Source organism: Nonomuraea sp. NPDC046570 (genome assembly GCF_040645915.1).
In the GTDB taxonomy this organism is placed as follows: Bacteria; Actinomycetota; Actinomycetes; order Streptosporangiales; family Streptosporangiaceae; genus Nonomuraea.
The window spans coordinates 1-56,448 of sequence record NZ_JBEYZF010000035.1; the positions used below are offsets into that span (position 1 = coordinate 1).

Sequence of the window (56,448 nt, forward strand, 5' to 3'; positions counted from 1 at the left end):
GGACGAGCTCGGAAAGACCGGCCGTCCGGCCATCGTCTGTCTGCAGGCGGGCAACATCAACACCGGTGCGGTGGACCCGATCGCCGAGGTGTGTGCGCTGGCCCGCGAGCACGCTCCAGGAGCGTGGGTGCACGTGGACGGCGCGATCGGGCTGTGGGCCGCGGCCAGCCGGCGGCTGCGCCCCGCCGGGCTGGAGCCGATGGCCGAGCTGGTCCGGGCGATCATCGAGGGTGCCACGCACGGCTTCATCAAGATCATCGCCGATCTCTGGCCGCTCCTGCGCGGCTTGGGCGGCGGACGCGTGCTCGGCACTACCATCGTCGCCCCACGTGCCGGCCTGCTAGTCGGCCGCGGACGGCGAGCAGTTCGGCATCGCGGCGTACGCCAGGGCCACGAACTGAGGGTGACCGGTGCTGGTCCGGGCCCTCGATGGATTGGGCCGGCACCGCGCTTGCACGGTTCCCATCTTTAATGGCACCATTTATTCCGGTCGTCGGAGTAATGAGGCAGGGAGACATAGGCGTGCAGTGGACCTTGAACTCGCCCGGCGGTGCGGTAGTGCTCGATGTGTCACTCGATGAGCGAGGCCGGCTCTGGTATGACGTGCGGCGGCGCGGTGTCATGCTGCTTGAGCGCTCCAGGCTCGGGGTCGAGCGGCAGGACGCGTCCTTCCACAACGGGCTCGTGCTGGTCGCCGAGCCGATGCCCGAGGCACGCGACGAGAGCTACACCGCCGTGCACGGCAAGCGCAGCGCGCTCCACGAGCGTTCCACCGCCGCGACACTCTCCGTGCGAGGGCGCAACGGGGCGCCGCTCGACATCGAGTTCCGCGTCTTCGACGGGGCCGTCGCGTTCCGCTACCGCTTTCCTTGCTCGTCTGGCGGACACGGTGGCGCGACGGTCACCAGGGAGCTGACGACCTTCGCCTTCGCCGCGGAAGGGCGCGCGTGGATGCAGCCGACCTCGCCTTCAGACGGGGGTGGACCCGCGCACGAGAACCTCTACACGAACGGCGTGCCCATCGGCACCCCGACGGCGGCACGCTCCTACGACCTGCCCGCGACCTTCGAGGTGAACGGGCAGTGGCTGCTCGTCTCGGAGGCCGGTCTCGACGCGACCTACCACGGCACGCGGCTCGACCCCTCGCCGGTCGGGCGCGAGTACGGCATGCTCGGGCCCGACCCCGACGAGGGACTGGGCCATGGCGACGTCCTGGCCACCTCGGTGTTGCCGTGGACGCTGCCGTGGCGGTTCGTCGCCATCGCGGACCTCGCGGCCGAGCTGGTCGAGTCGACGGTGGTGCGGCACCTGGCCGAACCCGCACGGATCGCCGACACCTCGTGGATCAGGCCGGGGCGCGTCTCCTGGAGCTGGTGGTCGGAGAACGCCAGCCCCCGCGATCTGGGCGCGCTGCGGCGTTTCGTCGACTTCGCCGCCGAGATGGGGTGGGAGTACTCGTTGGTCGACGCGAACTGGACGGTGCACGCGGAGGAGGAGATCCGCGAGCTGGTCGGCTACGCGGCCGAGCGCGACGTGCGGCTGTTCCTCTGGTACAACTCGGCCGGGCTGAACAACCCCTCGACGGAGGGGCCGCGCGACCTCATGCACCTGCCGGAGGCGCGCAGGGCGGAGCTGGCGAAGATCGCGGGCTGGGGGATCGCCGGGATCAAGGTCGACTTCTTCCACTCGGACAAGCAGGACGGGATCGCGCACTACCTCGGCATTCTCGAAGACGCGGCGGAGGCGGGGGTGATGGTCAACTTCCACGGAAGCACGATCCCCCGGGGGTGGGAGCGGACGTGGCCGCACCTGATGACGCTGGAGGCGGTGCGGGGGGCCGAGTGGTACCTGTTCGGGCCGTCGTTCGCGGAGGAGGCGGTGTGGCACAACACCGTTCTGCCGTTCACGCGCAACGTGATCGGGCCGATGGACTACACGCCGGTGACTTTCGGCGACGCGCTGCGGCCGCGGTTGACCACGGCGGCGCACGAGCTGGCGCTGGCGGTGGTGTACGAGTCGGGGCTGGTGCACTTCGCGGACTCGCCGGAGTCCTATCGGCGGCAGCCGAAGGGAGTGCGTGAGGTGTTGCGTGCCGTACCGGCGGCGTGGGACGAGACGGTCGGGCTGGCCGGTGAGCCGGGTGACCACATCGTGCTGGCCCGTCGTGCGGGTGGGACGTGGTGGCTCGCGGGGATCAACGGTCTTGCGCCGCGGACCGAGGCCGAGCTCGGTCTCGGTCGCCTGGGGCCGCTCCGCGGCACGTGGCGCGTGGTCGCGGACGGCGCGGATCGCGACGAGGTCGTGGTGTCGGACACCGCCGCCGGCGAGGTGTTCCGCGTTCCGGCGATGTCGACGGGCGGCGGTTTCGTCGCCCACCTGCTGCCCGGGTAGCAGGCTGCTACGGCCTGGCCGCGAACCGTTCGTCGAGTATCAGGCAGGCCGCGCCGATCGCCGCCACGTCGGCGCCGAGCGCGGTGCCGACCACGTTGAGGTCGTGGATCTCACGCATCACGAACTGCTCCGCGACCATCGGCTTGAGCAGCGGAAGATAGTGGTGCGCCGCGGGAGCCCAGGCGGGCCCCCCGCACACGACGAGCTCGGTGTCGAGGATATGGCCGATGGTCGCTATCGCCCGCGCGAGCCGCCGCGCGGACCGCTGCAAGATCGCCACCGCCCGCTCGTCACCGTCGTCGGCCGCCCGGCACAACGCCCCCACCCGCCTGAGCGCCTGCACGACCTGCCCGTCGTCGGGTGAGGCGGGCAGCACGCCCGACGCCACCGCCTCATGGATGAGAAAGAGCGGCGAGCACGCCGCCCCCAGGCACCCCCGTTGCCCGCAGACGCACGGCGGCCCGTCCGCGTCGACGATCAGGTGCCCGATGTCGCCGGCGTTGCCGGACCGGCCGCGCACCACGATGTCGCCACTGACAAGCCCCACCCCGACACCGGTGCCCAGATACAGGAACGCGAAGTCGCTGTTGCCGATCGCGGCCCCCGCCCACCGCTCGGCCACGACCGCGGCGGTGACGTCCTTGTCGAGCACGACCGGCAGCCCGGTCGCCTGGTGCAGCCGGTCGACCAGCTCGACCTGATGCCAGCCCGGCAGGTGCGGCGGATCGACCATGACCCCGCCCGCGATGTCGATGGGACCCGGCGCCGCGATGCCGAGCCCGAGTATCCGGTCCCGCTCGATCCCCGATCCCGCGAGCAGCACGTCGAGCGCCGACGCTATCCCGGCCATGATGACGTCGGCGTCCTGGGGACTCGAGGTCTGCCTGCTGAAGTGCGCCACCAGATTGCCGCCGAGATCGAGCAGCACATAGGTGATCGTGGCCGGGTCGATGTGGATGCCGAGCGCATAACGGCTCGCCGGCACGAGCTCCAACGTACGGCGGGGCCGTCCGAAGCCGGTCGACGTCGTCCCGGTCTCCGCGATGAGCCCCTGGTCGAGCAGACGCTGGCACACGTCGGAGACGGTCTGCGCGGCGAGCCCCGTCTCGACCGTCAGCTCCGCGCGCGAGCTCCCCGTGCGCGAGCGCCGGATCGCGTCGAGGACGACGGAGCCGTTGAAGTCGGCGACGTGTTCGAGGTTGGAGCCGCGCCGAAGGCCGGTGGATCGGGCCGGAGGACCGGCTTCCCGCTTGCCGGTCTTCCCGATCACGGAGGACTCCCGCTCGGCTGCCACTGGTCTCCGTGCCCCCTCACCCGTCGTTCCGCCCTCCGCCTACCCTAGCCGACCGTGCATTGATTTATTCAGGACGTCGGAAATATCCTAAGGGCCCTTCGACCAGAAAGTCGGCCTTCATGATCGAACTTACCCACCCCGCCGAGGTCACCGTGGTCGGCGGCGGTCTGGCCGGGGTCACCGCAGCCGTGAGCGCCGCGCGCAACGGCGCGACAGTCGCCCTGATCAACAACAGGGGCGTGCTCGGCGGCAACTCCAGCAGCGAGATCCGGGTGTGGGTGGTGGGCGCCACGGCACACGGCGCGCAGAAGTTCGCCCGCGAGAGCGGCCTCATGGGCGAGCTGTTCGCCGAGAACCAGTGGCGCAACCCCGAGGGCAACCCCGTCCTCTGGGATCACGTCGTGCTCGACCTCGTACGGGCGGAGCCGAACATCACGCTCTTCCTCAACACCGAGGTGCGTGAGGTCGAGGCGGACGGCGACGAGGGCGACCGCGTCATCCGGTCGGTCACCGGCTGGCAGTCCGGCTCCGAGCGGCTGATCAGGTTCGAGTCGCCGATCTTCCTCGACTGCACGGGTGACGGGCTGGTCGGCCTGCTCGCCGGCGCCAGGTTCGCGACCGGCAGGGAGGACAGGAGCGTCTACGGCGAGGAGTGGGCGCCGGAGGTCGCCGACGACAACATGCTCGGCAGCACGATCCTCTTCTACACCAAGGACGCGGGCCGGCCGGTCCGGTTCGTCCCGCCCGGCATCACCAAGGACATCGAGGCGTTCGACCTGCCGCTCCGCCGCCACATCGACCCCGGCATGAACGGCTGCGACTACTGGTGGATCGAATGGGGCGGCGAGCTCGACGCGGTCGCCGACAACGAGCGCATCCGCGACGAGCTCTGGGGCGTCGCCTTCGGCATCTGGGACTACATCAAGAACTCCGGCCGCTTCGACGCCGACAACCTCACGCTGGAGTGGGTGGGCACGGTCCCCGGCAAGCGCGAGTACCGCCGCTTCATCGGCGACCACGTGCTCACGCAGCAGGACATCACCGGCCAGACCCGCTTCCCCGACGCGATCGGCTTCGGCGGCTGGTCCATCGACCTGCACCCGCCCGGCGGCATCTACGCCGCCGACAGCCCCTCGAAGCACCTGTTCGGCCCCGGTCTCTACGACATCCCGTTCCGCTCGTTGTACTCGGTGAACGTGCGCAACATGCTCATGGCGGGCCGCGACATCTCGGCCAGCCACGTCGCCTTCGGCAGCACCCGGGTCATGGCGACCTGCGCGGTGGTGGGCGAGGCGGCGGGGACGGCCGCCGCGCTCGCCGTCCGCAGGGGCGTCACGCCGCGCCAGATCTCGACCACGCACCTCGACGAGTTGCAGTCCATGCTCGTACGGCAGGACGCCTCGCTCCTGGGCGTGTCCTGGCAGGACCCGAGCGACCTGGCGCTGAAGGCCTCCGTCACGGCGTCGTCCACGCTGACCCGGCTGGCCGGTGAAGCGGGTAGTGAGCCGGAGCCGTTCCCGATCGGCGAGGCCGACTTCGGCCTGCTGCTCCCGGCAGATCCCCGCATCGACGTCGTGCGCATCGGCGTCGAGGCCAGGCGCGCGACGACCGTGACGGTGGAGTTGTGGAGCACGGGCGGCGGGCTGAACCACATCCCCGTCCGGCTGCTGGCGAGCCGGGAGGCGCACGTCGCGCAGGCGGGGCGCGCCTGGCTGGAGGCACGCTTCGACGACGTGGCCATGGAACAGGGCAACGTGGTCGTGGTCGTCCGCCGCAACGACGATCTCGCCGTCGTGGTGGGCGGGGACCGCCCGCCGTACGGGGTGCTGGGGTTGATCAGCAGGGTCCCGGCGCTCGGGGTGGGCACGCCGCAGAGCAACGCGTGGTCGGCCTTCGAGCTGCGCAGGCGCACGCCGGAGTTCGAGGTCCGGCCGGCCACCAGCGCGTACCGGCCGGGCCAGGTCGCCGGCGGGTTCGCGCGGCCGTTCGACGGCCCCAACCTCTGGGCCTCCGAGCCGCTCGGCGAGGGCGGGGAGGAGCATGTCGAACTCCGCTGGCCGGAGGAGCGGACCATCGGCCGCGTCGAGCTGGTCTTCAACGACGACGTCGACGAGGACCTGGTCAACCTGCACCACCACCGCACGCCGTACCTGGTGATGCCCGAGCTCGTGAAGGACTACCGGATCGAGGTGGAGACGGCGGGCGGCTGGGAGACGGTCGTGACCGTCGAGGGCAACCGGGTACGGCGGCGCGTCCATGTGCTCGACGCCGGCGCGCGGGCGGGCGCGCTGCGGGTCGTGGTCACGGCGACCAACGGCGACGAGCGAGCCATGATCGTCGCGGTGCGGGTCTTCACCAACCACGCTTGATGGAGAAACACAGTGCATGACAACCGCCTGGTCGTCGAAGGACGGCTGGCCCGTTTCGTCCGGCACTTCCTGCCCGCCGCGCTCTACCGGGAGCGGCGGCCCCTCGCCGTCGAGGCCTGGAACGTGCCCGGCGAGCCCGTACCCGCACCCGAGGCGTTCGCGGCCGGCTACGCCCCCGTCGCGCTTCCGCACGACTGGGGCGCACCCTGGGCCACGACCTGGTTCCACGCGACCGGGCAGGTGCCGGGGGAGTGGACCGAGGGCGGCGGGCTTCCGGCAGGGACCCGCCTGGAGATCGTCGTCGACCTTGGCTTCTACGGCCCGCGCCCCGGTTTCCAGGCGGAGGGCCTGGGCTACCGCGCCGACGGCACCCTCATCAAGGCGGTCGCGCCGCGCAGCCCCTACCTACCGTGGAACCCGGCCGAGCCGGTCGTCGACCTCTACGTCGAGGCGGCGGCCAACCCGGACGTCGCGGGCGACTACACCTACGAGCCGACCCCGCTCGGCGACCGGGCGACCGCGGGTCCAGACCCGATCTACAGGTTGAAGGCGTTCGACCTGGCGCTGCTGGACGTCGGGGTGTGGGAGCTCGCCCAGGACGTCTGGGCGCTCGACGGGCTGATGCGCGAGCTGAGCCTCGACTCCTCGCGACGCTGGGAGATCCTGCGCGCGTTGGAGCGCATGCTCGACGCCGTCGACCCCGCCGACATCCCGGGCACCGCGCGGCTCGGGCGGGACGTCCTCGCGGGGGTGCTCGCCGCCCCCTCGTCGGCCGGCAGCCACCGCATCGTCGCCGTCGGGCACGCGCACATCGATTCGGCCTGGCTCTGGCCGGTGCGCGAGACGATCCGCAAGTGCGCGCGCACCTTCGCCAGCGCCGTCACGCTCATGGACGAACATCCCGAATACCGCTTCGCCTGCTCGTCCGCGCAACAGCTGGCCTGGATGAAACAGCACTATCCGCCGCTGTTCGAGCGCATCAGGAAGAAGGTGGCGACCGGGCAGTTCATCCCGGTGGGCGGGATGTGGGTCGAGCCCGACATCAACATGCCGGGCGGCGAGTCCATGGCCCGCCAATTCCTGTACGGCAAGCGCTTCTTCCTGGAGGAGTTCGGCGTCGACACCCTCGAAGCCTGGGTGCCCGACACCTTCGGCTACTCGGCGGCGCTGCCGCAGATCATCGCGGCGTCGGGCACCCGCTGGTTCATGACGCAGAAGATCTCGTGGAACCAGGTGAACGAGATTCCGCACAGCACCTTCCTCTGGGAGGGCATCGACGGCACGCGGATCTTCACGCACTTCCCGCCCGCCGACACCTACATCTCCGAGCTCTCCGGCGCCGAGTTGGCGCACGCGGCGCGCAGCTTCAAGGAGAAGGGCCTGGCCACGACCTCGCTCGTGCCTTTCGGTTGGGGCGACGGCGGCGGCGGGCCGACCCGGGAGATGCTCGCCGCGGCCAAGCGGCTGCGGTCGCTGGAGGGCTCGCCGACGGTCACGATCGACTCGCCGCAGGCCTTCTACGAGCGGGCGGAGCAGGAGTACGAGAACCCGCCGGTGTGGTCGGGCGAGCTCTACCTCGAACTGCACCGCGGCTCCTTCACCACCCAGCACCTGACCAAGCAGGGCAACCGCCGCAACGAGCACCTGCTGCGCGAGGCCGAGCTGTGGGCGGCGACCGCGGCGGTGCGCGAGGGGGCCGCCTACCCCTACGACGAACTGGAGGAGATCTGGCACACCGTACTCCTCCAGCAGTTCCACGACGTGCTCCCCGGCACCTCGATCGCCTGGGTGCACGACGAGGTCGAGCAGAACAACGCCGCGCTGCAACCGGCGCTGGCGCGCGTCACGGCGCTCGGCATCCAGGAGCGCACCCAGGAGGCGGGGCCCGTCTACCATCGTCGGCGCCGCCGAGGCGGCGGTCGTCGTCACCCGGCGCTTCGGCGGCTCGACGATCAGGCAGACGGTACGCCTTAGCCGCGGCGCCGCCGCGCTCGACCTCGTCAGCGAGATCGACTGGCACGAGCGCGACTCCCTGCTCAAGCTGGTCTTCCCGCTCGACGTGCACGCCGACAGGTTCGCCTCGGAGACGCAGTACGGCCACGTGTTCCGGCCGACGCACACCAACACCTCCTGGGACGCCGCCCGCTTCGAGGTGTGCGCGCACCGCTGGATCCACGTCGGGGAGCCCGGGTACGGCGTGGCCATCGCCAACGAGTCCACCTACGGGCACGACGTGGTGCGGCACACCCGCCCGGACGGCGGCACGACCACGACGATCGGCCTGTCCATGGTGCGCGGGCCGAAGTTCCCTGATCCCGACGCCGACCAGGGCGCGCACACGATCGCCCACTCGATCAGGCCGGCCGCGGGCATCCGCGAGGCCGTGGCCGAGGGGTATCGCGCGAACCTGCCTGCGCGTGCCGTACGCGGGGCTCGGGAGGTTGAGCCGCTCGTGCGGGTCTCGCACCCGGCCGTGGTCGTGGAGGCGGTCAAGCTCGCCGAGGACCGCGGCGGCGACGTGATCGTGCGCCTGTACGAGTCGGAGGGGGCCAAGGCGCCCACGCGCGTCCAGGCGGGGTTCGACAGCGGCGAACCGCGGTTCGCGGACCTGCTCGAACGCGACGTCGAGCCGCCCGCGGGCGCCGCGTTCCAGGACGGGGCGCTGTCGGTGACGCTGCGCCCGTTCCAGTTGGTCACCCTGCGCTTCCCGCGGGTCAGAGCAGCTGGTCGATGAACTCGAGGAGGGTGGTCAGGTCGACGCCGGCCGGATCGCCCACCGTCGTGCGGCCGACGAAGAGCTTCGGCGCGATCGCCCGCTCGTCGCCGGCCGTCCCCGGCGAGATCAGGTACTGCGCCGCCGCGTCGCCGAGCGCGGGCAGGTTGGGGTCGATGGTCGTCAGGAACCCCGTCCGGCGCTGCGGAGGGTCCATGGAGAAGTGGTCGTGACCGACGAGCGCCACTTCCTCCGGGACTCGGATCCCGTGGGCGCGGAGGCCGACGTAGGCGCCGTAGGCGATGAAGTCGTTCGCGCAGAAGATCGCGTCGAACTCCGTCCCCGCCTCGATCAGCTGGTTGACCGCCTGGAGGCCCCAAGCCTTGGACCAGTCGCCGTAGAGCGGCTCCACCGGCTGCCCCGCCGCGGCGAGGGTCTCCACGAAGCCACGCGTCCGCAGCTCCGCGCCCCGCTCGCTGCCCTCGGCGATGTGCGCGATCTTCGTCCGCCCGAGGGACAGCAGGTGCTCGGCGGCGAGCCGGCCGGCGCCGTAGTCGTCGGGGAGGAACGACGCGTCCGCAGGATTGTCGGACTCGCAGAAGGCGTAGGCGACCGGGCAGGACAACCTGTCCGAGATGGAGGGATAGGGCCCCGACGGCCCTGAGCCGATGACCAGCACGGCGTCGACATGGCGGGCGTCGAGGGCGCGCACGAACTGCGAGCGCCGCTGGTCGCTCTCCGCGGCGTCGCAGACGAGCGTGGCCAGGCCGCCTAAGGCCAGCCTGCGCTCCGCGCCGCGCAGCACCATGCTGCTGAAGATCTCGGAGGCGTCCTCGATGATGATGCCGACCAGCTCGCTCCGCCCCTGGGCGAAGGACTTGGCCAGCGCGTTGGGCCGGAAGTCAAGCCGCTCGGCGGCGTCGAGGATGCGCTGACGGGTCTCCTCCGAGGCGCGTCCGGTGTTGTTGAGCACTTTCGACACCAGCGACACCGAGACCCCGGCGGCCGCGGCGACATCCGCGAGAGTAACGGCCTTACGCGCCATGACGTCCTCTCCACCTCGCACACCTGGTGCCCGAAACCGTCGATAACGGGTTAACTCATCGTTTCTCCGGACGCTTGACAAAGTAGCAGGCCGAAGAACACGATGACGTTGGTCAAACGGTTGACCACCGTCATGAAACTCGCCGGCACGCCACTGCTGCCCGCGTAAGCACCGCGGTCATGACATCCGCCCGAGCGTGACCGCCGTTCGCGCCACCATGCAAGCAAAGAGGGGTTCGTCATGTTACATCACAAGAATCGGCGGCTCGCCCGCACCGCGATGGCGGGCATCGTGGCTCTCACCGTGGGCGCGTGTTCGCCGGGTCAGCCGGCCACCAAGGCCGACCAGAACGCCAAGGTGACGATCCACGTCGGCAACATGCCGACGAAGGACAACCCCGACAACCTCGCCCTGTTCAACAAGCAGATCGCGGCCTTCCAGAAGCTCCACCCGAACGTCACCGTCATCGGCGAGGAGACCAAGTTCGACCCGCAGACGTTCGCCGCCCTCGTCGCCGGCGGCTCGATGCCGACCACGATGCAAGTGCCGTACACCAACATCCAGCAGCTGGCCGTCAACGGTCAGGTGCGCGACATCACCGACCTGGTCAAGGGCGACGAGGTGCTCTCGCGGGTGAACCCCGACGTCGCCAAGCAGACGCGGAACGCGGAAGGCCGCACCTTCGGCGTCGTGACGGCCGCCTACACGATGGCCTTCATCTACAACAGGTCGCTGTACAAGAAGGCAGGCCTCGACCCCGACGCCCCGCCGAAGACCTGGCAGGAGGTGCGGGACAACGCGAAGGCGATCAGCAAGGCGTCCGACGCGGCCGGCTTCACGATAGCGACGACGACCAACTCCGGCGGCTGGATCCTCGCCACCATGGCGTACGGCCACGGCAGCACGATCCAGAAGCGCGAGGGCGACGCCGTCAAGGCGAGCGTGAACTCCAGCGGAGTGAAGGAGGCACTGACGTTCCTGCGCGACGTGCGCTGGGCAGACCAGGCCGCAGGCGAGAACTTCCTGATGAACCAGGACGACATGCGCAACGCGATCGCCGCCGGACGGATCGGGCAGACCGTGCTCGGCGCCGACCTCTACCGCGACCTCGTCGGCAACCGCGACATGCCCGGCGCCGACCTGGGGATCGCGCCGCTGCCGCAGTCCTCCACCGGCATCGGGACCCTGGGCGGCGGCGACATCGCCGTCGCGAGCCCGAAGGCCAGCGCGAGCGAAGCCGCAGCGGCACTGGAGTGGGTGAAGTTCCGCTACCTGGGGCGCTTCCTCAACCAGGAGGCCGTGGTGGAGTGGGCCGAGACCTCCAAGACCGGCGGCCTGCCCGTCGGCGCCCCCGAGGTGCCGCTGTTCTCGGCGGAGATCTACGACCGCTACCTGAAGTGGATCGCCGACTACGTCAACGTCGAGCGGGCCAACTACACGGCCTACTTCGCCAGCCTCGGCACCCTCCCGATCCTCGGCGAGCCTCCCGTGGCCGCGCAGGAGACCTACGCGCTCCTCGACGCCGTGACCCAGCAGGTGCTCACGAAGCAGGACGCCGACATCGACGCGGCGCTCACCCAACTCCAGACGGATGCGCAGGCGCTGATCGATGCCGCGCAGTGACACCTCCATGGGCGCGGTGACCCGATGGGTGCGCCACGGCGGCGCGGGGAAGTTGCTGTTCACCGCCCCGATGCTGATCGTGTTCGGCGTCTTCGCCTGGTGGCCGATCCTGCGGAGCCTGGTCCTCAGCTTCCAGCGCACGAACCTGGTCGCCGATCCCGTCTGGGTCGGCCTGCGCAACTTCGCGCGGGTGCTCGCCGACCCGCTGCTCGCCACGGCGGCCTGGAACACGGTGTGGTTCACGGTCCTGGCCCTGGTCATCGGTTTTCCCGTGCCGGTGCTGCTCGCCGTGTTCATCGGAGAGCTCCGCCGGACCAGGACCGTCGCGAGCGTGCTCGTCTACATCCCGATCATCATCCCCCCGGTCGTCGCCGTACTGCTGTGGAAGCAGTTGTTCGATCCGAGCGCGCACGGCCTGCTCAACACCGCGGCCGGCTGGCTCGGTCTGGGGCCCTTCCCCTGGTTGCAGAGCGCGGAGACGGCGATGCCGAGCATCGTCGTGCAGGCGACCTGGGCGGGGTTCGGCACGACGACGATCATCTACGTCGCCGCGCTCATGTCGGTTCCGTCCGAGCTCTACGAGGCGGCTGAGCTCGACGGTTCGGGTGTCCTGCGGCGGGTCTGGCACATCACCCTGCCGCAGTTGCGTTCGGTCATCCTGCTGATGCTGATCCTCCAGGTGATCGGCACCTTCCAGGTCTTCACCGAGCCCTACGTGATGACGGGCGGCGGGCCGGACAACAGCACGATCACCCTGCTCATGCTGATCTTCAAGTACGCGTTCGTCGTCGGCGACTTCGGCAAGGCGACGGCCCTGAGCCTGATGCTCGCCGTCTTCCTCACCGCCCTGTCCGCGGTGTACCTGCGAGCGACGAGGAAGTGGAAACGCTCATGAAAGAGCGCGGCATCCTCTCCACCAGCGAGCGCCGCCGGCCGGTGACCCGGGTGGTGTTCACGACCCTGATCGCCGCCGTGCTCGCCTGCCTCGCGATCGCCGCCGCGGGACCGATCGTCTGGCTGGCCAAGTCGGCGGTGTCGACCTCGCAGGACATCCTGCGCGACCCGTTCGGCTGGTGGCCGGGCGGGATCCAGTGGGAGAACCTCGCCGAGGCCTGGACCGGCATGGACATCGGGCGCGCCCTGGCCAACACGCTCTACATCGCGGCCGGTACCTGGTTCCTCGGCCTCTTCGTCGCCCTGACCGGCGGCTACTCCCTGGCCATCCTCCGGCCCAGGTACGCCAAGGCGGTCTCGGGCGCGGTGATGGCGACCCTGTTCATCCCCGGTGTCGTCTCGCTCGTCTCGTTGTACCTGACGGTGATCGACGTGCCGGTCCTCGGGGTCAACCTCATCAACAGCTACTGGGCGGTATGGCTGCCCGCGGCGGCGCACGCGTTCAACGTCCTGCTGGTGAAGAACTTCTTCGCCGAGTTGCCGAAGGAGGTCTTCGAGGCGGCGAAGGTCGACGGAGCCAACTCCTTCGACGTGTTCTGGCGCATCGTGCTGCCGATGTCGCGGCCGATCATCGCCGTCGTGTCACTGCTCACGCTGGTGTCGGCCTGGAAGGAGTTCCTCTGGCCGCTCCTCGTGTTGCCCTCACCGGATCTGCAGCCGCTGTCCGTCGTGCTCTACAAGATCTCGGCGACCGCGGAGACCAGCACGCTCACCGCCGCCATGTTCATCGCGGTGATCCTCCCGCTGGCCTTCTTCCTCCTGTTCCAGAAGCAGTTCCTGCGCAGCGCCGGTCAGGCCGGCGCCGTCAAGGGATGACCCCGACGAAAGTGAGAAGGGCGATGATCTCACCGTTAACCCGCCGCGTGCTCGCGGCTCTGATCTCCGTGGCGCTGATGTGGAGCTGCTCCGCCACCGCCGCCTCGGCGGACACCAGGCTCCCGTACTCGAACACCTTCGACGCGTGGAGCATCAGCAGGAACGGCTCGGCCGAGGTCGCCTTCACCGCCACCACCCAAGGGCACACCGGGTCGGCGGTGCGGATCGTGAACCAGACGCCGAGCAGCCCGAACACCTTCGGGCAGCTCGCCCAGACGGTGCCCGTCAAGCCGGCCACGCCCTACCGGTTCACCGCCTGGGTCGCGTCCGAGGGTCTGTCGCGTGCCGCCGCCCTGCAGGCCGTGCTCAGCCCTGACACGAGCCGGCGCTACAACTTCCCGACCGGCGTCTACGACTGGCGCCAGGTCTCGTGGAGCTACACGACCCTCGCCACGCAGACCAGCTTCTCGCTCCGCATCGTGTCGCAGGACGTGACGCCCGGCGTGCGCCTCGACGACCTGACCATGACCGAGGAGGGGAGCGAGCGGAACCTGCTGGTCAACTCCGGGTTCGAGCAGCACTCCACCTACTTCGGGGTCATGAACGACTCCCTGCTCTTCGATCCCGGCACGGCCGCCCTCGACCTGTTCACCGACGCCCGGAATCCCGCCCCCGCGGGCTGGGCCGTACGGGATGTGCGGGGGACGCAGGTGGCGAGCGGGACGGCCGCCTTCACCGACGGGCGCAGCGTGGTGAACCTCGCCTCGTTGCCCAACGGGTACTACACCTTCGTCTCGGACACGCTGAGCGCGAGCTTCGGCATCGTGCCGCCGATGCCCGCGGCCGCGGCCGACTCGCCGTTCGGGGTCGGTCTCCACGGGTACGAGCGTGAGCTGATCGACGGCATCGCCCGCATCGGCTACACCCGTTCGCGCAACGACGTGGCCTGGTCGGTCGTCGAGAAGCAGCCGGGCGTCTACACCTTCCCCGCCCGGTATACCGACGGGTTCGCCGCGCTGAACGCCGCCGGCATCGAGCCGCTGCCGATCTCGAGCTACCGTAACCCGCTCTACGACGACAACCGCACGCCGAGCTCGCCGGAGGGCCTGGCCGCCTACGGCCGCTTCACGGCCGCCGTCAACCAGCAGTTCAAGGGCTACACCCAGGCGACCGAGGTCTACAACGAGTTCAACATCAACTTCAACGACGGCCTGTGCGGCCGCACCCCCGCCTGCTACGCCCAGCTCCTCCAGGCGGCCGCTGACAAGGTCGACGCGCAGAGCCCGCAGGCCCAGCTGGTGGGCCCGGCGATCTCCGGCGCCTCGGCCGACTATGTACGCCAGGTGCTCGAACTGGGCGGCGCCGCCGTACTGGACGCCGTGTCCGTCCACCCGTACCGCCACCCCAGCCCGCCGGAGGGGATGGACACCCAGATGGCGGCGCTGAGCCAGACCATCGACGATGCGGCGGGCCGCTCGCTCCCGCTCTGGCTCACCGAGTACGGCTGGCCGACCCACATCGCCGGCGGCACGAGCGACGCCATGCAGGCCGACTACCTGGTGCGCTCGGCGGTGCTCTCCCTGGCGGGCGGCGCCGACCGCCTCTACTGGTACGACGCCCGCGACGACGGAACCGACCCCAACAACCAGGAGCACAACTTCGGCGTGTTCGAGGTACGGCGCGCCACGGCCCGCTACGCCGCCGAGCCCAAGCCCGCCGCGGTCGCGCAGGCGGTGATGGCGGCCGAACTCGCCGGACGCAAGCTCACCAAGCGCGACACACTGGACGCGACGACCTACTCCTTCGCCTTCAAATCCGCCGTGAACGACATCAACCGAGTCATGTGGGCCTCGAACGGCCCGAAGACCGTGACCCTCCGCACCGACCGGCCGCTCACCCTCACCGACCAGTACGGCGTGCGGACCACCCTGTCCCCGCACGCGGGCGCCGTCGAGGTGACGCTGACCGAGCACCCGATCTACGTCCGCGGCGACGTCGACACCCTCACCGTCAACCCCGCTCCCGCGATCGCCCTGCAGACCTCGGCGACCGTCGCCGACGGCGAGAGCATCGAGGTCCGCGCGGTCGTCGACCGCACCGGCAAGAACTGCCGCGCGCTCCCCGCCAAGGTGACGATCGCGCTGGAGGGCCAGCGCCGCGACGTCAGGGTCCGGGGCTGCGGCACCGGTGAGGCGATGTTCGACATCCCCACCACCGCGGGAGGCAAGGCCAGCTGGCTGACCGGCTGGGCCTCGGCAGGGAAGGAGAAGGTGGCGCGCCTGGCCACGCCGACGATCCGGATCACCACGCCGGTCGTCGCCACCACCCAGGCCAAGCTCGTGCGCGACGGCGGCTACCGGGCCGAGGCGGTCGTCTTCCTGTCGAACACCTCGCGCAAGACCGCGGTGACGCTCGACGGCATCGCCTGGACCCTCGGCCAGCAGTCGGGCACGATCGCCGACAGCACCACGCTGCAGCCGGGCAAGCAGGTCGAGCACACGATCCCGCTCCCGTCGTTGCGCGTGTGGGAGCAGGGCTACCTCGACGTGTCGGTCGGCCTGGCGGACCGTGCCGACCTGTCACTCCGGCAGTCCGTGGGCGCCGGCCCCATCGAGCCCGACACCGCCACCACGGTCGCGCCGATCGACCTGTCCACCGACGCGAAGTGGTTCCGCTACACCGCCGACTGGGGCGGAGCCGCCGACCTCGGCGGTCCTGTGAAGATCACCGAGACCGCGACGGGACTGAGGGTCCAGGCCACGGTCCAGGACGACGTGTTCACCCAGAAGAACCCGGCGGGCAACCTGTACAACGGCGACTCCGTCCAGCTCTCCCTCTCACCCGCGCTGCCCGGCGCCTCGACGGAGCGGACCGAGATCGGCCTGGCGCTGACGCCCGGCGGGCCTGCCGCCTACACATTCGCCGCCTTCGGCATCGCGATCACCGGCCCGACCCCCACGGAACGGCTCACGGTGACCAGGACGGGCACGACCACCGCCTACGACGTCGTCCTGCCCTGGCAGAGCCTGGGACTCAACGGGCCGCCCGCCGAGATGTTCGCCCTCTCTCTGCTGGTGAACGACGACGACGGCCCAGGCCGGAAGGGCTACCTGGAGTGGTCGTCCGGCATCGGCCACAGCAAGGACACCGGCCGGCACTTCCCCGTACGGCTCACCAGCGGGCTCTGAAGGGTGACGACCATGACGACGACACGTTTACTCGCCGCCCTGGCCGCCGCGGTGCTGGCCTGGGGCGGACCCACGGCCACGGCTTCCGCCGACACGGCCGATTCGCACACCTTCACGTCGTGGACGCAGTACGCGACCGGAGGCACCGACATCACGGTCACGGCCGACACGCAGACCCCGCACGGCGGCGCGGCCGCGGTGAAGGTGGTCAACGCCACGCCGAAGGCCTCGAACGTCTACGGCGGCATCGTGCAGGCCGTCACCGTCGCACCGTCGACCACCTACCAGTTCAGCGCCTGGGTGAAGGCGGGCGGCCTGCCCTCCGGCTCGGCCGCCCAGTTCGTGCTGAGCCCGGACTGGAGCGTGCGGCAGACGTTCCCGGCCGGCAGCTATGACTGGACACGGTTCACCTGGAGCTACACCACGACGGCCACGCAGAGCAGTATCGCCCTGCGCCTGCTGCTCCAGGACGCCGGCGCCCTCTGGCTGGACGACCTGACGATCACCGCGCCAGGCTCGTCGGTCAACCTGGCCGCCAACCCCGGCTTCGAGCAGTACACGACGGTCCCGCCGGTCGTCCCCGCCCAGCTCAGCATCACCAACCCGGACCTCGTCTTCACCACCGGCCCCGCTTCGATCACCATGACGAGCAACCGGCCCAGCGTCGACTGGAAGGTGACCGATGTGGCCGGGCAAGCCGTACGCAGCGGCATCACGGCGATCAGCGGGGGAGTAGGCGCCCTGGCCCTCCCCGACCTCGGCAACGGCTACTACGGGCTCGAACTGACGACCGCGGGTTCCGCCCCGATCACTCGAAGGACGTCGTTCGCCGTCCTCCCGCCGCAGAACGACAACGCGCAGAACGCCGGCAGCCCCTTCGGCATCGCCTGGCACGCCGCGGCGCTCAACCTGGACCAGCTGCCGACCATGGACGAGCTCGGCGTCTCCTACGTGCGCTTCGACGTCTCGTGGAGCTCCGTGGAGAAGGCCAAGGGGGTCTACGCGATCCCCACGCTCATCCGCGAGAGGTTCGACAAGATCGTGTCGATGGGCATGCGGCCGCTGGTCATCCTCAACTACCGGAACACGTTCTATGACGGGGGCAAGACTCCCAGCACTCCGGAGGGCATCGCGGCCTTCGCCGCGTACGCCCGCTTCGTCGCCCAGCAGTTCGGCGCGGCCGCCGACTACGAGGTCTACAACGAGTACAACGGCACCGGCTTCAACGACGGCGCCTGCGGCACGACGGCCGACTGCTACCTGCAGTTGCTCAAGCCCACCTCCGAGGCGATCCACGCCGCGGTGCCCGGCGCCGTGGTCGCCGGTCCTGTGCTCGCCGGTGTCGACCTCGCGTGGCTGAAGCGGCTGTTCGAGCTAGGCGGCCTCGACTACATCGACGCCGTCAGCGTCCACACCTACGCGCGCAACGCGGCGCCGGAAGGCGTCACCGCGCCCCAACTGGCCTCGCTGCGCGCGCTGATCCGGCAGTACAACAACGGGCAGGACAAGCCGCTGTGGCTCAGCGAGACCGGCTGGAACACCGCGAACGCCGGGGTGAGCGAAGAGCAGCAGGCCGACTACCTCGTCCGGGACCTGGCGCTCAACATCCAGACGGGCGTCACCCGTGAGTACTGGTACGACTTCCTCGACGACTGCGGAAACGCCGACGACAAGGAATGCCGGTACGGCCTGCTCCGCGACATCAACAGCGGCCAGTCCGTCGCGGCGCCCAAACCGGCCTACGTGACCTACGCCGTGCTCACCCGCCGGCTCGCCGGATACCGGCCGACCAGGCTGGAGACCCTCGCCTCCGGCGCGTACTCCGCGCTCTTCACGAACTCCTCCGGCGCGACGACCCGGGTTCTCTGGGCGACGAGCCCGCAGGCGGTGAACGTGACCGCCACCGGCGCCGTGACCGTGACCGATCGCTGGGGCGTGTCGATCACCACGGACGGCTCCATGCAGCTCGCGCTCACTGAGCACCCGGTCTACCTCTCCGGTGCCGTCTCGAAGGTCACCAGCCCCGGCGTACCCACCGGCGGGGAGGACCCTCCAGCGGCCCCGGGAAAGCCGTGCGGGCCTGCCGCCCTCGTCCATCGTGCCGACTACCCTCCGGTGGCCGCCGCAGGAGAGTCCATCGATGTCACGGTCAAGGTCGACTGCCGCCTGCAGCGCAACGCCGAGCCCGTGACCGTCACGTTCGCCACCCCCGACGGCGCCCACCGGGTGCTCGTGCCGTCAGTGTCGCGGAAGCTGAGCACGGCGACGCTGAGCATCCCGGCGCCAGACACGACGGGGAGCTCGCCGTACACCATCAACGTGCTGGTCAAGGGCGAGGTGGTCGCGCGTCTCACCGGCGACGTGCCGGTGGTGGACAATCGTGCGTCCGTCGAGGTGCGACCCACCTTCACGGCAGGTGCCCCAGGTGCTCAGGTCGTCATCGGTAACGCGAGCGCGTCGACGACGCTCACCGCGACACGCGTCGCCGCACGAACAGGAGAACGTGCGGTCACTCTCAGGAAACGCCTGGACATCGCGCCGGGCCGGTCCGCGACGCTGCCGCTTGATGTGACCGGCCTGCCCGGGTGGACGCGGCTGCCGATGAGCGCCGAGGTCAGATTCAGCGACGGCATCACCCGTACGGTGAACGGGAACACCGCCCTCGCTCTCGTGCTGCCTGACGGAACCGCGAACCCGCCCGTCGCGGATCTGGCCACGTCGGGAACGATCGTCAACGTGGCCGGTGACGGCATCTCCGGCGCGGCCGACCTCTCCGGCCGGATGTGGGCGAGCCACACGGGCGACACCATCACGATCCACGCGGTGGTCACCGACGACGCGCACACCTCGACCGCCGATGCGGCGAGCCTCTGGACCAAGGACTCGATCCAGTTCGCCTTCGCCACGAAAGAACGATTCGAGTTCGGCGCCGCCCGGCTGACCGATGGCACGGCCACGGTCTACGGCTACGCCGGTCGAAGCGGAAGGATCACGGACGCCACGGCGGTGATCACCCGAGATGAGGCGGCGAAGACGACGACCTACGCGGTCACCCTGCCCAAGGAGCTGATCGGCCTATCCGCCACGGACAAGCTCGTCGACTTCTCCTTCCTGGTCAACGACAACGACGGGCACGGCCGTACGGGCTACATCGAGTGGGCTTCCGGCATCGGAAAGACCAAGGACGTCGGCCAGTACCTGCCACTCGTCCTGGCTGAGTAGCGGAGCCAACCTGAATCCCATCATGTCCCGCCGCGCCGCCCTCCGGCTGTTCGCCACGGTCGCCGCTCCATTGCTCTCACCTGCCCTGGCATCGGCCGCTTCCGAGCGGCCATGCCCCGTGCGATGTCGGGGTTGCGTTCGGCGTACTCGTCGGCCCATCTGGCCAACTGCCAGGCCAACTCGGCATCGCCAGCGCGCAGGGCGATCCTGGCGGCGGGAACGGGCCAGTCGGGCAGTCCGGTGAGCCGTTCGACCCAGCGGAGGCGGGTGTCCAGCAGCGTCCGCAGGTCGGCCTCGCACGCGCCGGCGCCGGTGAGCACGTGCGCGTGCCGTACAAAGGCCGCGACAAGCCGGCCTCACAGAAGACCGCCAACTCCGCCCACGCCAAGCTCCGCAGCCCCGGCGAACGCGCCAATGCGCAGTTGAAGACCTGGCGCATCCTGCGCAAACTCCGCTGCTGCCCTCTCCTGACAGGGCAACTCGTCAAGGCCATCCTCGTCCTCCAGCTCGGCGAATCGAGATGAAAAACGTTCAGGGGAGCTTTAGCATTCGAGGTCTTCGCTAACAGGTCCTAACAATCCGGGAACCGGGAATTCCGCAGAGACCTTTTCCATCAAACCGGGCTACCTCCAAGCCATCCGCAAGTCCCCTCCAAGGAGGCTGGGGAAATCTTGGTGTGACCGATCGGACGAGAAAAGGGGAAAGCATGCTCGTGCGTTCTAAATCCGGTTCTCTTCTGGCTCTGGCAGGCCTTCTCGGGTCGCTGGTTCTTGCCACCGCGACCCCTGCGAATGCCTCAGCCGAAGCCGGACTCGGGGTTGCCCTATATGTCCATGATGTGGATGAGGAGGGAACCTGGAGCAACGGCGACGAAGTCTTCATCAGCGTCATGCGCGATGGATCAACTCAACGCTATGCCCCGACCAGCGGCACGATCGACGTCAACGAATCCGACGAGGGCGGGCAAGTCGAAATCCCGTCAGCACACTCCCTCAAGTTGCCGGTGGGTGCTAAAGTAACAATCCAGGTATGGGAGGACGACGTCTCCGGAGACGATCTTCTCGCCGAGGCCAGAGACATCGTCGTCGAGTGCAACCGCCCGTTCAGCGGAGTAACCGAAATCACAAAGCGGAAATACTACAATTACTCGTTCGACGGTAAGTTCACCTGCTAGTGAGCATGCCTGAGCTCTTTCCAACCTGGCGGCGCAAGGAGCCGGGTTGAGGTGAGGCGAGGCCCTCGGTCAGACAGCGGTCGCCACGATCCGATGCCCCAATCGGGAGCCTCGTGCTGTCTCATCGTGCCGCGATTCCGCTGTCTGCCCGCACCCTGAACCGCTTGGCCGCCCTGATCCGCGCCCACCGCGCCGAACGTCGCTCCCGATGGCGACGCCTCGACCCCGGACCGCTGACCGGCGTCCGTGTTCAGGTCTTCGCCGACCGGGGTTATCAGGGCGCCGGCGGCACTATCGGCGCCTTCGACCTGGCGACGCTGGCCGAGCTGCGCGCCTCGGCCGACACGCAGTGCTTCATGCGCGAACTGGCGCAGCGGTACGGCGTGGCCGTACACGCTCCCTATCTCGACAACGAGGTGGTGCGCGCCTGCCTGGCCGCCCCCGTGTTCGACCAGGTGGACGCAGGTGTGCCCAAGCCGCTGCTGTCGTCCGCGCTGCGCGGCCTGGTGTCGGGGCGGCCCAGGTCCCTACGAGGAACAGGAGCACGGCGGTCTGGTGGTGATGGATCGCCGGACCGGCCTGATCCACGGGTTCAGCGCGACCGCGCGGCTGATGTGTCGCGAGTGGGAGGCGGGCGGCGGCTTGGAATCCTGTCAGCCTGATACATCGCTCGACCGGGTACTTCGAATAGGTTCCGAAGGAGCAGCCGGGAATCAACTGTCCGCGAGATCCGCCAGCAGCGCCGCGGCCTCGCCGGGACGAACCAGGAAGCCGACGTGGCCGCTCGACAGCGACCGCACGTCGAATGGGTTCCCCGGTGTCAGGGCATCGGCTTCTTTGATGAAGCGGTCCTGCAACGCGAGCGGAATCGAGGTGTCCTCGGTGAGCCGGATGTAGGTGTGCGGAACCCGTCCCCACGATGCGGCATTGGCGCGGTCGTCGGGCGTACCCGCGTCGAGTGCCTCGTCCGGCTCGAGCAGGTTGAGGAAGGCGAGGAACTCCGCGTCGGTGCCTTCGGCAAGCATCGACCGTTTCAGGGCGGCGAGGGTGTCGGGATCCGCGGTTCGCCAGTTCATCCGCAGGGCACCGAGTGCGGCGGGGTCGGCAGCCAGGATGTTCGGCAGGTCGTTGAGCGCGCTGGCGGCGTACTCAGGACTTGCCATGTACTCGGCCGGGGTCGCGTCGACACAGCACCACGCCGAGATGTAGACGATGCGCGCGAGCAGGTCCGGTGTCGCGTTGGCGAGCGCGGTGAGCGTCATGCCGCCCCGGCTGTGCCCGACGACAATCACGGGTCCATGCTCACGAGCGCGCTGCACGATGCCGGCGACATGCTCGACGGAGTCGCGCAGGGTCACTCCGGCCGACGCGGACGGCGCCGTGGCGAGCCCGGCCGGGTCCTGGGGTGCCTGGTAAGCCGCAGGCAGCGCGGCGTCGAAGCCGTGGCCCGGCAGGTCGACCGCGAGCGAACGGTGACCGAGCAGTGCGAGTTCGCGCTGCAACGGCGCCCAGCCGAAGGAGTTGCTGTTGGAGCCAGGGATGAGAACGAAGGTCGGAGAATGCATGTGGCTCATTCTGCCTGGCTCGCGTAGTTTCCGTCCGGCCCCGCAGCTGTGGCTCGCCACACTGCTCCAACGGCGACGCCATGCCCGCCATCGCCCGCCGTCACCCCGCTTGCACTCCTCGGCAGACTCGCACCCGGACGTGAACCACCCTCAGGAGAGTCCACCCCGAAGGGGGAAGCCCACCTTCGTCGAAGGATTGGGGCTGGCGTCGTAGACGGACGTCCAGTAGTACTTGCACCAGCTGTAGCTATGCCACTGGCCCCCGGCTTGAACCAGCCTTGTTGACCATACTCCGCAGCAAACTTGGAGCGCTTCGAGTCGGTCGGTATGGCCAACCAATCGAGTGGACTGCTGACTATCCGCGCGTGTCGACCAGAGGAAATCCATAGGCACGACCGGGGGTGCGGAACCAGTCCTCGTCGAGGAAGCGGCCTGTTATCCGTCCCACGATGGTCAGAAAGGCGTGCGCCAGCCGTTCTTCGCCCATATTTGGATCCCCGTCCCGGGGAAGTTCCTGGGCATAGGGTTCGAACAGCTGCCCGGGCAGCAGTTCGCCCGACGGCAACGCCGGAAGTTCTGCGACCAGGTTTCCATCTCGGTAATAGGCGAGGTCGGAGAGGCCATCGATCTCTCGGTGCCAATCGACCATGAGCATATTTCCGGAGCTGAGCCACCACCCTCCCGTTTCCGGGCCGCTGGTGCTGATCACAACAGACCAGCCAGGACTGTGGGGTCCGATCCAGAGAGTGTCTTTCTCATCGAGCGGGACGGACCAGTCCGTCATCGTGACCGCTTCCTGGATCAAGCGCACGTCACGCCTGGATCGCGGATCCAGGCGCAGCAATCCCGCGAGTTCGTCGAGGTCGTCCCGTTCCACCCAGAGCCCGAAGAAGGCTTCATTGAACCCGTGCGCCGCCAGCAGTTCATACTGATCATGTTCTGGCGATGCGGTTCGGATATCGGTCATTTCGTCGTCTCCAGTTGCTCGGGTCACCCGTGTTCGGGGTGCGGCCCAGGCGGCACCCCCAACACGGCGTTCGCAGATCAGTGCGGTCCTGGGATCAGTTGACTATCAGCAGTGCGACCTGCCTATGAACTCGGAGTATGGGGGGTGTTGAGCTTGCTCCGCCGTACCGGCGTCAGCGAGATCACCCGGACCGTGCAGTCCATCAGCCGAGATCCCAGGCGAGCCCTCCACCTGATCGCTACATAGAGTCAAGATCACGGCCCGACTTTGAAATCGCCCTGATTAGACAACGCATGATCACATCTGCTTTGCTCCTGGACTCTGACAGACGACAAGCAAGGATCTTGACATGCGATACGTCCGCACCCGCCGGCTCGCGGCAGCGTTGCCCGCGACCGCCTTGGCGGTCTCCCTCCTGTCCGGTGGCGCCCTCGGCGCGGGCACAGCCTCGGCCACGACAGTGGTGGCGGCGCCGGTTTCGGGAGAGGCCCAGGTCAGGAAGGACCTGCGCAAGCTGGAGGCGTCCTTCAAGGGCCGCATCGGCGCGTACGCCATCGACACTGCCACCGGCAAGACGGTGACGTATCGGGCGGGCGAGCGCTTCCCCCTCTTGTCCACGTTCAAGGCGCCTCTGTGCGCGGCCGTGCTGCACAAGGCGCGCATCTCCGAGCCCGGCATGATGAGTAAGGTCGTCAAGTGGACGGCCGCCGACATGAAGCCCAACTCGCCGGTCACCGAGAAGCACGTGGAGGATGGCCTGACCGTCGCCCAGTTGTGCGAGGCAGCCATCACCATGAGTGACGGCACCGCGTCCAACCTGCTGCTCAAGGAGATCGGCGGGCCCGCCGGCCTGACGAAGTACTTCCGTACGCTGAAGGACCCGATCTCGCGCATGGACCGCTGGCACCCCGAACTCAACGACTGGACCCCCAAGGAGAAGCGCGACACCACCACGCCCGCGGCCATCGGTCGCGACCTGCGCGTGCTCACGACAGGGAACGCGCTGCACGCCAAGGACCGGGAGCAGTTCATCGCCTGGCTGCTGGCGAACAAGGTCGGCGACGAGCGCATCCGGGCGGGCCTGCCCAAGACCTGGACGATTGGCGACAGAACCGGCACCAACTCCGACGGATTCGGCGGCGGGAACGACATCGCCGTCATCTGGCCTGAGACGGGCGCCGCTCCCATCATCATGGCCGTCTACACCAACCGCACCCCGGGCCTCGCCACCGACAACAAGACCATCGCCACTACCGCCACCATCCTGGCCCGCGGGCTCGGCAAGCTTTGATCGTACGTCTCACCGCCGCGGGCCACTGCGGACGTGGGTGGGCGCTCGCGCCTGAAAACCCGCGCCCTCACGGCAGCAATCCATGATCCCGGCCGCCCACCCCGGCTGCGGAGTCATACAGCAGCCGCCACAAGGCACCGGCCGGCCATCCTGGGCGTAGAGAAGTTTGGGGCGTTGGAAGAGGACGATCCGCGTCAGGAGCACTGGATGGTCGCCTCTGCTGATCCCGCGGGGATGAGGATCTCTCTCCAGTCTGGGTCGGCGCCGACCTGATCGCTTCCCGGCAGTCACGGATTCTCGCAGATCGCCACTGTCAGCGCGGCCACCGTGGAGAACACTTCGGCGGACACGGCCGGATCGGCGAGCGTGTCAGCCACGATCTCGGAAGGGACGACCGGCCACAGGTCGTCGTCCGCGCTCACGAAGCGTCGTGCTCCTGCCGTCGGCGGACGATCTCCTCCATGGTGGCTGTCGGCAGGGTGCCCGCTTCGGCGGCCGCGTGAACGCGGTCTCGATCGGGATCGCTGTCGAGCATCGCCCGGCCCCACCATGCGGTCAAGACACCGTCCAGCTCCGGTCCCTGCTGGGCTTGCAGCAGTTCGGCGAAGAACTGGGCACGGCGGCCGCCATGCAAGGCGTCGGAGATTCCGCCAATGGTTCGCGGTATCCGCGGCTGCTTCGACGCGTGCCGATGAACGGGTTGAGCGCTCATCAACACCACCTTTCCGGGCGTCCCAGGCCGTAGTGCGACGTCGGTGTAGATCCCGCTCTCGGGCTCGACGGCCAGGTGAGCCTTGTAGCCGTCTTGGCGCTGAGTGCGGTTCTTGTGCACGTGCCGCGCCTGGGGATCGACGGTGGAGACGATCCGGTCATGGACGGTGCGCCGGGCGATGCGCCACCGGCCGTCGGTGCCGTCGGAGTCCTCGGCGGGTTCAACATCTTGGTAGGCGACCAGAGCCAGCAGCGCGACCGCGCCGGCCGCCTTGTCACCCAGCGGCTGCTCGGGTAGGTGGGCCAGCAGAGCGATTGCGTCGGTGACCAGCGCGTCCACCAACACCTGCCGCGCCTGCTCATCGTTCCAGGCGATACGCGGCTTTCCCGGCTCGGCGTAGTCGTGGGCGGTGCAGCGGGCGGCGGCGACCTGGTCGGCACCGGGGACCTCACGAATCACCCGACGGAGCGCGGCGACCAATTGGGTGATGGTGTCCTGGGTGGCCACCGCATCATCAAGCACAGTGGAATCCAGCGCACGACGCTGCCGGCCCTTGAGCGCCCCAGTGGCCGCGACCACCTGCTTAACCCGGGTGAAGATCCGGTTCGGGTCTGTCGAGCGGGCCAGACGACGGCGAAAGTAGGTCAGCAACGACGGATCGAACGCGGTGTCATAACATCCGGCCCGACCAGTTCCCCAGCCCACTCACCCTGCACATAACGAGTCTGGCCCGGCATCATCCGAGGCGAGACCAGAACGCAAGATCTTCAGCGATCTTCTAGGTGTGGCCGTCGCGCAGGGCGTGGTTGAGGTGCTCCACTAGATCCTCAGCGGTGCCCCCTTTGTTCAGGAGGGCGCGGGCGGCCTGGGCCTGCCTGGTCGTGGGCAGATGCCCGTCGAGGAGGAAAGGGAGCAAGAGTCGCCGTACCAGTACCTCACGCCACGAGATTCCGGACGGCCTGCGCACCGCGGACACGTTGACCCGCAGTGCGTGCTCGTTGCCGGGCGGGACGCCAGGCCGGTCGACCTCGATGGCGACGTACCGGAACCCGTTGGCCAGGTCGCAGGCGGTGCAGCCGGTCGGACCCCGGCTCAGCCTGCTGCCGCACTCGGTGCAGGTGAGCCGGTCGTAGGCGGCGTCCACCACCCGCCACGGGTGCCTGTTGGGCTCGTCGACCACCATCTCGGCGACGCCGGGCTCATCCAGGGCTGTCAGTGTGCCGAACTCCTGCGCGACAAACTCCCGCCATCCGGATTCGACGATCTCGTCCACGATCCCGGCGCATCGCCCGCAGTCGGGCGCTCCGGCGGGTTCCCAGTGGTCGCATTCCCCGCACCGCCGCATCCTCGAACGGTACTCGCCGCCCCAAGCCGGATTCACCCGATTATCGCGTTTTGACGATGTCGTTCAAGCGGCGTTCTCGCGGCCCAAGGGGTGGGTCCTCGACCCTTACGCGCTGCGCGCGCTTGCTGGACGCAATCACCGCGGTCGGCGGTCGGGGCACCGGCTGGGACCCGCACGAGCTGCCGCATTTTGTCCCCGCTGACCCACCTGGGCGAGGGCGGTGCGAGCCTGCTGATGCTGATGGCCAAGTCCCGGCGCAAGACGACCGAGAACGTACGCCGCAACTTCCAACCCCTCACCGGAGGAGATCTCCGAGGTCGCCGCCTGCGACAAGGTGGGCGTACGGCGAGATGAGCGCGGTCTGGGGCTCCCGCCCGAGCTCGTAGTCAAGCAGCTCAAACAGAGCCCGCACTACGCGTGGGAGTGCGGGTACTGCCTGGCGGCCGATGGGTACTACACGGCGGCGGACGCGGCCAAGGCCGCCGCCGAGCAGCACGCTCACCGACACGAGGGTGTGCGGGTCATCCCCCTGCGCGCCGACCGAGACTGGATGAAGATAGGCGCAGGTCACGGACCCAGCAGCCTTCCTGGTCATGGCGCGGGTTGAGCGGGCGGAGCCCGCCGGGCATCTCCGGGAGTTGGAAGGAGCGGCCCATCATGCTGATGGGGTGCCGCACGAACGGCCAGAGCCGGGCCGCGGTCCTCCGCACGTCGAAGCCGTCGGCGTGCAGCTGGGCAGGACGGCGTCCATGTAGCGGGTGTTGAACAGCACGATGGCGTCGAGGACAAGGCCGAGCGCGCCGATCCGGTTGCCGTCGGGGTAGCTCTGGTACAGCTGCCCGCTCTTGCCGTGGAAGACCTTGCGGGCCAGGGTGTGGTGGCCTTCCTGCAGGCTATGCGTCGTTTTCGATCTTCTCGAAGATGTCGGCGTCGGTTTGCCGCTGCCATTCTGGAAGGTCGTCCCAGTCGGCCACGTAGGACGGCTTGGGGTTGTCGATGTGCTTGTGGATTTGGGCGATCCAGCACAGGGCGACGAAGCGGCCCTTCTGCTCGCGGGTCAGCTTGGCGGTGTTGCCCGCGCTGACCTCGACGAAGGCGCGCACCTGACCGTAGACCGCGCCGGCGGCTTGGCGTTCCCAGTCGAGGGTGTCCTGCTATGGGGTGATGTAGCCGACCTTGGGTTCGCCCGGGTAATGCTTGTTCACCCCGGCGATCCACGCCTCGCGGAAGAGATGGCCGTGTGCATGCCGAGCTCCTCTAGGCAGCGGCCTGGTCGTCGCGCACGGCACGGTGGAGATGCTGATGCACCGCTCAAAGTGATGAAGGTCTTCCACCTCCACGCGAATCCAGCACCTCACGGCGCAAACCGTTCTTCTTACAACTACAGCCGAACAATTCGGACGTACCAGGAAATACATGGATATATGAGCTAGAGTCGTTTATGTCCTCTCGTTAAGGCGCGCAGGCTTCGTTGGCTAGCAGTTCCTTTTTATGCCAAATCCGACGAGGTGCGGTTTGGTGTCATTAGGTGCCGGGGGATGATTCGGGATGAAATGCACAGAGACGAGCTGGGCAATGGACGGAGGAAGGGGTATCTGACTCCGCTCCGGTCGCGCACAGGAGACTGTTGCGAAGAATCCATGTCCGGCCGACCCTTATGCCGACCTAGGTCGAGAGGAAGAATTCCATGAAAGCTCTGAATGGTATGGCGATTGCCGTATCGGGTCTGGTGTTCGCCGGAGCCGCGGCGCTGGCCGCCGTCCCTGCCAGTGCAGACACTGCATACCTGAGCGGCGACCCCAATGGTTCCAGCCAGGCAATCAGCCAGGTGAACGACTGTGGCAACGGCGACACTCCTGTCGATGTCTTCTGTCAGAATCTGGCATCGCAGATCCAGGGCGACTACAACACGGCGTCCCTGACTGGGCAGCAGTGGTAGCAGCCTTAGGCGTAATCCGTTCGGCTGAACGCGTACTCTGAGAATGGGTCTCGCGCCAGCTGGCGCGAGACCCTGTTGCCATGAAGCGCAAGGTGCTTCTTTCTGCCATTTCCATCTCATGCGGCGAGGCATCGGCAACTCATCGCCGCGCAAAAAAAGATATGCATACTTCGAGGGGATTGCCGCACCTCATTTCAGGGCGTCTCCGCTCCAGACAGGATCTATGGAAAGCCATCCTCATCCCGCCTGTGCCACGCGGTGGTTTTGAAGGACGGCGATGGCTTTGCACAGGTGGCCGGTACTACATTCAGAGATCTTGAGGGAGCGGGTCGCCACGTCGGCGGTAGCGGCTGATCAGCGCGCGGGTCTGATGGAGGCGGCGGAAGGCCGACCAGGCCAGGACATGGTCGATGGCGCGGGCTGCGGGGATGAACAGGCGGGCCAGGACGCGGCGGATCTCGGCGAGCGAGGGCCGGAGCAGACGGGGCCGGGCGGTGGTCAGGGTGGTTTGGGGCGAGCCCGCTGGTCTTTTCCCTGGTCGGAGGGCTCGTCGATGTCTGGTGGTAACGCTGCCTGGGTGACGGCGAGGAAGGCCAGGGCCAGCATGACGGTGGTGACGTGCCGATGCCAGGGCGTCCACCTGCGGACCTGGTACTGGGTCAGGCCGAGGAAGTCTTTGCTCTGCTCGTTGTTCTCCTCGATCTTCCACCGCAACCCGGCAAGCTTGATCAGTTCGCTGACGGGGGTGTCGATCGGGGCATGGGCGAGGAAGAACTCGATGTCGGTAGGGTCGCTCACGCTGCGGCGGATCAGCACGGTGTGGGCATGGCCGGGCGCGGGAGCCTGCTCGGCCGGTCGTGTGGTGACGGCGGCCCAGTCATACAGGCGAACGCCCTTGGTGCCCGAGCCGCACGAGCGGCGCTCCCACACGGCCGAGTTGCCGTGGGCCAGTAGCCGGTCCAGCAGGTGGCCGACCGGTTCGCCGCCGCCCCGCACGGCGATCAGCGGCAGGTCGACCGGGACGGCCAGCACGTAGCCGATCTCCTGCTCGTGGCAGAAGGCGCGTAGGTCCGGGTCGCGGCCGTAGCCGGAGTCGCCGCACAGGTAGCGGAACGGGGTGCCGGCGGCGATCTCCTCGGTGAGCATGTCGATGACCAGGGCGGGCTTGGTAGCGAAGACGACCTTGTCGGGAATCCCGGCCTCCTTGCGCCGCCCGGGGGCGTTCGCCCAGCTCTCGGGCAGGTACAGGCGCCGGTTGATGAAGGCGTGCCCGGCTGCCGAGGCGTAGGTGAGCATGGGCATGACCTGGCAGTTCTCTACCTGGCCGGTCAGCCCGCAGTACTGGCGGGCCACGCCGGCCGACTTGTCGCCCTTCTTGATCGCGCTGGTGTCGTCCGCGATCAGCACTCCGTCCGGCCGGCCCAGATGCTCCACCACGTAGGAGCGCACCTCATCGCGCAGGGCGTCGGCGTTCCACTTGGCGCCGTTCAGTAGGTGCTCGAACCGGTAGGCCTTGACGTGCCCGATGTGGTCGGCCAGCTGCCAGCAGTTCTTGCGCGGCACGTCGGCCAGCAGGCTCCGGACCAGGTCGGGGAAGGTGGAGCGGGGTTCGGGCCGGGTGAACAGCGGCCCGGCGATCCGCTCGGTCAACGCGGTCAGTTCCGCATCCCAGGACACGACCAGATCGTAGGTCAGAGAACAGGTCACACACCGACGATGGCCCTACTACACCGCGTCACGGAGAAGAATCTCAAGATCTCTGAATGTAGTACCGGCCTTGGAAGGGCCGCCTACCGGAGTAGTGGGGCGATCTCTCGCACCCTCCACCTCGGGCCCGGCGCCAGACCGGCCCGTTCGCGCCGCACCGTTCGTGCAGCCATACCTGATCGGCCGTCTCTTCCTCCTGCTCCGCGAGCCGATTCAGCATGATCACGCCGGACCGCGTCAGCGGCGCCAGAGGCTGGCCGAAACGCAACGGCCTGGTGGAAGTGCGGGCTGGCCGCTGGTGGGCTCGGTGGCGTGTTCCTCCGCACTCATGTGGTGCTCCGGGCGGGCATGGCGCCACCTGCGCTGGCAGGGCGGGCAGGGGGTGGCCGAACGGCATGATGGCGTCGGGGGGCAGGCCCGCGCGCAACGCAGCGTCGTTGTCGGTGAGGCCTCCTGTATCGACGGCGTTCGATCCCGGCGATCGGAATGGTTGCGAGCCAGCCGCGGTTGCGCCACCAGGCGATTGCGGCTTTGAGCACCGACAGTTCCCGGTTGACGGTGTCGGCATCGACGAGCCAGGCCCGCTGGGCGAAGGTCTCGGCGAGCACGCCAGCGGCGGCCGCCCCGTCCAGGGTGCTGAAGGGGACGGCGGTGGGGTGGTGCCGCGGCGGGCCCTGCCGAGTGGCGGCTGTTCGCCGTGCGCGAGCCACGCCCAGGTGGTCAGTGAAAGCCGGTAGATCCGCTGGGAGGAGGCGGCGATCCCGGCGGAACGGAGATAGGCGTCGACCGCGTCGGCGTAGGTGTCGGGCAGATCATGTCCGAGCGGGATCACGTCGGCGGCGATCAGGCTCACGCGTTCGCCCCTCCATCTGTGCCGCAGTAAATGCGTACATCTCGATGATGATCACGGGAACGGGTGATCCAGCTCAGGATGACTCGGCGCGGGACGCTGCCGCAGTACATCCGGTATTTACTGCGGTCGCAATGTGGCCGTTGTGCTGAGAGGAAGCCGCAGCACGAAGCAGGCGCCACCGGTTGCGGACTCCCTGGTGTGGAGGGTGCCCATGTGGGCCTGGGCGATGTCGCGGGCGATCGCCAGACCGAGGCCGGTGCCTTTGTGGTCGAGGCGGTGTGCGGCGCCCAGGCGGGTGAAGCGTTGGAAGATCCGTTCCCGCTCGGACTCCGCGATTCCGTCTCCGTCGTCGGCTACCGTCATCTCGGCGCTGTCGCCCACGCGGCTCACCCGGACCTCGACCATCCGCTGGGCGTGCCGTTGGGCATTGTCGAGCAGGTTGGTGAGCAGTCGGGCAATCCGGATCGGGACGGCCTGGACGGTCACGCCCGGTTGAAGCCAGAGCTGGACCGCGAGGCGATCGACCCGGCGGGAGACCTCGTCCTGGACCAGTTCTGCGAGGTCGACCTGCTGCGGCTGCGTGGGAGGGCCTGCCTCCATTTCGCCGAGGACTCGCAGGTCGGTGACGATCGCATCCAACCGATCGACGCCTCTCAGCGCCCTGGCGAGCAGGTCGTGGAGATCGGTTTGGTCGGGATGCAGGCGGGCCTCCTCTAGCTCCGCGCGCAGTCCCGCGACGGCCGTTCGCATCTCGTGCGAGGTGTCGGAGGCGAACTGCCGGTTCTTCTGAAGCTTCTGCTCCCGCTCTCTCAGCATGTCGGGGACGATCGGGATCGTCGCGGTTCGGCCCACCGCACATCCTCCGGGTGCAGGGCGAGGGTCGGTGGTGCTGAGCTGGTCGGTCATGGGTTTCCTCCTTTTGGGAAAGGGAAGCTGCGGCAGCAGGCCGCTTGCCGCGGTGTGAACTTGTGCTCTCAGCCGAGGCCGAACTCCTCTTCGATGGCGGCAAAGGGCGTTGCCGACCTTGCCGCGACGCTCGGGCGTGCTTGTGTTCGGCACGTCGTGGATGGATTCCTTCTGCGCGGCGGCCGCGGTGACGACCTCGGCGCTCTGCCGGGGGTACCCGCCCGTGCAACGCCTTGCTGGCTGCGCAAGCGGGGGCGTGGATCATGATGCACACTCATCAGCTCCCCTTGCATATATCTGACGATATCGTCACTTATGGACAGTATCGTCACTAGTGAGGCGAATTGTCAAAACAATAGTGAGTGTTTCGTCACTCTTGACGGATCCCACTACAGTGGAGCGCACACCACCGCCGACAGGAGAGAGACAGATGGCCGACGCCGCACCGAACCGCCTGGACCGGCGCAAGGCGCGCACCCGCGCCGCGCTCGTCCACGCGGCCCAGAGCTTCATCGCCGACGGCAAGACCAACGTGGCGATCCTGGAGCTCACCCAGGCCGCCGACGTGGGCATGGGCTCGTTCTACAACCACTTCTCCGGCAAGGACGAACTCTTCCAGGCGGCCGTGGAAGACGCCCTGGACCGGCACGGCGCGGTGCTGGATGAGCTGACCCGCGGCATGGACGACCCGGCCGAGGTCTTCGCCTTCAGCTTCCGGCTGACCGGACGCCTGCACCGCCGCCATCCCCAGCTCAGCAAAGTCCTGCTCAACACCGGCCTGGCCATCGCCGCCTCCGAGCACGGCATTGCCCCGCGCGTCCGACGCGACATCCAAGCCGGTGTCCAAGCCGGGCGCTTCACCGTGGGCGACCCGGAGCTCGCGTTGGTGATGGCCGCAGGCGCCGCACTATGCCTCGGCCAACTGCTCCACACCCAACCCGACCGCGACGACGCCCAGGCCACCGACCAGATCACCGAAGACCTCCTGCGCACCTTCGGCATCCCCGCCGACGAGGCCCACGAAATCTGCCAACGTCCCCTGCCCGACCTCGAGGTCATGAGCGACGACACGTCGACGACCCGAACGCGCCGCTGAAGGACATGAAGGTCAGCCTCGATCTCGGCACGAAGCATGTTTTCCCTGGTAGTGGTTGTGGTGATGAACGCCGGGGGCGGAAAATCGTCTTGTGGCGGGTCGGCCGGGGCACACCTCGGTGTCGACGCCATCGGGTGTGGACCGGGATCCCCGCGCCGTGACGCTCACGGCAATGATGGGCCTGTCCAGCTGGGTCACCTGGCGGAAGGCCGGATAACCGCGTAGCCGAATGACCGCGTCGATGGTCGTTGTGGGGCGGCAGGCGCGGACGGAAGGGGTCTGCCCATGCGTATCGTCGTGGACCTGAATCGGTGCCAGGGATACGCACAGTGCGTGTATCTGGCCCACGAGATCTTCAAGTTGAACGGTGCGGAGGCGCTTACCTACGAGCCCAACCCCGACGACGCGCGGCGCCTGCAGGTCCTGCGAGCCGCCGCGGCCTGCCCGGTGCGAGCGATCATGATCGACCGCTTGGACGGTGCGGAGCGGGGTGCGCCGTCATGACCATGTCGGCAACGCTCGCCGAGTTGGTACGCGACTTCAAGGCCAACGGCCGGATCGTCATCGTCGGCGCCTCCCTGGCGGGACTGCGAGCCGCCGAAGCCCTGCGTCAGGAGGGCTTCAGCGGGTCTTTGAGCATCATCGGGGACGAGCCGTACGAGCCCTACGACCGTCCCCCGCTGTCCAAACAGGTGCTCAAAGGTTGGGTGCCCGCTGATCACACACAGCTGCCCCGCTTTCGAGAACTGGACGCGCAGTGGCGGCTCGGCGTGGCCGCCACCGGGTTGGACCGGGCCACCAGGCAGGTGCGCCTGGCCGACGGCGAGCAGGTCCCGTACGACCGGTTGCTGATCGCCACGGGGACCCGCGCGCGGCAGTGGCCCAACCCGGCCGAGGCCGCCCTGGAGGGGGTGTTCTCGCTGCGCTCGCGTGATGACGCCGCTCGGCTGCAACAGGCGCTGGCGGCAGGGCCGTCGCGGGTGCTGGTCATCGGCGGCGGGTTCATCGGCTCGGAGGTGGCCTCCGTCTGCCGGGAACTCGACATCCCGGTGACCGTCGCCGAGCGGGGCTCGGCCCCCCTGGTCGGCGCGCTGGGCGGGGTGATCGGCGAGATCGCCGCGCAGATGCAGCGCGACCACGGCGTGGACCTGCGCTGCGGGGTTGGCGTGTCGTCGCTGGAGGGCGACGCGCGCGGACATGTACGGCGTGCTCGGCTCTCGGACGGGGCCACCATCGAGGCCGACGTGGTGCTGGCCGCGCTGGGGTCGATCCGTAACGTGGAATGGTTGGAGGGCTCCGGTCTGGCAGCCGGCTTCTGGGGTGTCGGCTGCGACGCCGGTGGTCGCGCCTTCGACATCAACGGCGTGGCGACCGACACCGTCTATGTGGCGGGGGACGTGGCACGCGCGCCCCACGTGCTGTACGAGTACCAGTTCCTCGCGATGGAGCACTGGGACAATGCAGTCTTCGGTGCCGAGGTGGCGGCCCACAACATGGTGAGCCTCGAGCCCGACTACCGCCCGCATCTGTTGCTGCCCGGCTTCTGGTCCGGTCAGTTCGGCGTCAACATCAAGTCCGTCGGCGTACCACCGTTCGGCGACGAGATCGTCTTCACGCAGGGGTCCGTGAAGGAGCGCTGCTTCGCCGCCGCCTACGGTCGCCGGGGCCGCGTCGTCGCCGCCGTCAGCTTCGATCACGGCAAGTGGCTGGAGTACTACGCGCGGCTGATCGAGCAATCGGCTCCGTTCCCGCCCCCGCCGCCGGGCTGGGATCGGCCGGACGTCATGAAACCGGTCCCGGCGGAGTTCCCGGCACCGGGTGTCCCGACGGCGATACCCGACGTTGTCCTGACCGGCCACGACCCGAGCGGGCGGACGGCCGAGTTCCGACCTCGAGGTCACTGACGCGCCTTTCGGGATCGGCGGGTAACCCGGCCGGCACAGCAGGAAGGAGAGGAACAGCATGGGCGAGGAAACAACCTGGCAGCAGGCGCTCCGCTACGCCAACCGTGCCAATCCGTACCCCTTCTACGCCGAGCTCCGCAAGACCCCGGTGGCGCGGCAGCCGGACGGCACCTACGTCGTCAGCACCTACCGAGAGATCGTCGCGCTTCTCCACGATCCCCGGGTCAGCTCAGATGTCAGGAAGATCCCCGCGCCCGCCTCCGCCCATGCCCCAGCCGCGGGCCCGGCGGAGCCGGGGGCCGAGCCGATCACGGAGGCCGTCATCAGTCTGGAGCCGAACATCATCACCTGCGACCCGCCCGAACACGATCGGGATCGCCACATGATGACGCGACACTTCTTCGGCCCGCCCCATTCCCCACGCCTGATCTCTGACCTGGAGCCCGATATCCGCCGCATCGTCGCCGACCTCCTGGACAGGATGCGAGGCAAGACCCGGATCGACGTCGTGGACGAGTTCGCCTACCCCCTGCCGGTGGCCCTGATCTGCAAGGTCCTGGGCGTGCCGCTGGAAGACGAACGGCGCTTCCACATCTGGATCGAGGCGGCCCTGGACGCTTTGGATTTCGGTCCGGAGGCGGCCTCCGAGGAGATGCAGCGCCGGCTGGAGGGCGGGCGCCGGAGCGTGCAGGAGTTCGAGCAGTTCCTGACCGGGCTGCTCGACCAGTACGCCGAGCAGCCCGGCCCCGGCATGCTCTCGGCGATGGTGCACGACGACGGCCCGGACGGGCGCATGTCCGAGGGCGTGCTCGCCAGCAATGCCGTGCTCCTGCTCTTCGCCGGGCATGAAACCACGGTCAATCTGATCGCCCACAGCGTGCTCACCCTGCTGAGGCACCCCGAGGCGCTCGAGGAGCTGCGCCGCCGCCCCGACCTGATCGTGCCCGGGGTTGAGGAGTTGCTGCGCTTCGAGTCGTCGGTCCAGTTCTGGCACACCCGCTCGGCCGTCGAGGACATCGAAATCGCCGGCACCACCATCCCGAAGGGCGCGCCGATCTTCCTGGTGTACGGCTCGGCGAACCGTGATCCGGAGCGGTTCGCCAACCCCGACGATCTGGACCTCGAGCGCCCGGACAACCAGCACCTTGGCTTCAGCCAGGGCATCCACTACTGCTTCGGCGCCCCGCTCGCGCGGCTGGAGGTCCAGATCGCCGTAGGCGAGTTCGTCCGCCGCGTGGAGAACCCGCGGCTCGTCGTCGACCCGCCGCCGTACCGCCACAACCAGATCTTCCGCGGCCCGCGCCACGTCCTGGTCGACATCGACGGGATCCGCGACTGACCCAGCTTGCGCAAAGGAATCGCTATGCGGGCTTTTCAACTCGTCGGATGGCAAAAACCGCCCGAGCTGCGCGAGGCCCCGATGCTGGCCGCCATGTTCGCCGAGCAGACCGGGGCTGCGAGCGGCATGAACGCCAACATCCGCACCATCGGCGGCGCGATCGGCGCGGCCGTGGTCGGCAGCATCATCACGGCCAGCCCGCAGCCGAGCGGCCTGCCGTACGAGACCGGCTACACCTACGGGTTCCCCGCGCCGGCCAGGATGCCGCCCTGGTAGAAGGCCTCCAGCACGACGTGGTGACCATGCGAACGCCGGGGAACCTCAGCCGAGGTCCTTGACCGCCTGCCATGCCGCGTCGATCGCCGCGTCCGCGTAGGCGCGGGGCTCCGCGTCCGTGTTGGCGATCGCCAGGTTGCCATACGGCTGGCGGGCCGTCGCGCTGGGCAGCGGGCCGTCGGGGAAGAAGGTCGCCCACGGCCTGCCGTACTCCAGGGCGTAGCCGTGAGCCCACCGGTTGACCGTGATCCCCATGATGTCGCGGGCCGGGTCGAAGCCGCCCTGTCCCAGGCTGCGCAGCAGCAGTTCCCTGGTGTTGCGCTCGATCTGCTCGAACGGAGTTTTGATCAGCTCGATGCGCCCCTGCACCGCGCCGATGCGCGGGTCCTGGTTGGGCACGGCGCAGGACCGGTTGAGGTGCAGGATGATCGGCTCGTCGGGGTTGCGCGGGTGCTCGTAGCCGCCCATGCTGACCGGGAAGTCGAGCGAGGCGCCCAGCCAGTACGACCCGGGGTAGCGGACGCTCTGGATGCCGAGCTTCTTGAACGCCTTCCAGTCGCGCAGCACCACATTGGTGTAGAGCAGCGGAAGCCGTACCGCTTCCTTCAGCGCAAGGCGCTGGTCCTCGGGGAGGTCGGGCACCAGGTAGGGGATCATCTGGTGCTGGCAGGCGAGGATCACCTTGGCACCGTGGACCGAGCGGAGGCTGCCGTCCTGGACGTAGGAGACCTCCCCGTCGCCCGTGACCCGGACGACCGGGCTGGACAGGCGCAGCCGCGCCTTCGAGCCCTTCCGATCGAGCCGGTCGTAGCGGACCTTGGCCGGGACCAGCTTCTCCATCGTGTGCCCGGGGAGGGAGTCGGGGATCAGCGCGCGGACCAGGGCCCTGGCCACTCCGGCGTTGCCGTCGGGGAAGTGGTAGATGTACTCGTCCTCCGAGTCCCAGACCTTGGACTCGGTGGGCGCGTTGAGCCGGTGCGGCTTGGAAATGAGCTTGAGCCCGCCGAAGCCGGGGTAGCCGTTCGCCCACGCATCCAGCGCACCGACCGCGTCGGCACCGTAGCCCCAGTTGCCGCTGGGCATGGTCTGCAGGAACTTGATCACGTCGGGGTGCACCTTCGCGACCGTGCGCAGGTACTCGACGTAGGTCAGCTCGGCCAGCCGGAGCTTCTTCTCCTCGTCCGACAACCCCTTCAGCCAGTCGCGGGAGTCGAGCCCGGCCAGGTCCTTCAGCGCGTCCGCGTGCATCGGCGCCTTGGCCAGCCCGTCCTTGCCGATGGCCAGGTGGTCGCGGCCGAAGGTCTCCTTGTCGAAGAAGGTCGCCCGCTCCAAGCCCTTGTAGGTCTCCTTGTGGAAGTAGCGTTCGAACCGCTTCACCTCGATGCCCACGTCCTTCAACAGGCCCTTGGCATGCTTCGAGAAGGTGGAGGGGTCATCCAGCGACTGCGAGCCGCCGTAGCCGATCAGCCTGCGGCCGCGCACCTCGAACTCGTTGCGTACGGCATGCCCGCCGAAGTCCTCGCCCACCTCCAGCAGCAGGATCGTGGCGTTGGCGTGCTTCTGCCGGTAGAACCACGCCGAGGCCAGCCCGCTGAGCCCGGCGCCGACCACCACCAGGTCGTACCGCTCTCCGGTCGGCTTGGCCTCGCCCATGTCGAAGGTGCCGTTGCGCAAGGCGTGCGGCACCTTCATCATCGCTTCCGTCTGGCCTCTGAGCCCACTCTTCGCAGGCGGGTACGGCCCGGCCGCCGGCTTGGCCGCCGCCTCGGTCGACGCCGCCTGGGCGGGGCCGGCCGCGCTGCCGACCGTAAGCCCGGCAGCGGCGGCAGTGAGCACTACGCCGTTGAGGAAGTCCCGCCGGTTGATAGCCCGGTCCATACCGAGTTCGCGATCGGAAAACACCACATCTCCTTGATCTGAGGGGTGTGGGGAGTCAAGCACCTTGCAGTTATACGTACAAGCACGATGTATATAAGATAAAAGCGACAAATGATTACATGCTGGAAGAACCCGGTGGTGGCGTCGTCGAACCGACGGAATCCGAAGTCTGCGGGTATCGCTGTAGGTGAGTTGCTCGCCTGTATTTCAGCAGTACACCTGTGCTGTGCGATATCCCGACGGTGGCGGACTGTCCGCCGTGGCGCGCCAAGCGTGAGCAGGTCCGATTCAAGGCGGCGGACATGTTCGCACGTGGCCGCCCTCAAACCACGCTGAGGTTCGTGAGAGCCGGTCAGGCGTTCGTGTGTGATAGGTGGTCGGGGAGGTCGGTGAGCCGTTCGATGCGGAGCACTGTCTCGTCTGCCGTCGGCGACGGTTCACCGGTGATGAAGTCGATGCCGCGGTCCAGCCAGATGCCGGTGAGCCCGGCGAGGGCGGCCGCGTTCACGTCGCTTTCCAGCATGTCGCCCACGTTGACCGCCTGCGCGGGGTCCGTCCGCATCCACCGGCAGGCGGTGGCGTAGGCGACGGGCTTGGCCATACCGAGCTCGGTCGGGGTCAGGACGGCTTCGAAGTATTCCAGGAGGCCGAAGCGGGCGAGCTTGGCGCGCTGCTGCTCGGGGTCCCCGTTGGTGAGAACGGCCAGACGTGGTCCTCGGGGAAGCCGTTTCAGGTTCTCCAGGCAGGGCTGGACATCGGGATAGCACCGCCAAGACTCCTCGAACACGGTGAGGTAGCGCTCGGCGATCCAGGCGTCCAGAAGGCCGGGGCTTTCCGGAACCGGCTCGCCGAGCGTCGGCAGGAAGGAACGGAGCCTGCGTCGGTGGTGCTCAGCGAAGGAGCACTGACCGGCCAGGTATTCCCGCATGTGGCGCCCCTCAAGCGTCCACCACAACGTCACCAGCTCCTCCGGTGGAGCCGTCGCGTTCGGCGCGGCCTGGACGATCTGGCCGATCGCTTCCCAGACCGCGCTTCGATGATCGACCAGGGTGCCGTCCAGATCGAAGAAAACCACATCCGCCATAGGATGATCATCTCGTGGCGCTTGTCCCTGACGCCAGAGGGGTCGCAGCACCTTGGCGCCCGGTCTGGCGGACCATGCCACCTCCGTCCGCAGGGAAAGCCTGCTGATCGGCAAATGCCTGGGCGCGGCGGCCGTGGCGAGCTGCCAGGGCGCGCAGCTACTCATCCCCGCCGGACTCTTCGGCGTCCCCTACCACCCGATCATGCTCGCCATGGTGGTGCTCCAGTTGGCGATCACCGCGCTCGCCATGGCCGGCTTGGGCGCCGTGCTGGCCGTCAGCATCCGCACCACCGAGACGTTCCACGCCGTCACCGGATTCCTTTCTTTGCCCCTGCTGTTCCTGTCCGGCGCCATGTTCCCGTTCACCGGCCTGCCCTCCTGGCTGGCCGCGGCCACCACACTCCACCCGGTCAGCTACGCCGTCGACGCGGTCCGCCGCACGCTGACCACCGCACTGCCCGGCTCACCTGCCTTCGCCGGGCCCACCTGGGCGGGCTGGCGGCCCTCGGCCCTGCTGGAGACCACCGTCCTCGCCGCCCTCGGCGTGTTCCTGCTCCACGTTGCCGCCCGCCGCTTCACCCGCCGCTCCGAGTGATCCGGCCTCCGGGACTGGCAAAGATCGATGATCGTGTGACCTTGGCTCCACGGCTGATCACTATGCGTGGTCGTTGGGGGAGTAGCGGCTCCATGCTCCGCCCGCGCCAGCGGCGATCTGGCTGGTGGTCTTGTCGTGGAACCCGAAGGCCTGGGCGATGACCAGTGCAGGAACCTGGAGAACGAGTTGTCGTAGGACGGCGACGGCGCCCGCTCCTTCAGGGACGCGGGCGGCGAGAGGAGAGGGTCGGGTGAGTCATGCGGTCACTCCGAACAGGTCGGCCAGCAGCGGGGCTGCGGCTTCGGGCGCGCGCACGGTCAGCGTCACCAGCAGGCTGAACTCCACGAGGAACTGGCGACAGATAAATGGACGAGCCCACCAGGATCAACCCCCAACTCGCTCCTACAGGGATGCGGTGGATTCCGCGGAAACGCCTGGTCGGGTGGTGGGGTACACCATGGCTGCCAGGTCGACCAGTGCAGCGCCGAGTATGCCCCGTCAGCCGCTGGCCCGAGACATCCGGCCGACACTAGTATCTCTCAGTGATTGATCTATTGCTCTACGTAGTTATGTGCTGTGATGGGTACGCCCACGCACGGCCGGGCTCGCGACCCCTGCGCGCCCCTCGACGGAGGTAGCCATGATCCTCGACACCTCGACCACTGCCCGCCGACGCGTTCGCCCCCGTACGGCCGCGTTTCTCGGCGCCGCCTACACGGCACCCAGCCGCAGAGCTTCAAGCTGGTCGGGCGAGTCCGACGGCAGCGTCGGCATCCGCGCCTTCTATGCCAGCTAACCCCGTCACATAGGGGCCTTCCGGCTGCAAGAAAACATCACCTGTAACCATACGGTTACGCATCGGTACGTCGGAGCCTTCGCATTGAATCCGCAACGTCACACGTGGTGTCGTTGATAACGGCGGGATGCGGACCACCAACCATGAGTATGTGCCTGATCACATAGCGCGACAATCTCTAGCGAGACAAGTCTTTGTGCTGCTCAGAGATCATTAGCGGGGATCAAAGAAACCCTCTCAGAACTTGGTGATGACGTCGATCGTGTTGTTCCGTAGGTCGTCGATCACCAGTCGTCGGTGATGAGGTGCTTGGGCGGGGCCGTGATCTTGACGGGCTTTCCCCATCCTCGATAGATGATGTTCATCGTCATGGTCTCGGCCTTACCGCCCTCCGGCCGGGTGAACCTCATGATGGCGTGGAAACGTCGCGGCAGGTTGTCCGGGCCCACCCAGAGTTTCCAGGTGATCGGCCCGCCCCACGAGAAATCCTCCTCCTCGGTCCGGAAGGTCATCCCGGCCTGCCTCTCGCCCAGCTTGGGAACCGTCACCGTGCCGCTGTGGAGGGTCGTCTTCACTCCCTCGAACGTTCCGCCGTCGGCGCTGGTCGCACCGCGAGAGGCGCCCAGCTTGAGGAAGCCCGGGTTGATCCCGTTGATCAGGTCCTCTCCCCAGACGACCCCGGCGAAGTTCCGCCCGTACGTCCATTTCCCCACCGTTGACGGCGACTTCCAGGTGTACTTGCCGTCCTTGGAACGCACGTAGGCCTGTGAGTAGAACTCCCGGCCGATGCTGATTCCCCGGGACCGGCCCGTCCCCTCTGGCTCCTGGGAGATCTCCGTGGTGTCGGCGGCGTACACGCCTGAAGCCCTGAAGCGGTACGCACCGGACGCCTTGATGTCCCAGGTGGCCGGGGGCCCGCCGCGTCGCTTGACAGAGAAGCGCACGCTGCTCTTCTTCGCGAACTGCTTCTTGATCGCTTTGACGACGGAGTCGAGAGACTCCGATTCGGGAGCCGCGTGCACAGCGCCGCCGGGAATTGTGACGCTCAGCAGGCCGGCCACCACCAGCACGACACTCATGCGCTTCATGCGCCGATCGTCGCAGATGATGATCTCTATCTCATCACGGCAAGTTCCTAAGCCAAGGCCGTCATCCAGGCGCGTTCACCGGCTATTGGAAGCCCCCGGGCCCTCCTGGATGACCGGGAAACGATCACGTCCGTCCCCAGTGTGCGATCAACTGCCCCATGGCTGATCGGCGGTCAGCTGCACTCGTGAACACTCCCGTCTACAGCTGACTGATCAACTTCGGGGTTGTCCTGAATGTGTGAGGGCGGCGCTGCCTGAGCAGCCCGCCCTCGTTCAATGAAGTGGCGGCGGAGCGTGAGTCGCATTGGCCTGAAATTCTGCGGTCGCGGGCGGACACGTAGGAATTGAAGGCCAGGCCATGGACATGCTCTTCGACGACGATCGCGAGTTGCGCGTCCTGCTCGGCGTGGCCGCGAGCGCTGTCCTGGCGGGAGCCCTGGTCGTCGGGCCGTCCCTGTTCAAGGCGTCCGAGCAGGTGTACGCCAGCCAGGCCGTGACGATCGGCCGCGAAGGCGACATGTACGCCTTCTACATCACCGACGGCGATCCCGACCCAGCCGAGTTGGAGAAGGCCTTCCGCAGCGTCGGGCTGGACAACGTCACGGTGCAGCTGATCCCCGTCTCGCCGCAGCAGCGAGCACCCGTCGTCGGATTCGACCTCGACAAGGCAGAGCCCGGTGCGCAAATGTCGTCCACCCTGTCCGACTGCGTTGACCGCGTTGAAGGGTGTCTGACGGCCTTCAGTGTCACCGCGGCCCTCAAGGGACCCGCGCAGTTCCAGTTGGGTCGCCCGGCGAAGCCCGGAGAGAAGTGCGCCCACCCGGCCGACGCGAGCTGGCCGGGTGAGGCGCTGGCCGGAGTGAAGCTCCAGGGACGATCCGCGGGCGAGGCAGCCCGCGTCGTGCGCGAGCACGACCTGAAGGTGGCTTACACGCTCGACTTGCCACTGAGCAGCGGGGAAGAAGGCCCCAAGGGCGAGGAGAACGTGCCCGCTTCCCGCATCGATCCCGGCTGGGCGGTGGCGACGGCGGAAACCTACAACGACGGCGTGATCATCCTGCGCGTGGTGCCAACGCTGCCGCTTGGGCGAGGGCGAGCGGCAACCGGCCCAGGTCCTCGGCCAGCGCGTTGAGCTGGTCTGGTTCCCGGCCAGGGCGCCGAGTTTGGCGTGCAGGTAGGAGCGGGCCTCGGCGGGGGTGAACAGCCCGACCTCGACCAGGGGGCGGTGCGGCCCGGCGAGGGAGGCGTCGCGGCGGGTCGTCACCACCGCGGTGCCCGCCGGGGACGTGGGTGAGCAGCTGTATGCCGTGGACGTCACAACGGGCCGGGTGCGCGAGCTGAAGGACTACACCTACGAGCCTGGGCCGGCGATCTGGTGATCCCCGGCTTCTGACGGACTCCCCAGTCCTTGGGATCCCAGTAGCAATGGAGCAGCGAACCCGATCCTGACCTGTGGTTCCTACTACGGTTCGTACTGGTTTCGGTGCGGTCGCGCAGGTTGATGGGGGTTGGAGCGGTCAGATCCAGCCGTACTGGCGGGCGATGCGCGCGGCCTCATGGCGGTTCGCGGCGCCGATCTTCCCTGCCGCGGAGGAGAGGTAGTTCCGTACGGTGCCAGGTGACAGCGCCGCCCTGCGGGCTATCTCCTCCACCGGCGCCCCCTCGGCGGCCAGTTCCAGCACGTCAGCCTCGCGTGGAGTGAGCGGACTGTCGCCCGCGCTGATCGCTTCGGCGGCGAGTTGCGGATCGACATAGCGGCCCCCGCCGTGAATCGTGCGCACGACGTCGGCCAGCACGACGGCAGAGACGGTCTTCGGCAGGAAACCACGTACTCCTGCACGAAGCGCCCGCTTCAGGTGCCCGGGGCGGCCATAGCTTGTGACGATCATGGTGTGGCAGCCCGGCACCTCCTCATGGATCATGCGGGCCACGGTCACACCGTCCAGATCGGGCAGTTGCAGGTCGAGCATGGCCACGTCCGGCCGGAAGACGCGGGCCATGGCGAGCGTGTCGGCACCGGTGGCCGCCTGAGCCACCACGCTCAGATCGTCTTCGAGGGCGAGCAGCGCCGCCAGGGCACCCCGGATGAGGTGCTCGTCCTCGGCAAGCAAGATCCGGATCGGCGCGCTGCTCATCGGACGTCCTTCCGCCGAGCCGGGCGCCGCCTGCTGGTCACGTGCGGCCGGATCTCCTCCGAGGTGGCCACGGGCAATAGCAGTTCGGCGGTGAGACGGAACCGGTCGGGGGGCTCCCGCCCGGCGACGACACTCCCGCCGAACGCCGCGAGGCGTTCCGCCACGCCGGGAAAACCGTTACCGATCGACCGGTGGCCATCGGGGGATTCGGGGCCCGTCACTCCGTCATTCTCCATGGTCAGCGTCAGCCGCTCGGTGCCGCCGGCCGTCGACCGGCGTAAAGACACCGTGCACATCCGCGCCTCGCTGTGCCGCAGCACGTTCGTCGTGCCTTCCCGCACCACCCAGCCGAGCGTGCTCTGCACCTCGGCGGACAGGTCGTGCCCGTCGCCGATCACTTGGCAGCGTACCCCCGCTGAGGCGAGCACCGACTTGGCGCCGGCCAGTTCCATGTCCAGGTCAGCGGTACGGTACCCGCCCACCACCGCACGCATCTCGGCCAGCGACTCCTGTGCGATCTTGCGCACTTCACGCATCTCGTCTACCGCCCCGGACCGGCCACGCTCGACCAACCGCGCCGCGAGTTCGCTCTTGAGGGCCACCACCGACAGGTTACGGCCGATCACATCGTGCAGATCGCGAGCGAAGCGCAGCCGCTCCTCGGCCACCGCGAGTCGAGCATGCGCCTTCCTGGAGTGGTCCAGTTCCCAGACGCCCTTCAGCCCCCACATCGAGCCACGGCAGGTGAGCATCCAAGCGACCATGAGGCCGCACAGGCTGACCGCGGCCGGGACGGCGATCGACATGGGAGCGCCCTCTATCCGGGAGACCGCGAACTTCGTCACCACGGCCGCCGCCAGCACACCCGTAGCGACGGAGAACGGCACCGCCGATGACACGGCGGCGACGAACGCGGTCGCAAGGACGACCACCAAGGCCGAGGCCGGGCCATCGGGGTGACCGGGTTGCGCGTCGGGATAGGCCACAACCCCGACCACCACGCCCACGACCGTGAGCCCGGCAGTGAGGGCGATCAGCCTCACCGGCCGAGACCGACGCCCCAAATAGTGATCCAGTCCCGCGTTGACGAGCAGCGCGCAGGTGATGGCATGCAGCGCGATATAGGCCAATATCACCCACCGCACGGTCGGCCCAACCGCTGGACCGATCATGATGGCGGCCCACACCAGCTCAAGCGCGTACGCCCCGGAGAGCGACGTGCGGGTCCACAGGTCCCAGCGCTCTGCCTGGCCACGCCGACGCAACTGGTCCATGAACCTGCTTCCCCTCCCACCCACACCGTCATGGTCGCACCTGTTTTCACGGACTGCCCCCGACGACCCCGTCTGGATTCGCGCTACCCGGCCGCCGCTGTGGACGCAGTGGCCGTGTGACCGCTTTCGGCGCCCAGGACCCTCACTCCGACCGCATGGCCCGCTATGGCACGAACCGCATCTCCGGCCAGCGCTTGGACGGCTTGGCGAGCAAGGGACTTGGCCGTCCCAGCAGATGGCGGTCGAAGAACGCACGAATATAGACGCGCTGGATCCGCACCGAACGCGGTCCATCGATTTTGCCGATCATCCCGGTGACCTGATCCGGCGGCAGTCCCAGCGAGTGCTGCCGGAGCAGCACCTGAAGGTCGGTGAACGACGTGTGCCCCGCGCCGTCCAGCCGTAGTTCCAGCCGCGGGCCCCGCAGGTGAGACCACAGCGCCGCCCAGCTCGGGTCGTTGCCCCGGCCATGCTCCGAGCTGCCGACCAGCAAGAACGGCCGGTCCAGTCCCTTCCGCAGGACCGGCCCGAACACCGCGCCGTCCAGGTTGATGCCGGCCTTGACTCGCGAGTCCGCCTGCATGGTCGCGGCGGCGGTGGCACCACCCAGCGAATGCCCGAACATGCCAGTGCGGGACAGATCAAGCGCACCGCGCAGTCCTTCAGGCAGAGATCGACGCTCGCTGCCGATGACGCGTCCGCGATTGAGCGCGGTCAACTGGTCCACGACGAAATGCGTGTCGGCGAGGCGGGCGGCCACCGCCTTGATGGCGACAGGATCATCCGGCCTGTCGAAGTTCGGTGGCGGTGAGCTCGCCGCGTGCGTCTCCACCCGCCCGTCCGGGAATTCCACCGCTCCGGCGTCGTAGGTGTGGTCGACGGTGGCAACCACGTAACCATGGCTGGCGAGGTCCTCCACCAAGGCGGTGCTGGAGGCACGGTCGGCGGCGAAGCCGTGCGAGAAGAGCACCACTGGTCGTGGCCCCCACCCTCGATACACCGGCGCTCCCACTCGCCCATGCGTGATCGGCAGGCGTACGGTTCCCGCCGGAATCCCTGCCAGGACGGCCTCCGCTGTTCTGGGCGAGAGCCATGGCGCCCGGGGATACGCCGCCGCCTTCTGGGCCGGATACCACAGCTGAACCATGAGCTCTCGGGACGGCTTCGCGGGCACCCACGGGTCGGGCCGTGAACGGTCGACCAGATGGAGCGACACGGTCCCGATCCGGAGCGGACCGGTGGGTTCCGGCAGTGTGAGCTGGACGGGCGCCACCTGATGGGCGCCGAGGCCGGAGCCGTCCTCCGCCGACGTCGTCGCGGCGGGCATGGGACGGGCGACGCTGGAGCCGGCGAGTGCGGGACCGGCCACGAGCGCCAACCCCACCAGCGACGCCAGCGCGGCGCGGCATAGCGTTGTGACTCCACGCTGGAACGAACCGGCCGATCGAGGCCAGGAGACCGAGGGAAATCGATCAGACGTCATCATGATTCCAGCGTCCGATGCCGCCCGGCTGTGAAACAGTGCGAACACTCACCAGCTCGGATGCGTTTCTCCCCGCCGACCGATGACAAATCTCATGCGACTCTGCGCCCCAACCGACGATCAAGGGCCCTAGGCATTCGAGAGGTGGAAGAGGCAGGCGTCGCTGAGCAGGTGGAGCGCGCCATGGCCAGGGTGATGGCGGCGCCGGCAGCGACGGTGCCGTTCGTGTGGTGATCCAGGAATGCCTGGCGGATCGCGTCGACCGTGATGAGCGGTCCCGCCGTCTCCAAGCACCTGCGGGTGCTGGAGCGGGCGGGCCTGATCACCAGGGGCGGGGAGGCGCAATGGCGCCCCTGCCGCCTGGAGGGGGCCCCGTACTTATCGAGTAGAATCCAACGAACCCGGCTCCGACCTGCAGGAACGTGGTGTCGCGTGGCGTGCCTGCGTGAACCAGTGGGGCGCGGTGCGGTGGTGCTCCTCCCTTCGGGAGACGGGTCCATGCGCCTCAGGTCTGATCGCCGATGGCGCGCTCTTACCTCTCCCACCGGATCCGCCGCCGCGCCCGCCTGCGCGGCCGTTCCTCTTCGCCCGGCCGCCAGTAGATCGACTTCACCCAGATGGTGGCCAGCGCCGCCACAGCCCTGTCCTCGTCAAAGGCGGTTTCGACGCGCTCGCCGCCCTGCGCGAGCCAGATGTAGCAGAAGTGCTCGAGCATCGCCGACAGCGCGGAGGCGGTGAGCACCGAGTCCACGCCCGGGCAGTAGCCCTCGGCTTGAGCCCGCCGGATCTCGGCGGCGATCCGCCCGACCGCCTCGGCCCGGATATCGAGCCAGCGGTCCAGGAACTCCTCCTCCAGCATCGAGGCCTGAAAGACCCCGATCAGCTCGCCGCGCCGCTTCACATACGTGCGCCAGAATCCGGCGACCGCCTCGCGCAGCGCCTCCTCGCCGGAGAGTCCCCGGCGGTAGGGCCGGATGGCAAGGTCGGTCGCCTCCTCGTGGAACTCCTCGGCCAGCGCGGCGAGCAGGTCGGCCTTGGTGTCGAAGTAGTTGTAGAACGAGGCGACCGACTTGCCGGCCGCCGCCGCGATATCGCTGATCCTGGCGCTGAGATAGCCGTCCCTGGCGAACACGTCCCGCGCCGCGGCGCGGAACGCCTCGTCGGTCTCCCTGCCCTTCCGGGTGGTCTTCTCCGGGCGGCCGGTGCCGGTACGGCGGGCGGCCGGGACGGTGTGCTTCCTCATCGTCACGCAATCCTAGGAGACCCTGCGGTCGCGCCCAGCCCAGAACGGCTCGCGCAGCGGCCCCTTGAGGATCTTACCTGTGGCGTTGCGCGGCAGCTCGGCGACGAGCGTCATCCCGGTCGGGCACTTGTATCCGGCGAGCCGCTCGCGCGCCCACCCGGCGAGCGCGTCCGGGTCGAGCGAGCCCCGGGCGACGACGACCGCGTGCACGCTCTCACCCCATCTGTCGTCCGGAACCCCGATCACCGCGACCTCACGCACTCCGGGATGCCCGATGAGCACGGCCTCGACCTCGGCCGGATGCACGTTCTCCCCGCCTGAGACGATCATGTCCGTGAGCCGGTCGACAATCGTCAGGTAGCCGTCGGCGTCGAAGGACCCGATGTCGCCGGTCCGGTAGAAGCCGTCGGACGTGCTCGCCTGGCGCGTCGGCTCCGGGTCGTTCCAGTACCCGGGAAACGGGATCGCGCCGCGCACCTGGATCTCGTCGTGCTCGCCGAGCCTGACCTCCCAGCCCAGCGAGGGCCGGCCCGCCGTGGCCAGCCTGCCGAGCGCGGGGTCGTGGGCGCCGGGCGGCAGCGTGCTCATCGGCAGCGGACCGGTCTCGGTGCTGGCGTAGTTCTGCCGGAAGCGGCACCCGAGCGTCCGCACAGCTCTGGCCAGCAGTTCAGGCTGGATGGGTGACGCGCCGTAGACGACCTCTACCAGGCCGGACAGGTCGGGCCGTGCCGTACGGCCGGCCACCTCGGTGACCACCGCGCCGATGAGCGTCGGCACGAGCTGGGTGAGCTCGATCCGCCGCCCGGCCAGCTCGTCGACGAAGGCAGCCGGGCTGAATCCGTCGAGCAGGTGCAGATGGCCGCCGGTGAACAGGGCGTACGCGAGGTTCGCCAGCCCGGCGGCGTGGAACAGGGGCAGCGCGCTGAGATGTCTGGCACCCTCGCGCGCCTCCGGCACCGAGAGTTTCATGAAGGTGGCCGCGGCCACCAGCATCTCGTGACTGATAGGGACGAGCTTGGGTCGCCCGGTGGTGCCGCTGGTGTGCAGGAGGACGAGCGGCTCGGCTCCTCGCAGCCGCTCCACCGGCCGCTCGGGAACCGGCAGGCCGACGGCCTCGGGCAGGAGCGGCAGCACGGGCCGGTCCACGAGCTTCGCGCAGGCTTCGTCGGCGACCACGATCCGCGCCGCCGCAGGCGCCAGGACAGCGTCGATCTCGGCGGCGGTCAGGCGCCAGTTGATCAGTACGGGCAGCGCCCCCGCCCGTACCAGCCCGAAGAGCGAGACCGCCCACTCGACCCGGTTGCGGGCGAGGAGCGCGACGACGTCTCCGGGTGCGAGCCCGGCTGCCGCGTATCCGGCGGCCGCGCGCTCGAGCCGGGCGGCCAGCGCGGCATAGGTGAGCTCGCCGCCGTACTGGTCGCTGAGGGCCACGGTGTCGGGCGTGGTGACGGCCCGCCACTCCAGCACGTGGATCCACGACAGCACGCTCAGCTCACCCGTATCCGGTCGGCGGCGGTCTTCGGGGCGTGCGACACGTCACCCTCGGTTCCCATCTCTCGCCGCCAGCAGGCGAACTCCAGCAGGATCCCGTCCGGGTCCTGGAAGTAGAAGGAGCGGATGAAGACCCCGTCGTGCAGCTCGGTCGCGTAACCTTCCGGGCTGTCGTCATGGTCGATGATCGGGCTGACCCGCACCCCCTTGGCCTTGAGCTTGGCCCGGTATTCCAGGAACCGCTCCTCCGGCACGTTGATCGCCACGTGGTTCATGGAGCCGACGGCCGAGGTCCACTCGCCGATGCCGGGGACGGTCACCGGCTGGGAGACCCCGGGCACCGCGTCGGGCGCGTCGCGGAACCAGAAGAAGGCCAGCGAGTTGCCGCCGCCCATGTCGAAGAAGAAGTGCTGCCCGGATCCGCCGGGGAAGTCGATGGTCTTGGTCAGGCGCATGCCCAGCACCTGGGTGTAGAAGTCCACGGTGCGGCGCATGTCGGAGCTGACCAGCGCCAGATGGTTCACCCCGCCGAGCTCGAACTCCGGGTTCCGCCACGTCATGTCCGGCCTCCTCGCGTCTGAAACTGAATCTAAACTCAGATTCATTTTTGCGCTAGCCTCATGACGGAACGATGCGGAGGTCGGGATGCACGAAGTCGTCAGGGAGTTCGTCGGGCTGCCCTCGCCGATAGTCGGCCGCGCGGGCGCGGGAGGCCATCCATGCCAGGGGCTCTACCACCGGCCCGCCACCTTCCGCCCGAAGACCGCGTTCATCGCGACCCACTACAACGTCGACTTCTCCGAGCACTACCTCGCCTCCTACCTCGCCGAACGGGGCTACGGATTCCTGGGCTGGAACACCCGCTTCCGCGGCGCGGAGCCGTACTTCCTGCTCGACCACGCGCTGGCCGAGATCGGCGTCGGCGTCCGCTGGCTGAAGGAGCGGGCGGGGGTGGAGCAGGTCGTGCTGCTGGGCAACTCCGGCGGCGGCTCGCTCATGGCCGCCTACCAGTCCCAGGCCGTCGAGCCGAACGTGCTGCCCACCGCCGGCGGCCGCCCGGTCGAGGCGATCCAGGACCTGGAGCGCGGCGACCTGTTCGTGGCGCTCGCCGCCCACTCCGGGCGCCCTGAGGTGCTCACGGCCTGGATGGACCCGTCGGTGACCGACGAGAGGGACGCGCTGTCGGTCGACCCCGACCTGGACCCCTTCGACCCGGGCAACGGCGCGCCGTACTCCATGGAATTCCAGCGGCGCTATCGCGCCGCGCAGCGCGCGCGCAACGAGCGCATCACCGACTGGGCACTCGAACGGCTGGCCGCGCTGAGCGGAACCCGCGCCCGCGACCAGCTGTTCACGCTGTACCGGACCTGGGCCGACCTGCGGATGATCGACCCGACCATCGAGCCGTCCGACCGCCGGCCCAACTGGTGCTACGTAGGCGAGCCCGTGCGCGCCAACTACGGCGTGTTCGGCCTCGGCTCGCTCTGCACGCTCCGCACCTGGCTGTCGATGTGGAGCCTGCGCACCTCGCAGTGCGTGGCCGCCCCACACCTGGCCAGGATCACCGAGCCGTCGCTCGTCGTGCACGCCACTGCTGACGCGTGCGTCTATGACAGCGATGCCCGCTCGGTCTTCGACGGCCTGGCCGCACCGGACAGGCGGCTGGAGTTCATCAGGGCCGACCACTACCTGGAGGAGCCGGAAGAGGCGCGGAGCCAGGTCGCCGACCTGATCGCGAGCTGGGTGGCCGAGCGCACGCCTTGACCGCGCTCGGCCACTATCCTTCTGGTGTGCAGAAAAATAGGTCCGAGGAGCAGATTCCGGCGTATCCGATCGCCTCGGTGGACAACGCGTTGCGTCTGCTCGGCATGTTCCGCGAGCACGAGCGCGTGCGGCTGTCCGACGCCAAGGACTACCTGGGCGTCGCGCACTCCACCGCGCACCGGCTGATGGCGATGCTGGCCTACCACGGGTTCGTCCGCCAGGAGCAGGACTCGCGTGGCTACGTGGTGGGGCCCGCGCTCCTGGAGATCGGGCTGGCCGCGATCGGCAACATGGACGTCCGCGCGCTGGCCAGACCGCTGCTGGAGGAGCTGGCGTCCGCGTTCGGTGAGACCGTGCACCTGGTCACCCTGGAGGGGGCCGCGGTCCGCTACCTGGACGCGGTGGAGAGCCCGCGGGCGCTGCGGGTCGCGGCCAGGACCGGCTCCACGTTCGCCGCGCACTGCACCGCGTCGGGCAAGGCGCTGCTGGCCCAGCTCGACGACCGGCGGCTCGCCGTCCTGTTCCCTGCCGGTGCCGCGTTGCCGGCCCAGACGCCGCTCTCCATCGCGGGTTGGCCGGAGCTGCGCGAGGAACTGCGCCTGATCCGCGAGCGCGGCTACGCGGTCAACCGCGGCGAGAGCGACGAGGGCGTGGCGTCGGTGGCCGTCGCGGTGCCCGCTTCCGCCCACCTGCCGCCGACCGCGATCGCCGTGTCCGCCCCGCTGTCCCGGCTGCCGGAGGAGAGGATCGCCGAGATCGCCGTCAGCCTCCTCGATGTCGCCACCCGACTCGCCTGAGCTCAGGCGACGCCGATGCCGCCATCGGAGTGGACGATGGTACCGGTGATGCCGCGCGCGCGGTCGGAGGCGAGGAAGACATATGCGCCCGCGTGGTCGGCCGGGGTCAGCGCCACCGACAACGGCGTGCGGCTCTTCAGCTCCGCGGCACGTCCTGGCGCGGCCGCGAGTTCGCGGTCGGCCTGGCCGAGGCTGGCGGGGCCACGCAGCCCGGTGTCGAGCGTGCCGCCCGGCGCGACCCCGTTCACCCGGATGTCCGGGGCCAGCTCGTGGGCCAGCGCGATCACGCACCCGCGCACCGCGAACTTGGAGCCGACATAGAGGATGCCGCCACGTCCCGGATAGAACCCGGAGGTGGAGACCGTCAGCACGACCGACCCGCGCGCCCGCGCCAGCTCGGGCAACGCCGCCTTGACCGGGACCAGCTGGCTCATCACGTTGGCCCGGTAGATCTCGTCGAACGCCGAGTCCAGCTCCGCGTCGTCCAGGTCCGACAGGCCACGGTAGAAGTCGAAGATCCCGACGCAGTTGACCAGGATGTCCAGGCCCCCGAACCCCCGCACCACCGCCTCCACGGCCGCCCGCGCGTCGGCGGCGCGCGTCGCGTCGCCCCGCACGACCACCGGGCACGGCAGCCCCGCGCACTTGGCCGCGTCCAGCTCCAGCGCGCCGACCCGCGCGCCCTCCTCGGTGAAGGCGTCCACCACGGCGCGGCCGATCCCCGACCCCGCGCCCACCACCAGCGCGCGCCTGCCGTCGAGCCAGCCGCCCATCAGTGCTCAGGCCCGTGCGGCGTCTCCAGGAAGCCGGAGAACACGTCATGGTCCTGCCAGGTCAGCGACTCCAGCTCCAGCGGGCAGAGCAGGATCTCCCTGCCGGTGTGCGGCGCGGCGATGCGCAACCGCACCCCGTTGCGGGTGTGCACGACCTCCACGTCAACCTCCGCATACTCGTTCGCGAGTCTCACGACGGCTCCCTACAGGAAGATGGCCAGGTTCTGGGTGCGCAGGACGGTCTCGTCCACCAGCACCTCACGGCGGGCCAGCCGCAGCTCGCCGCCGCCGGCGCGGCGCAGCAGGTCGGTACGGCCCGCCGACAGCAGGTCGGCCTCCCGGTTGTCGCCACGGCTGCGGAACAGCAGGAGCGACGACTCGACCCGCAGCTCGCCCTCGCCCTCGGCCTCGGCGCGGAAGGTGAGCACGTTCGTGATGAAGTGCCGGGTCCGGGAGGGCGGGTCCTCCGTCCAGGCGTGCTCGGTGGCGAACCGGTCCACCCGCTTGCGCAGCGCGTACAGGTCCTCGTCGAAGTGCGCCATGTCCGCCAGCGTGTCGAAGCCGGCGCCGCGCGCGGTCGCCACCCTGACGGGCATCAGGTAGCGGACGTCGTCGGTGAGCAGCCGCAGCCAGCCCGCAAGATCGCGGCGGTCCAGCAGGGCGGCCTCTTCCACCAGGAACTGGTGGGCGTCCAGGTGGTCGGCGTCGGAGTAGCGCAGCGGCGTCATGACCGGGCCCCCAGGTCGGCACGGGAGATCGCGGGCGGCGCGGCCTCCAGATGGTCGCTCCACAGCGACAGCCAGTGCCGCTGGTTGAACTCGCCGAAGCCTTGGCGCGCCGTACCAGGGCCGGAGAACGACTCCGCCGGCATCGGCGGCTTGAGCGGGCGGCCGTCGGCCAGCAGCCCCATGCGGCTGTTGAGGTTGAGCCGGTGCGCCATCGAGCCGGCCGCCATCTCGGTGATGGACGTCCAGTTCTCCACGTCGTCCTGCTCGAACATGCCGGAGCTGCCGAAACACATGAGGTAGGCCTTGTAGGAGTCGCGCTTGAACGTCTCGGGCGCCGCGGCGTCCACGGCGAACCAGGACAGCACCTCGGTCTCGTGCTGCGACACCGGCTGCCACTGCCGCACCGAGATGAACGGCGCGACCGTCCCCTGCTCGTCGATCTGCGGCCAGTTGTGCACGAAGCTGAGGTTGGGGAAGAGCGTCGCCGCCGACACCATGAAGCCGTCCCGCTCGACCAGGTCGCGCTGGCGCGCCGACCACATCGCCCGCATCCGCTCGATCATCTCTTCCGGGTAGCCGACGTAGCGGAGCTTGGCGGCGAAGTCGCCGGGCGGCAGTTTGTAGGTGGTGCCCGCGCCCGGCCCGGCGATGTACAGGGCGCCCTCCTTGCGCTTGCTCGCCTTCGGCTCGCGGAACAGCCCGATGTCGACGACGCTCGCGTGCGTGTGCGGGGTGTGGTAGCTGTCGCCCGCGAAGTTCTCCGCCCCGATCTTCCAGTTGGCCTTCACCCGCCAGCGCTGCGGCCCGCGGAACTCCAGGCCCGACGGGCTCTGCCGCGCGTAGAGGTCGAGGTAGAAGGCGAAGTCGCCGAGGTGGTCCAGGAGCGGCGGCGCGTCGGGATCGAGGCTGGCGAAGACGAAGCCCCGGTGGGTGGCGACGGACGGGGCCGGGAGCAGGCGCTGCCCCTTCTTGGCGAAACCGTCCTCGCCGCCGTAGGCGTCCCCGTGGAAGGGAAGCCCGACCAGCCGTCCGTCGTTGCGGTAGGACCAGGCGTGGTAGGGGCAGCGGAAGTGCGAGGCGTTGCCCATCTCGGCCCGGCACACCTGCATGCCCCGGTGCAGGCACATGTTGAACATGACCCGGACGACTCCCCGCTCGTCGCGGGCGACGATGAAGGAGTCGGCCAGGATCCGCCGTACGACGTAGTCGCCGGGATCGGGCAGCTCCGACTCGTGCGCCAGGAAGACCCATGCCCGCGAGAACAGCCGCTCCCGCTCCAGCCCGAAGATCTCCTGGTCGTTGTAGACGTGTGCCGGGATCATGCCGCGCCGTACGTCGGCGACGATCGCGGCCAGGTCGACCGTCATCATGCCTCCTCGGGCAGGCCCAGGCCGGCGAGTTCGAGCCTGGCGACTCGGTGCCGCCAGACGGCTTCCTCGTTGAGCCCGGAGCCCAGATCGGGTAGCTCCGCGAGATCCTCCGCCGGCAGCGGCTCCAGGTCGCCGCCGGCCAGGTTCGCCCGCAGGGTCATCCGGGCCAGCTCCTCCACGTTGAGCGCGCGGACGACCGCCTGCTGGACGGTGGCCCCGGTGGCGACGAGGCCGTGCCCGCGCAGCGCGCAGACCGGCCGGTCGCCCATCGCCGCCAGCATCTCCTCGGCCAGCTCGGCCCGCCGGATGAGCACGCCTCGCTCGTAGACGGGAACGCCCTGCAGCGCGAGCCGCGCCGCCGGGATGTCGTAGGCGCCGAAGATCGGGCGGAGCGGCAGCCCGGCCAGGCCGGCGGCGACGATCGCGGGCGGGTGCGCGTGCACCACCGCCGCGACCTCCGGCCGCCGGCGCAGGGTTTCGGCGTGAATCGGTAACTCGACCGGCGCCGTGTAGCCGCCGGGCAGGACATCCGCCCCGTCCATGCCGACCGGGTGCACGTCCTGCGCCGTGGTGAAGAGCAGGCCGGACTCCCGGGGCCCGCGGCACCTGACCAGCATCCGGTCCGGACCTGCCCGCAGGCTCACGTGGCCCAGCACGCTATCGGCCAGTCCCGCGTGCGCCAGGACCCTGCAGGCCAGCGCGATCAGGCAGCGTTCCCCCGCGAGCTCCATTCAGCCTCCACAATCTGTAATCAGGAAAATTCGGCCGCCCATAGTCTGCCCTGAAGAAAGAAACTCTGCAATGATCCGACCCACGAGCCATAACGAGAGGGGCGATTGGATGCAGAGCTGGATCCATGTCCTGGAATGGCGGGCGAACACCCGGCCCGGCGTGGCCGCCCTGATCGACGACCGAGGCGCCCGGCTCACCTACGCCGAACTGCTGACCGCCGTCGAACGGGCCGCAGGCGGCTGGGCGGAGCTGGGCGTGCGCCCCGGCGAGGTGGTCGCCCTGGTGGCCAAGAACAGCGCCGACTACCTCGTGCAGGCCTTCGCCCTGATGCGGGCCGGCGCGCTGCCCGCCCTGATCAACTGGCGGCTCTCCGCCGACGAGCTGGCCGAGCTGTTCGAGATGCTGGCACCTGTGGCGCTGGCCGCCGACGCCGAGTTCGCCGCCGGCCCGCTGCCCGGCCCCAAGCTGCGGGTCCGCATCGGCGGCGGCGCCGTACCCCCCGGCTGGGCGGACGGCACGACGCTGGAC

Annotated in this window: 50 protein-coding genes and 4 pseudogenes (1 of these 54 only partly in view); 28 read left to right on the forward strand and 26 right to left on the reverse strand. The window is 68.9% G+C overall.

Annotated elements, in window-relative coordinates:
* A pseudogene (locus tag ABZ911_RS35355) lies at nt 1–472 on the forward strand (hypothetical protein); the annotation flags it as partial.
* A gap of 50 nt (nt 473–522) precedes the next feature.
* Nucleotides 523–2,391, forward strand: coding sequence for a glycoside hydrolase family 97 catalytic domain-containing protein (locus ABZ911_RS35360; protein ID WP_358066249.1), 1,869 nt, complete (start codon nt 523–525; stop codon nt 2,389–2,391).
* A 7-nt stretch (nt 2,392–2,398) separates the two neighbouring features.
* Here the strand turns inward: ABZ911_RS35360 and ABZ911_RS35365 are convergent, their stop codons facing one another.
* The gene (locus tag ABZ911_RS35365; RefSeq protein ID WP_358066252.1) at nt 2,399–3,661 is read right to left on the reverse strand and encodes an ROK family transcriptional regulator; all 1,263 of its coding nucleotides are present in this window, start codon (nt 3,659–3,661) and stop codon (nt 2,399–2,401) included.
* Between the two features lie 143 nt (nt 3,662–3,804).
* Between ABZ911_RS35365 and ABZ911_RS35370 the strand changes: the two genes are divergently transcribed.
* The 3 genes from ABZ911_RS35370 to ABZ911_RS35380 are packed head-to-tail and all read left to right on the forward strand — an operon-like array spanning nt 3,805 to nt 8,788.
* Nucleotides 3,805–6,054: an FAD-dependent oxidoreductase gene (locus ABZ911_RS35370; RefSeq protein WP_358066255.1), complete on the forward strand. Its 2,250-nt coding sequence runs from the start codon at nt 3,805–3,807 to the stop codon at nt 6,052–6,054.
* Nucleotides 6,055–6,066: 12 nt separating this feature from the next.
* Nucleotides 6,067–8,028, forward strand: coding sequence for a hypothetical protein (locus ABZ911_RS35375; RefSeq protein ID WP_358066258.1), 1,962 nt, complete (start codon nt 6,067–6,069; stop codon nt 8,026–8,028).
* Complete coding sequence (locus tag ABZ911_RS35380; RefSeq protein WP_358066425.1) at nt 8,006–8,788, forward strand: glycoside hydrolase family 38 C-terminal domain-containing protein; 783 nt, start codon at nt 8,006–8,008, stop codon at nt 8,786–8,788. The genes ABZ911_RS35375 and ABZ911_RS35380 overlap by 23 nt, the downstream gene beginning before the upstream one ends.
* On the opposite strand, the gene ABZ911_RS35385 is transcribed toward ABZ911_RS35380, so the two are convergent.
* Nucleotides 8,769–9,812: a LacI family DNA-binding transcriptional regulator gene (locus ABZ911_RS35385; RefSeq protein WP_358066261.1), complete on the reverse strand. Its 1,044-nt coding sequence runs from the start codon at nt 9,810–9,812 to the stop codon at nt 8,769–8,771. The genes ABZ911_RS35380 and ABZ911_RS35385 overlap by 20 nt on opposite strands.
* Before the next feature lie 240 nt (nt 9,813–10,052).
* Between ABZ911_RS35385 and ABZ911_RS35390 the strand changes: the two genes are divergently transcribed.
* The 5 genes from ABZ911_RS35390 to ABZ911_RS35410 are packed head-to-tail and all read left to right on the forward strand — an operon-like array spanning nt 10,053 to nt 19,615.
* Nucleotides 10,053–11,435: an extracellular solute-binding protein gene (locus tag ABZ911_RS35390; RefSeq protein ID WP_358066264.1), complete on the forward strand. Its 1,383-nt coding sequence runs from the start codon at nt 10,053–10,055 to the stop codon at nt 11,433–11,435.
* Nucleotides 11,422–12,330 (forward strand): sugar ABC transporter permease, encoded by a 909-nt coding sequence (locus ABZ911_RS35395; RefSeq protein WP_358066267.1) that lies wholly within the window; start codon nt 11,422–11,424, stop codon nt 12,328–12,330. The genes ABZ911_RS35390 and ABZ911_RS35395 overlap by 14 nt, the downstream gene beginning before the upstream one ends.
* Nucleotides 12,327–13,205: a carbohydrate ABC transporter permease gene (locus tag ABZ911_RS35400; protein WP_358066270.1), complete on the forward strand. Its 879-nt coding sequence runs from the start codon at nt 12,327–12,329 to the stop codon at nt 13,203–13,205. Before ABZ911_RS35395 ends, ABZ911_RS35400 begins: the two co-directional genes overlap by 4 nt.
* 23 nt (nt 13,206–13,228) lie before the next feature.
* Nucleotides 13,229–16,393 (forward strand): glycosyl hydrolase, encoded by a 3,165-nt coding sequence (locus ABZ911_RS35405; RefSeq protein WP_358066273.1) that lies wholly within the window; start codon nt 13,229–13,231, stop codon nt 16,391–16,393.
* A 12-nt stretch (nt 16,394–16,405) separates the two neighbouring features.
* Nucleotides 16,406–19,615 carry a hypothetical protein gene (locus ABZ911_RS35410; protein ID WP_358066276.1) on the forward strand — a complete coding sequence of 1,070 codons (3,210 nt, stop codon included), beginning with the start codon at nt 16,406–16,408 and terminating at the stop codon, nt 19,613–19,615.
* A 20-nt stretch (nt 19,616–19,635) separates the two neighbouring features.
* Here the strand turns inward: ABZ911_RS35410 and ABZ911_RS35415 are convergent, their stop codons facing one another.
* Nucleotides 19,636–19,935: a hypothetical protein gene (locus tag ABZ911_RS35415; protein ID WP_358066279.1), complete on the reverse strand. Its 300-nt coding sequence runs from the start codon at nt 19,933–19,935 to the stop codon at nt 19,636–19,638.
* Here ABZ911_RS35415 and ABZ911_RS35420 point away from each other — a divergent pair.
* The 3 genes and pseudogenes from ABZ911_RS35420 to ABZ911_RS35430 all read left to right on the forward strand — a co-directional run.
* Nucleotides 19,936–20,139, forward strand: a pseudogene (locus ABZ911_RS35420) (transposase family protein); the annotation flags it as partial.
* Between the two features lie 182 nt (nt 20,140–20,321).
* Nucleotides 20,322–20,789: a hypothetical protein gene (locus ABZ911_RS35425; RefSeq protein WP_358066282.1), complete on the forward strand. Its 468-nt coding sequence runs from the start codon at nt 20,322–20,324 to the stop codon at nt 20,787–20,789.
* 113 nt (nt 20,790–20,902) lie between these two features.
* On the forward strand, nt 20,903–21,451 hold the full coding sequence (locus ABZ911_RS35430; RefSeq protein WP_358066285.1) for an asparagine synthase-related protein: 549 nt from the start codon (nt 20,903–20,905) through the stop codon (nt 21,449–21,451).
* Between the two features lie 51 nt (nt 21,452–21,502).
* Here the strand turns inward: ABZ911_RS35430 and ABZ911_RS35435 are convergent, their stop codons facing one another.
* Both ABZ911_RS35435 and ABZ911_RS35440 read right to left on the reverse strand, forming a co-directional pair.
* Nucleotides 21,503–22,354 (reverse strand): alpha/beta fold hydrolase, encoded by an 852-nt coding sequence (locus ABZ911_RS35435; RefSeq protein WP_358066288.1) that lies wholly within the window; start codon nt 22,352–22,354, stop codon nt 21,503–21,505.
* Between the two features lie 355 nt (nt 22,355–22,709).
* Nucleotides 22,710–23,321: a hypothetical protein gene (locus tag ABZ911_RS35440; RefSeq protein ID WP_358066291.1), complete on the reverse strand. Its 612-nt coding sequence runs from the start codon at nt 23,319–23,321 to the stop codon at nt 22,710–22,712.
* 349 nt (nt 23,322–23,670) lie between these two features.
* Between ABZ911_RS35440 and bla the strand changes: the two genes are divergently transcribed.
* Nucleotides 23,671–24,612 carry a class A beta-lactamase gene (gene bla, locus ABZ911_RS35445; protein ID WP_358066294.1) on the forward strand — a complete coding sequence of 314 codons (942 nt, stop codon included), beginning with the start codon at nt 23,671–23,673 and terminating at the stop codon, nt 24,610–24,612.
* Between the two features lie 287 nt (nt 24,613–24,899).
* Here bla and ABZ911_RS35450 read toward each other — a convergent pair whose 3' ends face one another.
* The 5 genes and pseudogenes from ABZ911_RS35450 to ABZ911_RS35470 all read right to left on the reverse strand — a co-directional run bounded on the left by ABZ911_RS35450 (nt 24,900) and on the right by ABZ911_RS35470 (nt 27,772).
* The gene (locus ABZ911_RS35450; RefSeq protein WP_358066297.1) at nt 24,900–25,034 is read right to left on the reverse strand and encodes a hypothetical protein; all 135 of its coding nucleotides are present in this window, start codon (nt 25,032–25,034) and stop codon (nt 24,900–24,902) included.
* A 329-nt stretch (nt 25,035–25,363) separates the two neighbouring features.
* Nucleotides 25,364–25,990 (reverse strand): annotated as a pseudogene (locus tag ABZ911_RS35455) (IS5/IS1182 family transposase); the annotation flags it as partial.
* A gap of 112 nt (nt 25,991–26,102) precedes the next feature.
* A complete protein-coding gene (locus ABZ911_RS35460; protein ID WP_358066300.1) occupies nt 26,103–26,669 on the reverse strand; it encodes a hypothetical protein in 567 nt (188 codons plus the stop codon).
* Between the two features lie 655 nt (nt 26,670–27,324).
* Complete coding sequence (locus ABZ911_RS35465) at nt 27,325–27,561, reverse strand: Tn3 family transposase (protein WP_358066428.1); 237 nt, start codon at nt 27,559–27,561, stop codon at nt 27,325–27,327.
* Between the two features lies 1 nt (nt 27,562).
* Nucleotides 27,563–27,772, reverse strand: a complete 210-nt coding sequence (locus ABZ911_RS35470) for a hypothetical protein (protein ID WP_358066303.1) — start codon at nt 27,770–27,772, stop codon at nt 27,563–27,565.
* Between the two features lie 584 nt (nt 27,773–28,356).
* Here ABZ911_RS35470 and ABZ911_RS35475 point away from each other — a divergent pair.
* Nucleotides 28,357–28,608 (forward strand): hypothetical protein, encoded by a 252-nt coding sequence (locus ABZ911_RS35475; RefSeq protein ID WP_358066306.1) that lies wholly within the window; start codon nt 28,357–28,359, stop codon nt 28,606–28,608.
* A gap of 498 nt (nt 28,609–29,106) precedes the next feature.
* On the opposite strand, the gene ABZ911_RS35480 is transcribed toward ABZ911_RS35475, so the two are convergent.
* Both ABZ911_RS35480 and ABZ911_RS35485 read right to left on the reverse strand, forming a co-directional pair.
* The gene (locus ABZ911_RS35480; RefSeq protein ID WP_358066308.1) at nt 29,107–30,315 is read right to left on the reverse strand and encodes an IS701 family transposase; all 1,209 of its coding nucleotides are present in this window, start codon (nt 30,313–30,315) and stop codon (nt 29,107–29,109) included.
* A gap of 970 nt (nt 30,316–31,285) precedes the next feature.
* Nucleotides 31,286–32,074, reverse strand: a complete 789-nt coding sequence (locus ABZ911_RS35485) for a HAMP domain-containing sensor histidine kinase (RefSeq protein WP_358066311.1) — start codon at nt 32,072–32,074, stop codon at nt 31,286–31,288.
* A gap of 430 nt (nt 32,075–32,504) precedes the next feature.
* On the opposite strand from ABZ911_RS35485, the gene ABZ911_RS35490 reads away from it, so the two are divergent.
* The 5 genes from ABZ911_RS35490 (at nt 32,505) to ABZ911_RS35510 (ending at nt 36,689) form a co-directional block, all read left to right on the forward strand.
* Nucleotides 32,505–33,170, forward strand: a complete 666-nt coding sequence (locus ABZ911_RS35490; protein ID WP_358066314.1) for a TetR/AcrR family transcriptional regulator — start codon at nt 32,505–32,507, stop codon at nt 33,168–33,170.
* A gap of 285 nt (nt 33,171–33,455) precedes the next feature.
* Nucleotides 33,456–33,674 (forward strand): ferredoxin, encoded by a 219-nt coding sequence (locus ABZ911_RS35495; RefSeq protein ID WP_358066317.1) that lies wholly within the window; start codon nt 33,456–33,458, stop codon nt 33,672–33,674.
* Nucleotides 33,671–35,074 (forward strand): FAD-dependent oxidoreductase, encoded by a 1,404-nt coding sequence (locus ABZ911_RS35500; RefSeq protein WP_358066320.1) that lies wholly within the window; start codon nt 33,671–33,673, stop codon nt 35,072–35,074. Before ABZ911_RS35495 ends, ABZ911_RS35500 begins: the two co-directional genes overlap by 4 nt.
* 58 nt (nt 35,075–35,132) lie before the next feature.
* Nucleotides 35,133–36,413 carry a cytochrome P450 gene (locus ABZ911_RS35505; RefSeq protein WP_358066323.1) on the forward strand — a complete coding sequence of 427 codons (1,281 nt, stop codon included), beginning with the start codon at nt 35,133–35,135 and terminating at the stop codon, nt 36,411–36,413.
* Between the two features lie 24 nt (nt 36,414–36,437).
* Complete coding sequence (locus tag ABZ911_RS35510; protein ID WP_358066326.1) at nt 36,438–36,689, forward strand: hypothetical protein; 252 nt, start codon at nt 36,438–36,440, stop codon at nt 36,687–36,689.
* 45 nt (nt 36,690–36,734) lie between these two features.
* Here ABZ911_RS35510 and ABZ911_RS35515 read toward each other — a convergent pair whose 3' ends face one another.
* On the reverse strand, nt 36,735–38,591 hold the full coding sequence (locus ABZ911_RS35515) for an FAD/NAD(P)-binding protein (protein ID WP_358066329.1): 1,857 nt from the start codon (nt 38,589–38,591) through the stop codon (nt 36,735–36,737).
* A gap of 328 nt (nt 38,592–38,919) precedes the next feature.
* Nucleotides 38,920–39,651 carry an HAD family hydrolase gene (locus ABZ911_RS35520; RefSeq protein WP_358066331.1) on the reverse strand — a complete coding sequence of 244 codons (732 nt, stop codon included), beginning with the start codon at nt 39,649–39,651 and terminating at the stop codon, nt 38,920–38,922.
* A 52-nt stretch (nt 39,652–39,703) separates the two neighbouring features.
* Between ABZ911_RS35520 and ABZ911_RS35525 the strand changes: the two genes are divergently transcribed.
* Nucleotides 39,704–40,246, forward strand: coding sequence for an ABC transporter permease (locus ABZ911_RS35525; RefSeq protein WP_358066334.1), 543 nt, complete (start codon nt 39,704–39,706; stop codon nt 40,244–40,246).
* Nucleotides 40,247–40,886: 640 nt separating this feature from the next.
* Complete coding sequence (locus ABZ911_RS35530; RefSeq protein WP_358066337.1) at nt 40,887–41,042, forward strand: hypothetical protein; 156 nt, start codon at nt 40,887–40,889, stop codon at nt 41,040–41,042.
* A gap of 284 nt (nt 41,043–41,326) precedes the next feature.
* On the opposite strand, the gene ABZ911_RS35535 is transcribed toward ABZ911_RS35530, so the two are convergent.
* Nucleotides 41,327–42,130 (reverse strand): hypothetical protein, encoded by an 804-nt coding sequence (locus tag ABZ911_RS35535; RefSeq protein ID WP_358066340.1) that lies wholly within the window; start codon nt 42,128–42,130, stop codon nt 41,327–41,329.
* 358 nt (nt 42,131–42,488) lie between these two features.
* On the opposite strand from ABZ911_RS35535, the gene ABZ911_RS35540 reads away from it, so the two are divergent.
* Both ABZ911_RS35540 and ABZ911_RS35545 read left to right on the forward strand, forming a co-directional pair.
* Complete coding sequence (locus ABZ911_RS35540) at nt 42,489–43,262, forward strand: hypothetical protein (protein ID WP_358066343.1); 774 nt, start codon at nt 42,489–42,491, stop codon at nt 43,260–43,262.
* A 64-nt stretch (nt 43,263–43,326) separates the two neighbouring features.
* The gene (locus ABZ911_RS35545; RefSeq protein ID WP_358066346.1) at nt 43,327–43,509 is read left to right on the forward strand and encodes a hypothetical protein; all 183 of its coding nucleotides are present in this window, start codon (nt 43,327–43,329) and stop codon (nt 43,507–43,509) included.
* 138 nt (nt 43,510–43,647) lie between these two features.
* Here the strand turns inward: ABZ911_RS35545 and ABZ911_RS35550 are convergent, their stop codons facing one another.
* The 3 genes from ABZ911_RS35550 to ABZ911_RS35560 all read right to left on the reverse strand — a co-directional run bounded on the left by ABZ911_RS35550 (nt 43,648) and on the right by ABZ911_RS35560 (nt 47,025).
* Nucleotides 43,648–44,265: a response regulator transcription factor gene (locus ABZ911_RS35550; RefSeq protein ID WP_358066349.1), complete on the reverse strand. Its 618-nt coding sequence runs from the start codon at nt 44,263–44,265 to the stop codon at nt 43,648–43,650.
* A complete protein-coding gene (locus tag ABZ911_RS35555) occupies nt 44,262–45,539 on the reverse strand; it encodes a histidine kinase (RefSeq protein ID WP_358066352.1) in 1,278 nt (425 codons plus the stop codon). Before ABZ911_RS35555 ends, ABZ911_RS35550 begins: the two co-directional genes overlap by 4 nt.
* Before the next feature lie 163 nt (nt 45,540–45,702).
* Entirely contained in the window at nt 45,703–47,025 is a 1,323-nt protein-coding gene (locus ABZ911_RS35560) for a lipase (RefSeq protein ID WP_358066355.1), read from the reverse strand.
* 264 nt (nt 47,026–47,289) lie between these two features.
* Here ABZ911_RS35560 and ABZ911_RS35565 point away from each other — a divergent pair.
* Nucleotides 47,290–47,397 (forward strand): annotated as a pseudogene (locus ABZ911_RS35565) (ArsR family transcriptional regulator); the annotation flags it as partial.
* Between the two features lie 157 nt (nt 47,398–47,554).
* Here ABZ911_RS35565 and ABZ911_RS35570 read toward each other — a convergent pair.
* From ABZ911_RS35570 to ABZ911_RS35580, 3 genes are read right to left on the reverse strand one after another with little or no spacing between them, the layout of a single operon-like run.
* Entirely contained in the window at nt 47,555–48,265 is a 711-nt protein-coding gene (locus ABZ911_RS35570; protein WP_358066358.1) for a TetR/AcrR family transcriptional regulator, read from the reverse strand.
* A gap of 12 nt (nt 48,266–48,277) precedes the next feature.
* Complete coding sequence (locus ABZ911_RS35575; protein ID WP_358066361.1) at nt 48,278–49,750, reverse strand: AMP-binding protein; 1,473 nt, start codon at nt 49,748–49,750, stop codon at nt 48,278–48,280.
* Nucleotides 49,751–49,752: 2 nt separating this feature from the next.
* Nucleotides 49,753–50,316, reverse strand: a complete 564-nt coding sequence (locus tag ABZ911_RS35580; RefSeq protein WP_358066364.1) for a VOC family protein — start codon at nt 50,314–50,316, stop codon at nt 49,753–49,755.
* An 85-nt stretch (nt 50,317–50,401) separates the two neighbouring features.
* On the opposite strand from ABZ911_RS35580, the gene ABZ911_RS35585 reads away from it, so the two are divergent.
* Nucleotides 50,402–51,520, forward strand: a complete 1,119-nt coding sequence (locus tag ABZ911_RS35585) for an alpha/beta hydrolase (protein ID WP_358066367.1) — start codon at nt 50,402–50,404, stop codon at nt 51,518–51,520.
* 26 nt (nt 51,521–51,546) lie between these two features.
* Nucleotides 51,547–52,317: an IclR family transcriptional regulator gene (locus tag ABZ911_RS35590; RefSeq protein WP_358066370.1), complete on the forward strand. Its 771-nt coding sequence runs from the start codon at nt 51,547–51,549 to the stop codon at nt 52,315–52,317.
* 2 nt (nt 52,318–52,319) lie between these two features.
* Here ABZ911_RS35590 and hcaB read toward each other — a convergent pair whose 3' ends face one another.
* From hcaB to ABZ911_RS35615, 5 genes are read right to left on the reverse strand one after another with little or no spacing between them, the layout of a single operon-like run.
* A complete protein-coding gene (gene hcaB / locus ABZ911_RS35595) occupies nt 52,320–53,090 on the reverse strand; it encodes a 3-(cis-5,6-dihydroxycyclohexa-1,3-dien-1-yl)propanoate dehydrogenase (RefSeq protein WP_358066373.1) in 771 nt (256 codons plus the stop codon).
* Entirely contained in the window at nt 53,090–53,284 is a 195-nt protein-coding gene (locus ABZ911_RS35600) for a hypothetical protein (protein ID WP_358066375.1), read from the reverse strand. Before ABZ911_RS35600 ends, hcaB begins: the two co-directional genes overlap by 1 nt.
* Nucleotides 53,285–53,293: 9 nt before the next feature.
* Nucleotides 53,294–53,818 carry a 3-phenylpropionate/cinnamic acid dioxygenase subunit beta gene (locus ABZ911_RS35605; protein WP_358066378.1) on the reverse strand — a complete coding sequence of 175 codons (525 nt, stop codon included), beginning with the start codon at nt 53,816–53,818 and terminating at the stop codon, nt 53,294–53,296.
* Nucleotides 53,815–55,188, reverse strand: a complete 1,374-nt coding sequence (locus ABZ911_RS35610; RefSeq protein ID WP_358066381.1) for a Rieske 2Fe-2S domain-containing protein — start codon at nt 55,186–55,188, stop codon at nt 53,815–53,817. Before ABZ911_RS35610 ends, ABZ911_RS35605 begins: the two co-directional genes overlap by 4 nt.
* The gene (locus ABZ911_RS35615; RefSeq protein WP_358066384.1) at nt 55,185–55,919 is read right to left on the reverse strand and encodes a class II aldolase/adducin family protein; all 735 of its coding nucleotides are present in this window, start codon (nt 55,917–55,919) and stop codon (nt 55,185–55,187) included. The genes ABZ911_RS35610 and ABZ911_RS35615 overlap by 4 nt, the downstream gene beginning before the upstream one ends.
* Before the next feature lie 109 nt (nt 55,920–56,028).
* Here ABZ911_RS35615 and ABZ911_RS35620 point away from each other — a divergent pair, with 109 nt between their 5' ends.
* On the forward strand, nt 56,029–56,448 hold the 5' portion of the coding sequence (locus tag ABZ911_RS35620) for an AMP-binding protein (protein ID WP_358066386.1). 1,113 nt of this gene lie beyond the right edge of the window; only the first 420 of its 1,533 coding nucleotides appear in the window; the start codon lies at nt 56,029–56,031; the stop codon falls past the right edge of the window.

What these genes read in the sequence shown, in the direction of transcription:
- ABZ911_RS35370 (WP_358066255.1), top strand. Translation starts at nt 3,805, where the DNA reads ATGATCGAACTTACCCACCCCGCCGAGGTCACCGTGGTCGGCGGCGGT.
- ABZ911_RS35385 (WP_358066261.1), bottom strand. Translation starts at nt 9,812, where the DNA reads ATGGCGCGTAAGGCCGTTACTCTCGCGGATGTCGCCGCGGCCGCCGGG.
- ABZ911_RS35390 (WP_358066264.1), top strand. Translation starts at nt 10,053, where the DNA reads ATGTTACATCACAAGAATCGGCGGCTCGCCCGCACCGCGATGGCGGGC.
- ABZ911_RS35395 (WP_358066267.1), top strand. Translation starts at nt 11,422, where the DNA reads ATGCCGCGCAGTGACACCTCCATGGGCGCGGTGACCCGATGGGTGCGC.
- ABZ911_RS35400 (WP_358066270.1), top strand. Translation starts at nt 12,327, where the DNA reads ATGAAAGAGCGCGGCATCCTCTCCACCAGCGAGCGCCGCCGGCCGGTG.
- ABZ911_RS35405 (WP_358066273.1), top strand. Translation starts at nt 13,229, where the DNA reads ATGATCTCACCGTTAACCCGCCGCGTGCTCGCGGCTCTGATCTCCGTG.
- ABZ911_RS35410 (WP_358066276.1), top strand. Translation starts at nt 16,406, where the DNA reads ATGACGACGACACGTTTACTCGCCGCCCTGGCCGCCGCGGTGCTGGCC.
- ABZ911_RS35425 (WP_358066282.1), top strand. Translation starts at nt 20,322, where the DNA reads ATGCTCGTGCGTTCTAAATCCGGTTCTCTTCTGGCTCTGGCAGGCCTT.
- ABZ911_RS35435 (WP_358066288.1), bottom strand. Translation starts at nt 22,354, where the DNA reads ATGCATTCTCCGACCTTCGTTCTCATCCCTGGCTCCAACAGCAACTCC.
- ABZ911_RS35440 (WP_358066291.1), bottom strand. Translation starts at nt 23,321, where the DNA reads ATGACCGATATCCGAACCGCATCGCCAGAACATGATCAGTATGAACTG.
- bla (WP_358066294.1), top strand. Translation starts at nt 23,671, where the DNA reads ATGCGATACGTCCGCACCCGCCGGCTCGCGGCAGCGTTGCCCGCGACC.
- ABZ911_RS35460 (WP_358066300.1), bottom strand. Translation starts at nt 26,669, where the DNA reads ATGCGGCGGTGCGGGGAATGCGACCACTGGGAACCCGCCGGAGCGCCC.
- ABZ911_RS35475 (WP_358066306.1), top strand. Translation starts at nt 28,357, where the DNA reads ATGAAAGCTCTGAATGGTATGGCGATTGCCGTATCGGGTCTGGTGTTC.
- ABZ911_RS35485 (WP_358066311.1), bottom strand. Translation starts at nt 32,074, where the DNA reads ATGACCGACCAGCTCAGCACCACCGACCCTCGCCCTGCACCCGGAGGA.
- ABZ911_RS35490 (WP_358066314.1), top strand. Translation starts at nt 32,505, where the DNA reads ATGGCCGACGCCGCACCGAACCGCCTGGACCGGCGCAAGGCGCGCACC.
- ABZ911_RS35495 (WP_358066317.1), top strand. Translation starts at nt 33,456, where the DNA reads ATGCGTATCGTCGTGGACCTGAATCGGTGCCAGGGATACGCACAGTGC.
- ABZ911_RS35500 (WP_358066320.1), top strand. Translation starts at nt 33,671, where the DNA reads ATGACCATGTCGGCAACGCTCGCCGAGTTGGTACGCGACTTCAAGGCC.
- ABZ911_RS35505 (WP_358066323.1), top strand. Translation starts at nt 35,133, where the DNA reads ATGGGCGAGGAAACAACCTGGCAGCAGGCGCTCCGCTACGCCAACCGT.
- ABZ911_RS35510 (WP_358066326.1), top strand. Translation starts at nt 36,438, where the DNA reads ATGCGGGCTTTTCAACTCGTCGGATGGCAAAAACCGCCCGAGCTGCGC.
- ABZ911_RS35520 (WP_358066331.1), bottom strand. Translation starts at nt 39,651, where the DNA reads ATGGCGGATGTGGTTTTCTTCGATCTGGACGGCACCCTGGTCGATCAT.
- ABZ911_RS35530 (WP_358066337.1), top strand. Translation starts at nt 40,887, where the DNA reads ATGATCCTCGACACCTCGACCACTGCCCGCCGACGCGTTCGCCCCCGT.
- ABZ911_RS35535 (WP_358066340.1), bottom strand. Translation starts at nt 42,130, where the DNA reads ATGAAGCGCATGAGTGTCGTGCTGGTGGTGGCCGGCCTGCTGAGCGTC.
- ABZ911_RS35540 (WP_358066343.1), top strand. Translation starts at nt 42,489, where the DNA reads ATGGACATGCTCTTCGACGACGATCGCGAGTTGCGCGTCCTGCTCGGC.
- ABZ911_RS35550 (WP_358066349.1), bottom strand. Translation starts at nt 44,265, where the DNA reads ATGAGCAGCGCGCCGATCCGGATCTTGCTTGCCGAGGACGAGCACCTC.
- ABZ911_RS35555 (WP_358066352.1), bottom strand. Translation starts at nt 45,539, where the DNA reads ATGGACCAGTTGCGTCGGCGTGGCCAGGCAGAGCGCTGGGACCTGTGG.
- ABZ911_RS35560 (WP_358066355.1), bottom strand. Translation starts at nt 47,025, where the DNA reads ATGATGACGTCTGATCGATTTCCCTCGGTCTCCTGGCCTCGATCGGCC.
- ABZ911_RS35570 (WP_358066358.1), bottom strand. Translation starts at nt 48,265, where the DNA reads ATGAGGAAGCACACCGTCCCGGCCGCCCGCCGTACCGGCACCGGCCGC.
- ABZ911_RS35580 (WP_358066364.1), bottom strand. Translation starts at nt 50,316, where the DNA reads ATGACGTGGCGGAACCCGGAGTTCGAGCTCGGCGGGGTGAACCATCTG.
- ABZ911_RS35585 (WP_358066367.1), top strand. Translation starts at nt 50,402, where the DNA reads ATGCACGAAGTCGTCAGGGAGTTCGTCGGGCTGCCCTCGCCGATAGTC.
- hcaB (WP_358066373.1), bottom strand. Translation starts at nt 53,090, where the DNA reads ATGGGCGGCTGGCTCGACGGCAGGCGCGCGCTGGTGGTGGGCGCGGGG.
- ABZ911_RS35605 (WP_358066378.1), bottom strand. Translation starts at nt 53,818, where the DNA reads ATGACGCCGCTGCGCTACTCCGACGCCGACCACCTGGACGCCCACCAG.
- ABZ911_RS35610 (WP_358066381.1), bottom strand. Translation starts at nt 55,188, where the DNA reads ATGATGACGGTCGACCTGGCCGCGATCGTCGCCGACGTACGGCGCGGC.
- ABZ911_RS35615 (WP_358066384.1), bottom strand. Translation starts at nt 55,919, where the DNA reads ATGGAGCTCGCGGGGGAACGCTGCCTGATCGCGCTGGCCTGCAGGGTC.